The following is a 56,644-nucleotide window of genomic DNA, read 5'->3' as shown; positions in this document are numbered from 1 at the left end:
CCGAGTTTCGTGACATTCGTCGTGGCGAACCACGTCGCCCGACTCATCCAGCGCGCGTAGAAGTCACCGATCGTCGACGGTTCACCCGCGAAGATGAAGCGACCGCCGGGCTTGAGGACCCGCAACACCTCGCGGAGTGCCTGCTCGACGTCCGGGATGTGATGCAGCACAGCGTGGCCGACGACGAGATCGAAGGTGTCGTCGTCGTAGGGGATCTTCTCCGCGTCGGCGACGCGGCCGTCGACATCGAGCCCGAGGTTCTCCGCGTTGCGCAGCGCGACCTTGACCATGCCCGGCGACAGGTCGGTCACCGATCCCTTCGTCGCCACCCCCGACTGCATCAGGTTCAGCAGGAAGAAGCCGGTGCCGCACCCGAGTTCCATCGCGCGCCCGTACGGCAGGGATTCACCGGTGTCGACGGCGTCGAAACGCCCTCGCGCGTAGTCGATGCAGCGTTCGTCGAAGCTGATCGACCACTTCTCGTCGTAGGTCTCCGCCTCCCAGTCGTGGTAGAGCACCTGGGCGAGCTTCGTGTCGGTGAGCGCCGCCTTGACCTGCTCCTCGGTCGCGTGCGGGTTGGGAGCCGGATCGGTGCCCGGAGTGACGTCGGTGGTCATGATCGCTTCCTGTTTGCGTGGTGATGTCGGTGGTGGAGTCGAAGGTGCGCGGTGTCGTCGACGGCTCAGCGGCCGACGAATTCCGCTTTTCCGGGCCCGTTCTCGTGGAAGGACGCCATACCGATGGCGCGGTCCTCCGTCGCGAACAGCGGGGCGAACAACTGCTCCTCGATCTTGAGTCCGGTGTCGAGGTCGACCTCGAGACCCTGGTCGACGGCCTTCTTGATCGCTGCGAGCGCGACCGACGCGGCGCGGTCGAACTGCCCGGCCCAGGCGAGCGCGGCGTTGTACACCTCATCGGGCGCGACGACCTCGTCGACGAGCCCGATGGCCAGTGCCTCCTCGGCGTCGACGAACCGCCCGGTGAACATGAGGTCCTTGGCGCGCGACGGGCCGATGAGGCGTGCCAGCCGCTGGGTTCCGCCGCCTCCCGGGATCAGGCCGAGCAGCACCTCGGGGAGGCCGAGTTTCGCGTTGTCACCGGCGATGCGGCGGTCGGCACCCAACGCGACTTCGAGGCCGCCGCCGAGGGCGTATCCGGTGATGGCAGCGACCGTGGGCTTCGGGATGGCGGCGATCGCGCCGAGATCGCGCTGCAGACGACCAGCGACCCGGCTCATCTCCGCATAGCCGATGTCCCGCATCTCGGTGACGTCGGCGCCGGCCGCGAGGATCTTCGGACCGCCGTAGACGACGACGGCCTTGATGTCCGTACGCACGGTGGCCTCCTCGGCCGCCGCGGCCAGCTCGGCCTGCACCTGCCGGCTCAACGCGTTCATCGGCGGTCGCTGCAGCAGGATGGTGCCGACGCCCGGATGAGCGTCGGAGCACTCGAGGGTCACGAACTCAGGCATGGTCGAAGGCTACCGGTTGGTAAGTCCCGCCGGTGCCGCAGCCCGCAGACGCGACCCGCAGAGTCCGACGTAGACAGACGTCGGAGTCATACAGTGGCGGTCATGGCGAAAACGTCGGGTTCCGCAGGTGAACCCATCGAACTCGAGGTCGGTGGCCGCACCGTCCGACTGTCGAGTCCCGACCGCGTCTACTTTCCCGAACGCGGTGAGACCAAGCGCGACCTCGCCGAGTACTACCTGTCCGTGGGCGACGGGATCGTGCGCGCGTTGCGCGACCGTCCGTGCATGCTGCACCGATTCCCCAAGGGCGTCAGCGGCAACAAGGTCCACCAGAAGCGCGTCCCCGCCGGCGCGCCGGACTGGCTGGAGACCACCGAGATCTACTTCCCGCGGTACGGCCGCACCGCCGACGAACTGTGCGTCACCGAGTTGGCCTCGGTGATCTGGGCGGTGCAGATGTCGACCGTCGAGTTCCACCCCTGGAACTCGCGTCGCGCCGACCCCGAATCCCCCGACGAATGGCGGATCGATCTCGACCCGATGCCCGACTGCACGTTCTCTCGTATTCGACGCGTCGCGCACGTCGTCGAAGAGGTGCTCGACGAACTGGGCATGCGCGGGTACCCCAAGACCTCGGGTGGTCGCGGCCTGCACATCTACGTGCGCATCGCGCCGGAGTGGGGTTTCCCGCAGGTACGACGAGCCGCGCTGGCGTTCGCTCGAGAGGTCGAGCGACGGGCGCCCGACGACGTGACGACGACCTGGTGGCGCAAGGACCGGGACCCGGCCGCGGTCTTCGTCGACTACAACCAGAACACCCGCGACCACACCATGGCGTCGGCCTACTCCGTGCGCGGCAACGAGCGGGCCACCGTGTCGACTCCGATCACCTGGGCCGAGATCGACGACATCGAACCCGACGACTTCACGATCGCCACCGTGCCGGCCCGCTTCGCCGAGCTCGGCGATCTCCACGCCGAGATCGACGACGTGGCGCACCGCCTCGACACGCTCATCGACTGGGCCGATCGTGACGACATCGGCGACGAGGAGGACGCCGAGGTCATCGATATGGATCGGTGATCTCGCGCAACGACCGCAGCGCCGCCTCGAGCACCGCGAACCGTTCGGCGCCGAGGTGCTCGCGCCACTCCTGCTGCTGCTCGTCGACCTCGCGGGCCGCGACCTCACACAGTCGCTCACCGCGTTCACTCAGGGTCACCAGCCGGGCGCGGCGGTCGGTCGGGTCGGGCACCCGGGTCAGGTAGCCCGCGACCTCGAGCTGGTCGACGATGCCGCCCGCGGTCTGTTTGGTGACACCCGCCTGCTCGGCGAGGTCGGTCAGCCGCATCGGCTCCGGCGCCAGCCGCTGCAGCACCCGGGACTGCGCCGGGGTGATGTCGTCGGCGCCTTCCTCGGCGATCCGCGCCAATACCCGACGCTCGACCGCGCGGTGGGCGACGAACATCAGGACGGCGATCGGAGGCTGGTCATCAGTCACCCCGTTGACATTAGTACGGATGCCTGACTAATATCAGTAAGGCAACCTGACCAATCCGTGACGGGAGCGATCATGGACACCGGTCTGATCTGGCAGCACATCGACGAGGAACGGCTCGGACTCGCCGCACTGATCGAGTCCCTCACACCCGGACAACTCGCCACCCCGTCGCTGTGCGACGCCTGGACGGTACGCGACGTCGCGGTTCACCTCACCCACTCCCACACCTCACCGGCCCGAGCGGTGGTCGCCGCCTGCCGCTACGGGTTCCGGTTCAACACGATGATCCGCGAACTCGCCGTGCGCGACCGCACCTCGGCGGCGGACGCCGCCATCACGCTGCGTGCCATGGTCGGCTCGCGCCGTCATCCGATCGGGACCACTCCGATGGCACCGCTCCTCGACTCGCTGCTGCACGGGCAGGACATCACGGTGCCCCTCACCATCGACCGGGCGATGCCACCCGACGCCGCGACCGCATGCGCCGACTACCTGTGGTCGACCGGATTCCCGTTTCACGCCCGACGTCGTCACGGCGGCCGGCGGTTCGTGGCCACCGACAGCGACTTCGCAGTCGGCACAGGCGACGTCGTCGAGGCGCCCATCCGCGACATCGTGATGCTGTTCGGCGGGCGAACCAGCGCCGCCGGAGCGCTGGCGCCCTCGACCTGAGCGGCGACTCTGTCCCCTCCAGGGACCAAACGTGTTGTGGTTCTTTCGGATCGGGGCGCACTCACCGGACGGAACAGCTCGACCTCAGAGCGTGATCTCCGGTGGTTGCTGGTCGCCGAGCGTCCGGAAGTACTCGTCGGAGCCGGGAAAACCGAGACCGGCGAGTCCCGCGCCGGGCGTGACGTCCGGCAGGATCGGTTCGATGACGCGATCGGCACCGAGCAGTTCGTCGATGGTCGAGAACCCGGAGACGTAGTTCAGCTGCGACCACGTCGGCGGCATGAGGAAGTGCTTGCCCGCGGCCCACAAATCGATCGCGACCCGGGCGTTCACCCACCGCGCGACCTCGGCCTCGGTGGTCTCGGCGTCGGCACGCTGGCCGTCGGGCATCGCAGCCAGGAAGAAGCGGGTGTCGTAGCGCCGCTTCTCGTTGACCGGGGTGATCCAGTGCGCCAGCGGGCGCAGCAGGTCGGCACGCAGCGTGAGTCCGCGCGCGGTGAGGAACTGCGCGAACGACAGCGACTTCTCGACGAGGCGTTGCCGATCGTCGGCCAGCCCCTCCGGGTCGGCGAAGGAGCCGTCGGCGTCCGTCGCGAGCAGGACACCGCACTCCTCGAAGGTCTCCCGGACCGCCGCACACACCAGCGCCTGCGCGGTCTCGGCATCACTCGCGAAATGGGTCGCCCACCAGGCCGCGTCGGGACCGGTCCACGCCAGGTCGGCGTCGGCGTCGCGCTTGTCCACGCCACCGCCCGGGAACACCGTCATGCCGCCCGCGAAGGCCATCTGTTTGACGCGGCGCTGGAGGAACACCTCGATACCGTCTGCGGCGTCGCGGACGAGCACGACCGTCGCGGCGTCCCGCAACGGTGCGGACACGACCTCCGGACCCGATTCCGTCGACGTCATCAGTTACCTCCTGCTGCTCGCCGATGGCCGCCCGCGCGACGCCGGCGCCGCGCGAAGTACCGGCCGTCGACCTTGTCCAGAACGATCTGCTGCCGAAAGGCGGCGGTGAGGTTCTCGCTGGTGAGCACCTCGTCGAGCAATCCCTGGGCCACCACGCCGCCCTCGGACAGGATGAGGGCGTGGGTGAAACCCTCGGGGATCTCTTCCACATGGTGGGTGATCAGCACGATGGCCGGGGCGTCGGGGTCGGCGGCGAGCCGCGCGAGACGGTCGACGAGCTCTTCGCGTCCACCCAGGTCGAGCCCGGCGGCCGGCTCGTCGAGCAGGAGGAGTTCGGGATCGGTCATGAGGGCGCGCGAGATCACGACGCGCTTGCGCTCACCTTCCGACAGCGTGCCGAAGCGACGGTCCGCGAGGTGCTCGGCGCCCATCGATTCCAGCGATTCGACGGCCTGCGCACGGTCCATCGCGTCGTAGCTCTCCCGCCAGCGTCCGAGAACCGCGTAGCCCGCCGAGATCACGACATCGCTCACGACCTCTTCCGGCGGCACCCGATCGACCAGGGACGGGCTGGAGACACCGATCCGGGTCGACAGTTCGCGGATCTCCACCCGGCCCAGCTTCTCGTTGAGCACGAAGGCGATACCCGAGGTCGGGTGGATCTCGGCACCGGCCAACCGGATCAGCGTCGTCTTGCCTGCGCCGTTGGGTCCGATGATCACCCAGCGTTCGTCCAGTTCCACCTGCCAGGACAGCGGGCCGACGAGGGTCTCGCCGCCACGGACGACCGCGACGTCACGAAAATCGATCAGGAGGTCGGGATCGGATTCGGTCACTCCCCCATCCTGCACCACGACCGGATGTTCGACGGGGCCGACTCGGCACCACGACGGCACGAACACGACGGCCGGAACGCGACGACGGGAATAGTCCGGGGCGTCGGCCGCATTGAACATCAGCGTGACGCCTTCGAACCTCCCCTTGTCGATCCTGGACCTCGCGCAGATCGGCCGTACCGAGACTGCCGCGCAGAGCCTTTCCGCCAGTGTCGATCTCGCCCAGAACGCGGAGAAGTGGGGCTATCGCCGGATCTGGTACGCCGAGCACCACAACATGTCGGCCATCGCGTCGTCGGCGCCTGCGGTGCTCATCGCCCACATCGCCGCGCACACCTCGACCATCCGTCTCGGTGCGGGCGGCGTGATGCTGCCCAACCACTCGCCCCTCACGATCGCCGAGCAGTTCGGCACGCTCGCCGAGCTCCATCCCGGACGCATCGACCTCGGTCTCGGTCGGGCTCCCGGCAGCGATCAGCAGACCTTCGCCGCGTTGCGTCGTACCCATGCCTCGGCCGAGCGGTTCCCGCATGACGTCCTGGAACTGCAGGCCTTCCTCGGCGACGAGTCGCGCGTCGAAGGCGTGCGTGCGACACCCGGCGCCGGCACCCACGTGCCGCTGTACATCCTCGGCTCATCGCTGTTCGGTGCGCAGCTCGCGGCTGCGCTGGGACTCCCCTATGCCTTCGCCTCCCACTTCGCGCCGCAGGCACTCACCGAGGCTGTTGCGCTGTACCGCCGCGAGTTCCGGCCGTCGGAGGCGCTGGCCGAGCCCTACGTGATCGCCGGTGTCGGTGCGATCGCCGACGACGATGCGGACCGTGCCCGAGAGCAACTACAGATCGCGAAACGGCAGCGGGTGTCCCTGCTCTTCGGACGGGGCCGCACGTTCACCGACGAAGAGGCCGACGCCATCCTGTCGATGCCGCAGGGCCGCCAGATCGACGAGATGACCACGTATTCGGGAGTCGGCACGCCCGCGGAGGTCCGCGACTACCTCAGCTGGTTCGCCGGCCACGCCGACGCCGACGAGCTGATCGTCGCGTCGATGGCCCCCGACCGCGAGGTGTGGCTGGGGACCTTCGGCCATCTCGCCCCACTGAATTCGCCGGTGGCCGTAGGCCGCTGACCCGACGCCGGCAGACGGCCCGTCAGACCAGCCGGAAGTCCTCGAAGTCGAAGCCGGGCACCACGATACAGCTGACGAGCGCCGGCTCGTCACCAGCCGGCCGGGCCCGCTGCCATACACCCGGTGGCACGAGCGCCTGCGGGTGCTGTCCGGACTCGATGTCGGGTCCGACGAGAACCGTGCTCGGATCGCCGGGCTCATCGGCATCGCCACCGAGGTCGAGTTCGACCGGGGCGCCGCGATGGTGGAGCCAGAGCTCACTACTTCGGACCGTGTGCCACGCCGACTCATCGCCCGGCATCAGCACGAAGTAGATCGCGGTCCCGGCAGCACGGTCACCGGTGTACTCCCCCGGCAGCACCCCGCGCGGGATCTCGACCTCGCTGCGCCAGGTCTGCCGGTACCAGCCACCCTCGGGATGCGGCTGCAGGTCCAGTTCACGCACCCAGTCGGGCAGTTCTGCGGCACTCATCCGGGGTCTCCGTCCGTTTCCCCGAGGCTTGTGTCGTCGACGCTCATGCTCCCGTCGTGCCGCACGACTTCGGCGATCACGGTCACCGATCCGGGTGCGATCTCGGTGAACCCGGCGTCGCGGACCGCCACCGCTGTCCCGACGGCGTCCGCCGCAAGCAGGTCGGCCCACCGCTCGGGGGTGGCCTGACGAACCGCGAGCGGGCACCCATCCGATTTCCACCGGATCGCCTCCTCGGTCGTCAGCAACTTCGCCGAAAGCATGGACGCGTGTCCGACCTGCGCCGCCAGTTTGCCGACGGTCATCGCCAGATCCGGACTGGTCCACAACACGACTCCGCGCCCGGGCGGCTCGCCGGACAGCGCGCCCTCGACATCGGTCCCACCGATCTGCAACTTCGCGACACGACGGTCGAGGTCACCCACCCGGCCGGGGACGAACGCACGCGCCGATGCGCCGCCTTCGGTGGCGGTCACGCCCCAGACTTCCTGCGCGGCAGCCCATTGCGCCCCACGCGCCCGTCGGGCGATCTTTCGGATCCGTGCACCGCACCAGTCGTCCATCGCCGATGCCCACGGACCCTCGCCGGCACTCCGTTCGTCGAGGCACAGCAGCGCCACCGCCCGCGCCGCGGCGGTCAGCAGGTCGGTGCGGTCAGGCGGATCGTTCTTCTCGATGCGCAGCACCATCGCCATCGCCAGAACGTCGGCGGGATCGGCCGGGTCGTCGCCGCCGCCGACGTAACCGACCAGTCGGCGATGGTCCGCGGCGATCGCATCGACGTCGGCGAGCGGCGCGTCCGGGGTCTCGAAGTCCATGGCGCGGGGGCGAACTCAGCCCAGGGGCACCCGGCGATAGACACCGTCGGCGGCGTCGGCCGCCTCGATCTCGTCGCGGGACACACCCAGGATGAACAGGACCCCGTCGAGGAACGGGTGATTCAGCGTGGCGTCGGCCACCTCGCGCAGCGCTGGTTTGGCGTTGAAGGCGATGCCCAGTCCGGCGACGCTGAGCATGTCGATGTCGTTGGCGCCGTCGCCCACGGCGATCGTCTGCTCCATCGGCACCCCGACCTGGTCGGCGAACGACCGCAGGGCGTGTGCCTTGCCCATCCGGTCGATCACCTCGCCGACGACCCGGCCGGTGAGCTTGCCGTCGACGATCTCGAGGGTGTTCGCCCGGACGAAGTCGAGTTCGAGTTCGTGCGCGAGTCCGTCGATGACCTGGCGGAAGCCGCCCGACACGAGCCCGCAGTGGAAGCCGAGCCGGTGCAGCGTGCGGATCGTCGTGCGCGCGCCGGGAGTGAGTTCGAGCGACTTCGCGACGTCGTCGAGGACACTGGCGTCGAGACCTGCCAGCGCCTTGACACGTTCGTGAAGCGACTGCGCGAAGTCGAGTTCGCCACGCATGGCCGCCTCGGTCACCGCGGCGACCTCGGCTTCGCGGCCCGCGTGCGCGGCGAGCATCTCGATGACCTCACCTTGGATGAGGGTCGAGTCGACGTCGAAGACGATGAGCCGCTTGGCACGCCGGGCGAGGCCGCCGCGCTCCACCGCGATGTCCACCGCGTGCTTCGCGGCCACCTCGGCGAGGCCCTTGCGCAGAGCGGCGTCGGCCGCGACGCCGCCGCGGCCGGCGACACTGACCATCAGTTCGAGCCCGGTGAGCGGATAGTCGGCGATCCCACGGATCGAGTCGATGTTGCCGCCCTGGCTCGCCAGTTTGGCGGCGACCGCGCTGAAGGCGGTCGCGGTCACCGGACTGCCGAGGATGACGACGGCATGCGACGACGGCGAACGGCTACCCGGATCCACCCCGATCTCGACGCGGACCTCGAAACCGATGGAGGCCATCGCCTGTTCGACGACTTCCTGCAGTGCTTCGGGGTCGCCGGCGGACGACACCAGGACACCGAGGGTGAGCTGCCCCCGGATGACAACCTGCTCGACGTCGAGCAGGGCAACGGCCTGACCGGCCAGGGCACCCATGAGAACAGAGGTGACACCTGGCCGGTCGGGACCGGTGACGGTGACCAGGACGGTCGTACCGGAACTGGCTGTCGAGTCCTTGCTCACCGGTCAGCGCGGGTCGGGATCCGGAGATCCCTCGTGCGTTCCCACGGTGAACGGCTCGCGGCGAGCCTCTTCCATCTGACGGTCCTTGCCCGCTTCGTGACCCGGACCCACGTGCGCTTCGGCACGCATCCGGTCGATCATGTGCGGGTAGTGCAGCTCGAACGCCGGACGCTCCGACCGGATGCGGGGCAGCTCGGTGAAGTTGTGGCGCGGCGGCGGGCACGAGGTGGCCCACTCGAGCGAGTTGCCGAAGCCCCACGGGTCGTCGACGGTCACGACCTCGCCGTAGCGATAGCTGCGGAAGACGTTCCACAGGAACGGCAGGGTCGACAGGCCGAGGATGAACGCACCAGCCGTCGAGATCATGTTCAGCGTGGTGAAGCCGTCCGACGGGAGGTAGTCGGCGTAACGACGCGGCATGCCCTCGTTGCCCAGCCAGTGCTGCACCAGGAAGGTCATGTGGAAGCCGATGAACGTCATCCAGAAGTGGATCTTGCCGAGCCGCTCGTCGAGCATGCGTCCGGTCATCTTCGGGAACCAGAAGTAGATGCCGGCGTAGGTGGCGAACACGATGGTGCCGAAGAGCACGTAGTGGAAGTGCGCGACCACGAAGTAGCTGTCGGACAGGTGGAAGTCCAGCGGCGGGCTGGCGAGCAGGACACCGGTCAGACCACCGAAGAGGAACGTGACGATGAAGCCGACCGAGAACAGCATCGGCGATTCGAACGTCATGTGACCTCGCCACATCGTTCCGATCCAGTTGAAGAACTTCACGCCTGTGGGCACCGCGATCAGGAACGTCATGAAGGAGAAGAACGGCAGCAGCACGGCGCCGGTGACGTACATGTGGTGCGCCCACACCGCGGCCGACAGGGCTGCGATGGCGAGGGTGGCGTAGATCAGGCCCGAGTAACCGAAGATCGGCTTACGCGAGAAGACCGGGAAGACCTCGGACACGATGCCGAAGAACGGCAGGGCGATGACGTACACCTCGGGGTGTCCGAAGAACCAGAAGAGGTGCTGCCACAGGATGACGCCACCGTTGGCCGGGTCGTAGATGTGGGCACCGAACTGGCGGTCGACCTCGAGACCCATCAGCGCCGCGGTGAGCAGCGGGAAGATGAGGAGGATCAGGACGCTGGTCACCAGGATGTTCCAGGTGAAGATCGGCATGCGGAACATCGTCATACCGGGTGCGCGGAGGCAGACCACGGTGGTGACCATGTTGACCGCGCCGAGGATGGTGCCGAGACCACCGACGGCCAGACCCATGATCCACAGGTCGGCACCGATGCCGGGGCTGTGCACCGCATCGGTCAGCGGGGTGTACGCGGTCCAGCCGAAGTCGGCGGCACCGCCCGGGGTGATGAAGCCGGCGATCGCGATGGTCGAACCGAACACGAACAGCCAGAAGCCGAGTGCGTTCAGTCGCGGGAAGGCGACGTCGGGCGAGCCGATCTGCAGCGGCAGCACGAAGTTGGCGAAGCCGATCACGATCGGGGTCGCGTACATCAGCAGCATCACGGTGCCGTGCATCGTGAAGAGCTGGTTGAACTGCTCAGTGGACAAGAACTGCATGCCCGGCATCGCGAGCTCACCGCGCATCAGCAGGGCCATGAGGCCGCCGATGAGGAAGAACGCGAAGCAGGCAGAGATGTACATCATGCCGATCAACTTGTGATCGGTCGTCGTCAGCAGCTTGTAGATGAACGAACCCTTGGGCTGATAGCGCTCCGGGAACGGACGCACTGGAGCCACTTGCGTGGTGGGTTGGTCTACCGCGGTCACAGATCCTCCTCTTGCCCGAAACCCACTCCGAACCCCTTCGGACGTGGGTCGGCACATGAACAAACCGAGCGCTGGTTACTGATCCTAAACCCTCACCGGTGCCCGAGCCGAGCGGGTCCTACGATCTGTCGTATTCGATGTCGGAGCCGCCGGATCGGCAGTGCTCATCGGCGGTTTCTTCGACGACGCGCGGGGCTCTCGGAGCAGCCTCCCGGGCGCCGGTGTCCGGTGCCGCGGTGTGCGCTCCCGAGCCTACGCCGGGCACTGTGAGGCCGGTGCTAGGTTGGGCGGGTGCAACGCAGGGTCACGGTCGCGAACGAGGCTGACAGAAGTGTCGACGCCGGCACCCGCTTCTCCCTCCTCCGACGCGCGGGCCTGGCGACGACGATCGGGTTGACGATGGTCACACTGGCCGCCTGTTCGGGCGAACAGCCGCTGACGACCCCGGACGGCTCCCCCATCTCCACCGTGACCACACGAGTCGCCGAGGTGAACATCGTCTCGGCCGACCGCGACTACGCGACGACCTGCCTCGCGCCCACCGCGCCGGATGCCGGTCAGGCCGATGTCGAACGCATCGTCGTCACCGACCCCGCCGTTCTCGACGCACTCTGCGCACTCGGGCTCGGCCCCGAGGTCGTCGCGGTGGCGGCCGACCCCGGCTCCGTCCCGGCATATCTGGGTCCGCAGCTGACCGCGGTCCCGACCATCGGATCGGCCCCCGACACCGCAGCGGTCGCCGACGCCGACGCCGGCCTCGTGCTCACCACCGCCGACACCGCGGACTCGGCGCGACCGTTCACCGGCGTCCGTTCCGTCACCATCCCGGCCGAAGGCACCTGGCAGGAGAAGTTCCAAGCGGTCGCCGACGCCGTGAACCGCAGCGAGGCAGGTCGGGCCCGACTCGCCGAGTACACGACCGAGGCCACCAAGACCGGCAGACGGATGGATGCCGCCCACACGCAGGTGTCACTCGTGCGATTCGGGGACGACTCCGAGACGATCGCCGGGATGGACACCTTCGCCGGGCAGGTCCTCGGCGACATCGGCGTCCAGCGCCCCGCCCCGCAGCGCGTGCCGGACTCGTTCCCCGTCACCGACGAGAACTTCCGCGACGCCGACGCCGACCTCATCTATGTCAGCTTCGAGGGCGAGAAGGGTCTCGCCCACGGCGAGGACGTCCTGTTGAGCGACGAATGGCTCAGTCTCGGGGCACCCGTGTGGAAGCGCGTGCTCGCGGTCGACGACGCGCTCTGGTACGAGTCCTCGGGGCTCGCCGCCGCCTGGCTGGTCCTCAACGACGTCAAGGGATCACTCGACGGGAACTCCTGACCGGGTCGCCCTCTCGCGCAGGTGTAGCGCTTCGTTGCCCCAGGCGCAACGACTCACTACATCTGCACGGGTTGTCGCGGTCACTTCGGATCACCGGCGTCCTAACCCTCGCCGGGGCGGCGTCGACACATCAGGATCGGCGCATGAGTGTCACCGACGAATACCTCGCGAACAACGCCGAATACGCCAAGACCTTCGACGGCCCGCTGCCGCTGCCGCCCGCCAAGCACGTGGCGGTGGTGGCCTGTATGGACGCCCGACTCGACGTGTACCGCATCCTCGGACTGAACGACGGGGAGGCCCACGTCATCCGTAACGCCGGCGGTGTGGTGACCGACGACGAGATCCGCTCGCTGGCCATCAGTCAGCGACTGCTCGGCACCACCGAGATCATCCTCATCCACCACACCGACTGCGGCATGCTGACCTTCACCGACGACGACTTCAAACGACAGATCCAGGATGAGATCGGACAGAAGCCGGCCTGGTCGGCCGAGGCGTTCGGTGACCTCGACGACGACGTCCGCCAGTCGCTGACCCGCATCCGGAACAGCCCGTTCGTCACCAAGACCACGTCGCTCCGCGGTTTCGTCTTCGACGTCGCGACCGGACTCCTGCGCGAGGTGTCCTGACCTGAGGACCTAGTCGTCCGTCGAGCCGCCGCCCTCGGAGCGCTGAACCGCTTCGGGGGCGTTCTCACGCGTGGCCATCCCGCCCTCGCGCCCGTGGTCCTGCGGGCCGGGCGGATCCTTCTCCACTTCCTTCTCAGGAGCGTCTGTCTCGGACGTCTTGTGGTTGTCGGACTGTCCCATCGATACCTCCGTGCTCGTGCCGGCTGCGACGATCGTCGATACCCGGGGAGTCGGGCGGACAAACCACCTCGCTGTCCGGCCGGCCGCGCGACGCCCGGGCGGTGTCGGAGGCCACGGCTAAACTGGCCGACGATCCTCGATGCCACATGATTCGCCGTCCAGCGGTCAGACTCCCCCGGACTCTGCCCCGAAGCCTCATCTCGCCGAGCCCCTGCACGCCCTCTGGCGGCCGGGCGTCGGCATGGCGGTGTGGATCGACGGCGATGTGTCCGATCTCCCGCCACCCCTACGCGACCTCCTCGACGGACGACGTTTCCGCAGCGAGATCCCCGTCGTCGACGCCGACGATCGACGGCAGTTCGTGCGCGCCGCGACGCTCGGTCTGACGTCGGCGGTCACTTTGCTCGACGCATCGCGGTCGGTCCCGGTGACGGGTGACGTCCGGTGGTACCGGTACCTGCTCGACGGCGCGCGGTCGTTCGTGCGGTCCGGCACGGTGGTGCCGTCGGTGCAGCAGGTGGCCGGCGAGTGGATGGTTCGCTGGGTCGCCGTCGCGACACCGACGTGGCGCAGCTGGCACGCCGTCGTCGTGGGAAGCGCGCCGGACGCGCTGCTGCACAACGGTTCCGCGGCAGCTCTCGACGACTTCCTCACCGAACTCATCGACCACGAATGCCGTTCTGCCATCGCGCGTTCCGCGATCCGTCTCGGCGAACCGCGACCCGCGTCACCGATCGTGCGGGCACTGCTCCCCGACGCCGATCCCCGCCCACCCAGCTCGCCCGAACGCCTCGCGGCCGCCGCGGGCGGCTGGTCGAGATGGAATTCCGGCGCACCACGCGACGATCGTTCGCTGATCTTCCGCCTGCACGAGCCGGAGTACGACGATCTCGCCGAGGGCCAGTGGGACGACGCCTGGGCTGACGACACCTTCGAGGTGCCGAGCCGCACCGAGGTAGCCGAGTCCGCTCGGTGGCGACTGCAGGTCTGCCGGCGGAGCATCGACGGGCAGGTCGAACCCGTCGCACCGCACCGGCTCGACGCCCACGAGCTCGACGAGCTGACGACCGAACTGGCGACGGCCGTGCGCGAGTTCCCGGATCTCGGCCGGGCCGATCCCGACCGCGGCTCCCTCGACTTCCTGCTGCCGACCGAGGTCGCCGAAGAACTTTTCGCCACCGGCGCGGCGGCGCTCGGAGCGGCCGGCATCCCGGTACTGCTCCCCCGGACGATCGCCGAGGTCCGCCCGAGCCTGACGCTGCGCGCGCTCGCCCCGCCCGGTGGCGGTGCGCCGGCGGCGATGGTCGGCCTGCGGGAGATCCGCGAGTTCGAGTGGCGGCTGGCTCTCGGCGACACACCCGACGCCATCACGCTCACCGACGCCGACCTCGACGAGTTGTCCGGGCAGAAGGGCGACCTGGTCCGGGTGCGCGGGGTGTGGATGCGCGCCGAGGGTTCCGCGTTGACCCGGGCCGCCGCGTTCGTCGCCACCCAGCGCGCACTGGCCGCGACCGAACCGCCGAGCGACTTCGGCGAGCTGTTCAACCTCGTCACCGGCGAATCGGATCGGCTACCCGTTCCGGTCTCGCGCGTCGAGGGCCTGTCGTGGCTCGACGAGGTCGCCGACGGCGGTACCCTCCGACCCGAATCCATCACGCCACCAGCGGACCTGACCGCCACCCTGCGCCCCTACCAGCAGCGGGGGCTGGACTGGCTCGCCCATCTGTCGACGCTCGGGGTCGGGGGTGTGCTGGCCGACGACATGGGCCTGGGCAAGACGCTGCAGGTCATCGCGCTGGAGTGTCATGAGAGGAGCCGTCGGCCCGGTTCGCCCGAGGCCGAGCCCCCGAAGCCGACACTCGTCGTCTGCCCGATGTCACTGGTCGGCAACTGGGCACGCGAGTTCGCCCGCTTCGCGCCGACACTGCGGGTGGCGATCCACCACGGGCCGTCCCGCGAGTCCGGCGCCGCCTTCGCCGGGATTCGGGACTCCGTCGACGTCGTGGTCACGACCTTCGCGATCGCGGCGCGCGACCACGAGCTGCTGGCCTCCCGGCCCTGGCACCGGATCGTCGTCGACGAGGCGCAACACCTCAAGAATGTGAACACCATTGCGGCCAAAGCGGTTCGGACGGTCCCCGCCGATCACCGTGTCGCCCTCACCGGCACCCCGGTCGAGAACCGACTGGAAGACCTCCGCGCCGTCATCGACCTTGTCAACCCCGGTCTGCTCGGGTCGGCCTCGGTCTTCCGGGCGCGCTACGCCGAACCGATCGAACGAGACCGCGATCCGGCCGCGCTCCGACGACTCTCGGCGATCACCCGCCCCTTCATCCTGCGACGTGAGAAGAGCGACCCGGCGATCGCCGCCGACCTCCCGGAGAAGGCCGACTTCGCCGTCCGGGCCAACCTCACGGTCGAGCAGGCGGCGTTGTACCGCGCGGTGATCGACGAACTGATGGCAGCACTACGGGACAAACAGCAACGGACGCTACGACGCCGCAACGTGCTCGCGGCGCTGACCCGGCTCAAACAGGTGTGCAACCACCCGGCGCACTACCTCGCCGACGGCACCGACCTCGTCCGCGACGGCGAACACCGTTCGGGCAAGGTCGAACTGCTCGCCGACATCGTGTCCACGGTCGCCGACGAGGGCGACCGCGCACTGGTCTTCACCCAGTTCGCCGCCTTCGGCGACATGCTCTCGTCGTGGCTGAGTGCGGAGTTCGGCACCGAGATCCCGCTGCTCCACGGCGGTCTGGGCCGCACCGAACGCGACCGGATGGTCGCCGACTTCCAGGCCGACGACGGGCCACCGGTCCTGCTGGCGACGTTGAAGGCCGGGGGCACCGGCCTCAACCTGACCGCCGCCAACAACGTCATCCACGTCGACCGGTGGTGGAATCCGGCCGTCGAGGACCAGGCCACCGACCGCGCCTACCGGATCGGCCAGGACCAGAAGGTGTCGGTGCATCGGTTCGTCTGTGTCGGCACCATCGAGGAGCGTATCGACGACATGATCGCCAAGAAACGCGAGTTGTCCCGACTGACGGTTGCCGCGGGTGAGAACTGGGTGTCCGACCTCGCCGACGACGAACTCTTCGAGCTGTTCCGGCTGCGCGACGAGGCGGTCAGCGAATGACGGTGCGCAAGAAGGGCACGCAACGCCGGGGCGAGCGCGGCACGATCGCCGTCCGCGGTTACGGCCTCACCTCGTGGTCGCGCGGTTTCGTCGACGTCGTCGAGGGCCGCGGCTCCGACGGCGAGTCGGTTGCCGACAGTCGCCGCATCACGAAGGCGCGCAGGTACTTCCGTGATCGCCATGTGCGCGGCCTGCGGATCGGCGCCGGCCAGGTGACCGCTTCGGTCGAAGGCACCCAGCTCGAACCGTTCGACGTCATCCTGACCACTCGCACCGTCGACACCGCGACGCTCGCGACCCTTCTCCGAGAACGGGGCGCCGTCGACGAACTCATGCTGCTGACACGCGGTGAGCAACCACCGACGCTGGGTGAACTGCTGGTGCCCACCGAGTCCGCCGACGTCGAGACCGACTGCACCTGCCCCGACGAGGCACCGCGGTGCATCCACGCGCTCGTCACCTGTTACGAGGTGGCCGCCGAGATCGACCGCACCCCGCTAACCCTGCTCACGGTGATGGGTACCGATCTTCGGGCCCTGCTGGCCGAGATCGATTCGCGCCCCGCGGACACGCGAACATCGGACGAGGCCGGGGCATCGGACTCGTTGCGGCCCGACGACTTCTACGGCACCACCTCGACACTGCCACCGCTACCGTCGCCGTCGCGGATGAACCCGCTGACCGCACTCGACGGCGCGGAGCTACGCGCCGCATTGCGCGCGACCGGTGTGGCGCCCGCCGACATCGCCGAGACGATCGACGAACTCGGCGACCTCTACGACCGCCTCACCGCTGGCGATTCGTAGCATCCCGAGGGACTCGAGACTAGAAGTCCCAGTCCTCGTCCTCGGTGTTGACGGCCTTGCCGATGACGTATGAACTGCCCGACCCGGAGAAGAAGTCGTGGTTCTCGTCGGCGTTGGGCGACAGCGCCGACAGGATCGCCGGGTTCACGTCGGTCTCGTCGCGCGGGAACATCGCCTCATAGCCCAGGTTCATCAGGGCCTTGTTTGCGTTGTAGCGCAGGAACTTCTTGACGTCCTCGCTGAGCCCGACCTCGTCGTAGAGCGCCTCGGTGTAGTCGCTCTCGTTGTCGTACAGCTCGAACAGCAACTCGAAGGTGTAGTCCTTGAGTTCCTGACGACGCTCCGGGGTCTCGACCTCGAGCGCCCGCTGGTACTTGTAGCCGATGTAGTACCCGTGGACCGCTTCGTCGCGGATGATGAGACGGATCAGGTCGGCGGTGTTGGTGAGCTTGGCTCGGCTCGACCAGTACATCGGCAGGTAGAAGCCGGAGTAGAACAGGAACGACTCGAGCAGCGTCGAGGCGACCTTGCGCTTCAGTGGGTCGTCGCCACGGTAGTAGTCCATGACGATATGCGCCTTGCGCTGGAGTTGTTCGTTCTCCTCCGACCAGCGGAACGCCTCGTCGATCTCCTTGGTGGAGCAGAGCGTGGAGAAGATCGAGCTGTAGCTCTTGGCGTGCACCGACTCCATGAACGCGATGTTGGTGAGCACCGCCTCCTCGTGCGGGGTGGTCGCGTCCGGGATCAGCGACACCGCGCCGACCGTGCCCTGGATGGTGTCGAGCAGGGTGAGACCGGTGAACACCCGCATGGTGAGCTGCTTCTCGTACTCGGTGAGCGTGCCCCACGACGGGATGTCGTTGGACACCGGCACCTTCTCGGGCAGCCAGAAGTTGCCGGTGAGGCGATCCCACACCTCGGCGTCCTTCTCGTCGGGCACGCGGTTCCAGTTGATCGCCGAGACCCGGCTCACCAGCTTGATGGGCGCTCCGTCGGCGGGACTGTGGCGTTCGGTGGACGTCATTGGTTCTCCTTATACAACTGCGCTGGTATACAACCCTGAGCGCGCTCGACGGTCGCTCCTCATTAGCCCGAATCGCAGATCTACATCGCTGCGATCTTTGACGCGGTCGATCACTTTCGGAAGGACCTCATTCACGTCAACTCCTTCGTAAAGGACCACGCTGTTTGAGCGACCAAATCGCGGGTCCAGGGCGGGACCGACGCTACTCGGATCGACCGAGCCGAAAGCCCCCCACGCTACGTCCATACCGTCGAAGTCGTAGGCGTCAACGTTGGTGTTGAAGAACCGACTAATAACGTCGTCCCAGCCACCGTAACCCACCACGAAAACATCGTTCTCGCGTAGCCGCTTCGCTAGCGCGCGCTCAAGCCGAGGACGATTCTGAATCAGCTGGTGGTCGCAGTGAAGCGTATCGGTGTCCCGCCAGTATCCATGAACGTGTACGACCTCGACGAATCCGCTCTCGAGAGTCTTGAGGTGGCCATCCACGTCGAAAGCGTAAATGCGCGGGCGCCCTCCGACTCGCCGGAGGGCCACCTCTAGGAGGGGATCAAAATTCGTTGTGATGATCGATCCTCGCCTCTCTTCCGGGAGGCTAGCCATCAACACCGCGAGGCTTCGAACACCCCGGGGAATCTTCCAATCCCACTGGTCCTCTGCCACCGTCAAAGTCTCGTCGTCAACTCCGCCGAGTCGCGCATACTTCCGCGCGAGGTCGGGGCACGCATCAGCCACCGCTCGTTGCGTGATTTTGTTCAATTCGCGAGGACCAAGGTGCTGTCGAACGAACTCTGCGCCCGCACGATACTTACCGCCTTCATCGTCAGCCTCCATGACCCACTCGAGGAACTCGCGGTGTAACCCGCTTTCGTCGCACGCACACAGCATTCGCTGAAAGACCTCGGCTACGCCTGGCACTGTCGTCGAGGTAAGTCCTGAACCAGCGATAAATGAGATCTTGCGATCGCCTTGCGCTACAGTGCGCGCCAATCTAGCTTCAAATGCACTACCTGCCGCTACCAGCGTCATCGCTGACTCGCAATCTCAGCTCGCATCTCTCGCTGCGCTTTCACAGCATGCACGAAACGCAATTTTCCACCTCGGTCCCCTCGAGCGCGATCTGGCGCAGGCGGATGTAGTAGAGCGTCTTGATCCCCTTGCGCCATGCGTAGATCTGCGCCTTGTTGACGTCGCGCGTGGTGGCGGTGTCCTTGAAGAAGAGCGTCAGGCTGAGACCCTGATCGACGTGCTGCGTGGCCGCGGCGTAGGTGTCGATGATCTTCTCGTACCCGATCTCGTACGCATCCTGGTAGTACTCCAGGTTGTCGTTGGTCATGTAGGGCGCCGGGTAGTAGACGCGGCCGATCTTGCCCTCCTTGCGGATCTCGATCTTGGCGGCGACCGGGTGGATCGAGCTCGTCGAGTGGTTGATGTAGCTGATCGAGCCGGTCGGCGGGACGGCCTGCAGGTTCTGGTTGTAGATGCCGTCGCGCTGGACGGCCTCCTTCAGTTCGCGCCAGTCGTCCTGGGTCGGGATGGCGATCCCGGCCTGGCCGAACAGATCCCGCACCTTCTGGGTTTCCGGCTCCCACACCTTGTTCAGGTACTTGTCGAAGAACTCGCCGCTCGCGTACTTCGACTTCTCGAAGCCGGTGAACGCCCGGCCGCGCTCCTTGGCGATCCGGTTCGACGCGCGCAGGGCGTGGAACAGCACCGTGTAGAAGTAGATGTTCGTGAAGTCGATGCCCTCGTCGCTGCCGTAGAAGACCCGTTCACGGGCCAGGTATCCGTGCAGGTTCATCTGCCCCAGGCCGATGGCGTGAGAGTTGTTGTTGCCGAACTCGATCGAGGGCACGGAGGTGATCGAGGTCTGGTCGCTCACCGCGGTGAGACCCCGGATCGCGGTCTCGATGGTCTGGCCGATGTCGGGCGAATCCATCGTCTTGGCGATGTTCAGCGAGCCGAGGTTGCACGAGATGTCCTTGCCCACTTCGGCGTACGACAGGTCGTCGTTGAAGGTCGACGGCGTCGACACCTGCAGGATCTCCGAGCACAGGTTGGAGTGGGTGATCTTGCCGTCGATCGGGTTCGCCCGGTTCACCGTGTCCTCGAACATGATGTACGGGTACCCGGACTCGAACTGCAGCTCGGCGAGGGTCTGGAAGAACTCGCGGGCCTTGATCTTGGTCTTGCGGATCCGTCGGTCCTCGACCATCTCGTGGTACTTGTCCGTCACGTTGATGTCGGCGAACGGGACGCCGTAGACGCGTTCGACGTCGTACGGGCTGAACAGGTACATGTCGTCGTTGGCCTTGGCCAGCTCGAACGTGATGTCCGGGATGACCACACCGAGCGACAGGGTCTTGATGCGGATCTTCTCGTCCGCGTTCTCGCGCTTGGTGTCGAGGAAGCGGTAGATGTCGGGGTGGTGTGCGTGCAGGTACACCGCGCCCGCACCCTGCCGGGCACCGAGCTGGTTGGCGTAGGAGAACGAGTCCTCGAGCAGCTTCATGATCGGGATGACACCCGAACTCTGGTTCTCGATCTTCTTGATCGGCGCGCCGTGCTCACGGATGTTGCTGAGCAGCAACGCAACTCCGCCGCCTCGCTTGGACAGCTGCAACGCCGAGTTGATCGACCGGCCGATCGACTCCATGTTGTCCTCGATGCGCAGCAGGAAGCACGAGACCGGCTCGCCACGCTGCTTCTTGCCGGAGTTGAGGAAGGTCGGCGTCGCCGGCTGGAACCGACCCGAGATGATCTCGTCAACGAGGTTGCGGGCGAGCGTGGTGTCACCGTCGGCCAGGGTCAGCGCCACCATGCACACGCGGTCCTCGAAACGCTCGAGGTACCGCTTGCCGTCGAAGGTCTTCAGCGTGTAGCTCGTGTAGTACTTGAACGCCCCGAGGAAGGTCGGGAACCGGAACTTCTTGCCGTAGGCGTGATCGAACAGTTCGTTCACGAACGCGCGGTCGTACTTCGCGAGGACCTCGGGCTCGTAGTAGTTCTCCTCGATGAGGTAGTCGAGCTTCTCGTCGCGATCGTGGAAGAAGACGGTGTTCTGGTTGACGTGCTGCAGGAAGTACTGGTTCGCCGCCTCGCGATCCTTGTCGAACTGGATCTTGCCGTCGGCGTCGTACAGGTTGAGCATCGCGTTGAGCGCGTGGAAGTCGAGCTCTCCGGGATCATGCCCCGCAGGCCCGGGGTGCACGCCCGACTTGCTGGCTGAAGTGGTGTCCGAGACGGCGGCGGTGGGCGACACGACAGATGACTCCTGCAGATAGTGGTGGCTGAGGCCGATGATGGGCACGGTATCGACGGGGTACGACAAAGCCTGGTGACGCGCGAACGTCGGGTCAGGCGGGCGAGGCGCTGAGCGACACACCTGCCGCGAACGCCGGACTCTGGGCGAACTCCGCGAGCCCCGCGCGCACGCGGTCGACGTCGTCGGTGGTGCCCATCAGTTCGAATCGGTACAGGTAGGGCACCCGACACTTTCGTGCGATGACGTCGCCGGCGTAGCAGAACTCCTCACCGAAATTGGTGTTGCCCGCCGCGATCACCCCCCTGATCGACGATCGGTTGTGCTCGTCGTTGAGGAAGCGGATGACCTGCTTGGGGACGTAGCCGCCGGGTTGCCCCGTCGCCTTGCCCCCGCCGTAGGTCGGACAGACCAGGACGTACGGCTCGTCGACACGGAAAACACCGGTCCGATCGAGGAGCGGGATGCGCTCGGCGCGCATGTCCAGCTTCTGGACGAACCGGTGGGTGTTCTCCGATACGGAGGAGAAGTACACGATCAACGGCGATGCGGCTGCCGCCATGTCTCCTCCAACCTGGTCGTTCTCGTGGATCTCGCCCGCGGGGTCATGTCCTGGCGGGCGCTGTCGGTATCAACGCCGTGACCGGCGTGACCATTTCCTCGATGACTGCGGAGATGCGATGCGATCCGGCTTCCCCGTCGGATCGCTGTTCACATCGCCGGTCGGCGGACGTCGCCACCGTCATGGTGACGACCGTCGGATCAGGCAGCGGCAGTGGCGAGCGCCTTGATGCGGTCGGGACGGAAGCCCGACCAGTGCGCGTCGCCGGCGACCACGACGGGCGCCTGCAGGTAGCCGAGCGCCATCACGTAGTCACGCGCCTCGGCATCTTCGCTGATGTCGACGATCTCGTAGGACAGACCCTGCTTGTCGAGGGCCTTGTAGGTGGCATTGCACTGGACGCAGGCCGGCTTCGTGTAGACGGTGATTGACATTCGGAGGTACTCCTCGGGTCGTAGGAATCGCCAGTGACGTGCGGTTTTCCAGCGTGAAGATGGTGACCTGGATCACCATCTCGGCGGCTTTGTCGAGGAGTCGAACTGCTTCTCGTCTTGTGCCTGACTGGTAACGCAAACACTACACCTAGTGGCTGACATTTCTGACCACCACAAGGGGTTGTGAATAACATTGATGGAAGACGTGCAGGTCGGAGCGGTGCACGATCGTAAATCCGGGCGTGTCCGCCGCGTGTTCGGCGTGTCGCTCACAGGTTGTCCCGAGACGGTCCACAACATGTCCACCGCCCATCCACACCAGCACGCGGTCGACCCCCGGACACGACGACGCCGCGCCGGGCTGAGCCGGGCGCGGCGTCGGACGTCGTCGGGCGATCAGGCGCTGACAGCGACCTCGTCGACGAGTCGGGAGACCGAGGCGACGACCTTCTCGACGATGGCCGGATCGGTCAGACCACCCTCGGGAAGAGCGGCGACCTGCAGGCCGAGGTCGGCCTCCTCGATGGCACGACCGCCGGCGATGCCGACGGACTTGCGGGTGTCCTCACGGGTCCACGCGCCGCCGTACTGTCCGAGGGCCGCACTCAGGACCGCGACGGGCTTGCCGGTGAGCGCTCCGGTGCCGTAGGGCCGCGACAGCCAGTCGATGGCGTTCTTCAGCGCGGCGGGAATGGTGCCGTTGTACTCCGGGGTGGCGATCAGCACGCCATCGGCCGCCCCGACCACCTGGCGCAGCTTCGCCACGCCGGCGTCGAGCTGATCCTCGATGTCGACATCTTCGCTGTAGAACGGCAGCGAGCCGAGGTCGTCGACGACGGTGATGGAGACCCCCGACGGCGCGTTGTCCGCGGCCACGTGGGCGAGCTGACGGTTCAGGGATGCTGCGCGCAGGCTTCCGACCAGCGCGACCAGTTCGACGACTCGTTCCGACATGTGATTCCTCTCGATGGCACAGGGGTCCGTGGGGGTCCGCGAGACCTTGTCTACGACTTGCTCTAACCGGACCAGGGTCCGATTCATTCCGGATCTGGTCAAGAGTTACGCTCATCACGTGCCGAATGGGCCCGACCACTCCCCGCTCCACATCTCGCTCAACCCCTCGGGGACCGAACGTGCCGACGCCGCACGTAACCGGCGTCTGTTGCTGGCTGCCGCCAAGAACCTGATCGATCATCACGGCGCGGCCGCGGTGACGATGGAGGCCGTGGCGCGCGAGGCGGGTGTGGGCAAGGGCACGGTGTTCCGCCGCTTCGGCAGCCGGACCGGACTCATGCTCGCCCTTCTCGACCACAGCGAGTCCGAGATCCAGCAGGCGTACCTGTCGGGCCCGGAGCCGCTGGGTCCCGGTGCTCCCCCGCTCGACCGACTGCTCGCCTACGGGCGCGCGCGTCTCAAGCTCACCTCCGACCACCTGGACATCCTGCTGGAGGCCGGCGCGGGCGCCGAGGACTTCATGAGCCATCCGGTGGCCCGCACATCCACCCAACATGTGCAGATCTTGTTGCGGCAGCTGGGTTTCGACGGCGCGCTGGATTTCCTCGCACTCACCGTCCAGGCGCCGCTGTCGGCGAGTTCGGTGCGCTACCTGCTGGTGGACGTCGGGCTGGACCTCGAGACGATCACGCACCAATGGCAGGAGATGGTGACCGCGCTCGTCACCGGCCACCACCGGTCCTGACCGCACTGCTTCCGGCGGCTCGCGACGTCGCCGCGCCGACGACCGACGCGGCCGGTGTGCCGGACGCTCGTCGCGCGCCGCGGCGTCGGGACCCCTAGCCTGGGTTCCTGTGAAAGCAGTGATCATCGGCGCCGGTATGGGCGGGACCTCGGCGGCCATCGCGTTGCGACAACTCGGGCACGAGGTCGAGGTGTACGAGCAGGTCACCGAGAACCGGCCGGTGGGCGCGGCGATCTCGGTCTGGTCCAACGGGGTCAAGTGCCTGAATCATCTGGGCCTGGAAGCCGAGACGGCCGCGCTCGGCGGCATCGTCGACTCGATGAGCTACGTCGACGCTTTCACCGGAGAGACGATGTGCCGCTTCAGCATGGCACCGCTCATCGATGAGGTCGGGCAGCGTCCGTATCCGATCGCACGCGCTGACCTCCAGCTGATGCTGATGAACGCCTTCGGTCACGACGAGATCCGATTCGGCAAGAAGATGGTCGCCGTCCACGACGGCGCGGAACACGCCACCGTCGAATTCGCCGACGGCAGCACCGCTCACGGCGACATCGTGATCGCCGCCGACGGTGCGAGATCGCTCGCTCGCGACTACGTCCTCGGCCGCATAGTCGAACGCCGGTACGCGGGGTACGTCAACTTCAACGGGCTGGTCCCGATCGACGAGGAGATCGGACCGGCGACCGAATGGACCACCTACGTGGGTGATTCGCGCCGGGTGTCGGTGATGCCGGTCGCGGACAACAGGTTCTACTTCTTCTTCGACGTCACCATGCCGGAGGGAGCCCCGTTCGAACGCGGCACGGCGCGTGAGGTGCTCGCCGAGGAGTTCGCGGCATGGGCTCCCGGTGTCCAGAAGCTGATCCGGGCACTGGATCCCGAGACCACCAACCGGGTGGAGATCCTCGACACCGACCCGTTCCACACCTGGGTCAAAGGACGCGTCGCGCTGCTCGGCGACGCCGCGCACAACACGACTCCGGACATCGGCCAGGGTGGTTGCTCGGCGATGGAAGACGCGATCGCCCTGCAGTTCGCCTTCCGCGACCACGCCGACGACCCGCACGCGGCACTCACAGCCTACGAGAGGTCACGTACCGAGCGGGCCGCCGACCTCGTCCTCCGCGCGCGCAAGCGGTGCGACGTCACGCATGGCAAAGACCCGGAGGCAACCGCCGCCTGGTACGAGGAACTTCGATCCGAGGACGGCACGAACGTCATCCGCGGCATCGTCGGCAACATCGTCGGCGGTCCACTCACGTAGATCTGCGGCGGCACCGTCGCCGATCATCCGCCTGCCGACGGCGCCTCGGTGCGCTCCGCACCGGCCTCGAGCCGGGCGGTCTCCAGACCGTCGTGCGCCACGAGCGCGTTCTCGCGCGTCAGGCTCGGTCCGGGTGCCAGCAGGGTCACGACCGACCAAGGGGCGCGGGACGGGGAGTCCCCGAGCCCGAGGATTCCGCCGGTCTCGAAGTCGGGGATGCCGAACCGGACGCCCGAATCGTTGACATAGAACAGGGATTCGGTGCGCGAGCTGTCTGCTTCGTTGCCGGTCACCTGCAGGTACTCACCCGAACCCGGAGGCACGTAGACCGCATCGAGGTTCGGACCGGCGCCGTCGGACGAGGTCAGACGGACCGGCACCGCATCCGAACCGAGTGGGAGCTCGCGACCTGCGAGCAATGAGGTCTGCGCGCGGGGTTCGCCCGTGTCGCGAGTCCAGGTGCGGCACAGCGTCGGATCGCCGCTCACGTTCAGCAGCTCCGGTGCGATCTCGGGAAAGTCCGAGACGGGTTCTGAGCTCCGGGTTTTCAGCGCGGCGAGCTGTCCCGGTGCGACAGTGGCCACCGGCGCGGCGTCGGAGTCGGCCAATCGCATGAGCTCGGCGGTCGGGGCACTGATCTCCTGGACCCCGTCGCGCAGCACGAGGTGAAAGGTCGTGGTGTCGTCGACGCCGACCGATTTGACGACGCTGCCGATGCTCACGCCGTCGACCGCGCCCGGTTGCCCGGCACCCGGGATCTCCGGCACCGCAAGTGGATCGACCACGGGGAACGTGTTCAACAGGCCGGTGGACATCTGCCGGGGCGTGACCCCCTCGAGCCCGAGGGCGCGCATCACCGGCACGCTCGCGGTGTCGACCGAGGCGCGCACCGGACTCCAGACACCGTCTCGGAACAACTGGTACACGAGGAAGGTCTCGTCACCGGCGTCGACGAGTACGGCGTCGGCCGGGCGCGCCGTCCCGATCGAATCGCCGAGGCGCGGTGTCTCGGCGATGACGGTCAGTTCCACCGACTCGGTCGGCGCCTCCGACACCGTGGACGAATCGCACACCGTCCAGGTCGAGGAGTCCGGGTGCGACGATCCCGGCAGGGCGGCCGGCGCGCCGGGGATGCCCAGCAGGGGCCCACGCGGGTACGGCTTGAGCTTGTTGTCCCCGACCGACGTCGGCGACTCCGAACTCCCGGTCACCAGCCGCGCGGAGGCGAGGTTCAGCACGGGATGCAGGGTGTCCTCGATCAGCACGTAGGTGCTGCCGCTGTTCTTGCTGACGATGATCGTGGCGTCGCCGACCGAACCCTGCGGTCGGATGAGGCCCCAGATCCCGCACCCGCCGAGGACGAGCAGACCGAGCACCGTTCCGACCACGAGCGCCTGCAATTGGGAGCGCATGGGATCGTGCAGCATCCGGACGTCGCGCCGAACGAGCGCGTGCTCCAGCCGCTTGATCAGGAAACGATAACCGTTGACCTGGGCTTTGGTCGTCAGCTGACGTGCCACGACTCCCCCTGTCCGCACCCGTTCCACAGCGCCGGACCGGGTCCGGCGGCGGCCGGGCTGTGATCTCCTGCGGCATACCCCCTGCCGCGCGGTAGTAGCCTAACCGACAAACATGCCCCTGACGTGTGGGGCTCCACCGCTTGTGCACACACTCGGCGGGTGGCACACGGCGGTCGGCAGCGGTGATCGAGGGGGTCGCAACCGTGGAGCGGAACACGCGTGGGATGGCACTGCCCACACTCGTCCTGATCGAGGCGATCCTGGCGATCGGGCTCGTCGTGTGGACCGTGTCCGGCAGCGTCTGGGGCGCGACCGCACTCGGTGTCGCCGTCATCGTCTCGGCAGGCCTGGTGCACCTGGGCGATCGGCCGTCGGTGTTCGGCCGGATCGTCGCGCACCTGTCGTTCTCGTGGGCGCGCATGCGTCGCGACCACGCCGATCTGGCCCCGGCCCCCTTCGACATCCCATTGCCTGCGCCCAACACCCATGCCGCGGCCCGTCGTTCGACGGCGCCGACGACCATCGGTGCGCGATGGGTCGGCGACACCCTCGTGACGGTGGTCCGGGTGGACCCGGGAGGTCCCGCCGTCACCTATCTGACCCCCGGGCACAGCGAGATGGCCGATGAATCGGGCCAGGTGGTCCCCCTCGGTGTGCTCGCCGAGTGCATCAGCCCCTACGACATCCAGCTGAGCAGCATCGAGGTGATCAGCCACGGCGTGCGCGTCTGGGGTTCGGGCGTCGCGCCGGCCACCTACGACCGGACTCTGGGTCCGCTGTCGGCGACTGCCCAGCGGTCGGTTCTGGTCGTCCTGCGGCTGAACCCGCTCGATTGTGCCGACGCCGTCGCCCGCCGCGGCGGAGGCGCGACCGGCGCCCTGCGCACGGCGACCGTGACCACCCGCCGCGTCGCGAAAAGGCTTGCCGAACAAGGCCTGTCGACGACGATTCTGTCGGCCCCGCAGATCACCGCGATCACGACACAGCTGACCGAGGGGGCGACCCTCGACTCGCTGTCGGAGGAGCGCGACTCGATCGGCGTGGCGGGTCTGCGGATGCGCAGCGCAGCCGTCGAACCGGCCGCGCTGACCGCCGTGCTCCGCGACGTCTGGGTCAACTCCGCGGTCTCGACGACGGTCACCGTGAAGTTGCGTCCGCGAGCAGCCGAGCGCAGGCGGCGCGGTGAACGCACGACCGTCGAGGTGTCGGGGATCGTCCGATTCAACGAATTCCCGGCCGCGCAGCGCGCACTGACCGAGTGGCCGGCCGAGTTGATCCCGCTCGATGGTCGCCAATTCGATGCTCTCGCAGCCAGTCTCCCCATCTCGACCTCGACCCGCCTCGACCGGGCGGTTCCGGTACTCGCCGGAGCGGAGGCGGACGCGTTCCTCGCCTCGGCACGCCTCCCGGCCGGTGGTTGCGGACAGCTGATCGGGGCCGATCACGCCGGCCGTGCGGTCGCGACCCGGCTCGTCGGGCCCGGTATCTCCACGGTGTCGGTGGCCGCGGGCATCCACGTCGTCGCCCAGATCGCCCTGCGCGCCGTCGCGGTCGGCGCCGCCGTACGCGTGCACACCGACCGCCCGCACCGGTGGACACCGGTGGTCACCGCCGTGGGAGACCCGAGCGCGCTGTCACTCGCCGGTGACCGCACGCCCGCGCGCCCGGGCCCGGCCCTGGTCATCGTCGACGGGGTCACTCCGCCCTCCCCTGCGCCCGACACCACCCGGATGATCGTCGTCGCGCCGGGACTGGGAGAACCGACGGACGGCGCCACGGTCGCACTGCGGCAGAATCCGCGGACCCCGCAGGACATCTCGCTCGACACCGGCGACCGGCCCACCCTGGTCACGATGGTTGCGACCCCTGACGAATGGACCCTGATCGGCGGCTATCCGGAACCCGCCGCAGCCGCGGCGCCGGCACCCGTCCGGCACTGACCCGCAGCACCGACCGTGGTCTGCGGCCGGATCATTCGGCCGCGGTGGCCACCGTCGAGGTCAGTCCGGGATGCGCCGTGACCGCCGCCGGGACCAGCGCGCGGTAGAAGACCGCGCGAGCCGAGGCCGCGCGGACGATGACGTCCGGGTCGTCGTCGGTGATCCACATGGCCCGTCCGGCCGTCACGGTGAGCGGGGCCCCGCCCGCGGGCCGGACCTCCACCGCGCCGCTGAGCACGGCGAGGATCTGTGGGCCGGGCATGTCGAAGCAGATCGACGAGGCGTGATGGAGTCCGGTGCCGTCGAGTTCGACACGCGACAGCCGGAACTCCGGCGCGGGGGTGAGGTAGATCCGTTCGGCACCGATCGTCCGCACCTGCGGTGTCAGGTCGGCGACGTCGACGGGGGTGAAGTCGAGGACTCGCAACAGCTCGGGCACGTCGATGTGCTTCGGCGTCAGTCCACCGCGCAGCACGTTGTCGGAGTTCGCCATGATCTCCACACCGGTACCCCGGAGGTAGGCGTGCAGGTTGCCGGCGGACAGATAGAGCCCTTGCCCGGGTTCGAGGTGAATGTTGTTGAGCAGCAACGACGCGAGGACACCGGGGTCGTTCGGATAGGCCTCTCCGAGTTCACAGACGGTGCGCAGTTCGGCAACGAATTCGGACTCGCCCCCGCTGAGAACGGTGACCGCGCCGGCGAGCACCGCCGGGACGAGTTGACGGAGGAGGGACTCGGGCAGCGTCAACCACGTCGTGAACAGCGCGCGCAGCCCCTCGGAATCCGGCTGGCCGGCCAGCATCCCGAGATACGGGTCGAGTTCGCTCACCTGCAGTGCACGAAGCAACCGGACGGTGTCCTCCGGCCGGCGGAAACCGGCCAGGGCGTCGAACGGGGTCGTGGCGACGATCAGTTCGGGTTTGTGCCACGGGTCCCGGTAGTTGCGGTCGCGGGCCTCGAGACCGACACCGCGCGAGTTCTCACGTTCGAATCCCGCGCGGGCCTGCTCGGCGGACGGGTGTGCCTGGAGCGACAGCGGTTCCTCGGCGGCGAGCACCTTGAGGAGGAACGGCAGGCGCTCGCCGAAGGCGGCCGTGCTCGCCGCGCCGAGCGTGCCGACCGGATCGGCGTCGATCACATCGACGAGATCCTGCTGGATCCCGGCGACGTCCACACAGCGAGCCGAGCCCGCCGGGTGGGAACCGAACCACAACTCGGCCTCGGGATGCGCCGACGGGACGGGTCTGCCCTGCATCGACGCGATCGCCGTCCGTGAACCCCACGCGTAGGGGCGCACCACACCGTCGATAATCCTCATTGCATCGCGTTCCCAACCAGGCGGAGGTACACCGCCGCCATCTCGACCCGTAGTGCCACGATCAGGAAATCCAGTACATCCCCCGGGCCGTCGGCCACCGGATCCTCGCCCGGCGCCGGGCGCCGGTCGTCCCATTCCCGACCGTCCGAGCCCCCGGCGGCCGAAGTCCGCTCTGCACGATCGGCTCCGATGAGCACATCGACCTCGCCCAGGCCGGCGACGCGCTGGCGCGTGTACCACTCCCGCCGGCCGGTCGACACCACCTGAACTCGTGGCGCGGGGGCCGGCGGCGGTCCGTCGAAGTCGGGATCGTAGAAGATGGAGTCGGCGGCGGGTCCGCTGTCCGGACGCGCGCCGAGCAGCTGCACCATCCGCGAGACATCCGCGAGTTCGGCTGCGGCGCTGACGATCCCGGACAGGCCGACGAGCCCGGCAACCGCGTGACGGGCGATGGCCGCACCGGCTGGGCTGTCCGCGGTCCACACCGTGGGACGCCCCTGGACCCGAAGCGCCAACGACTTCGCGCGATTGTGAAAGGCGTCGCGTGCCGGATGCCCGGTGGTGGCCTCGGCGTCGAGCGCGTCGGCGAGGTCGTCGAGCACGGGCACGGCGCCGGTGAACCGGACCTGCGTCAGCGCCCCAAATATCGCGAGCAGCGCCGCCGCGAATCCGACGAACCGGAAACGCGGTTCGATGTCGAAGCGTGGCGCGAGATCGATTCCGTTGCCGCCCAGAGCATCCTGGAGCGGACCGGCCACCGGCGCGAGCACCACCACCTCCGCCCGCCGGCGTAACGCGCGCGCGGCCGCGTCGGCGAGTGCCATGTCCCCGGCGTCGTCGCCGGCGATGATCACGACATCCAGCGGCCCGATCCACCCGGGCAACACCGGTCCGCTGACCACCGGGACATCCACCCGGGCCGCCAGGGTCGCCACCGCGAACTCGGTGGCCCGATGCGACACCCCGCTGGACCCGTGGACCACGACCACGCTGCGCGGGCGCAGCTCGGCGAGCGGCGCGAGCACACCTTCGCGGACCGCTTCGGCAACGGCGCGTACCTGCGCACCGGCGAGCGCGACCGTTCTCAGCAAACCGTCGACATCGGCCGAGATCAGCTCCTCGGCGTCGTCGAGGTCGGGGGAACCGGTTCGCATGTGACCAGGGTAGCCAGCTCGCGGAGTCGGTGTGCATGGGAACGGCACATCGTCGCGGTGGCGACGCCCCTCCTCGACGTCGACGGAGTCCACGCCCCCCGCGCGGTGGTGACCGGTCAGTCGACCGGGTCCGGCAGTACCCGAAGGTGCCCGCGACGTCCCGGACGGGGGCGGGTCTGGTGTCGCGGGGCCCCGGCCGGCTGCGACGGTGCATCGACCGGTCCGGCGCGGTGGCGCCCCGATCGACGATCCTCCACGGCCTCGCGGTGAGCGTCGGCGAAGTGGGTGTCCTCGAAGGCGTCGAGTGCGTCGATGGGACCGCGGTCGACATACCGCGGGCGTCCGCCCCCGGCGACGGCCCCGGCTTCCCGAACCGCCTCGGCGAGGGCGGTCAGCTCCTGATCCTCGGCCGGCGGCGCGGAGAAACCGCGCTCGCTGCGCAGCATCTCCCAACCCCGCGGGACGGTGATCCGGCGGGCGTGGTCCTCGCAGAGGTCCCAGGAGTGCGGCTCCTGCGACGTCGCGAGCGGACCGATCACCGCGGTCGACTCGGCGTAGACGAAGGTCAGGGTAGCCACCGCGGATCGGGCGCAGCCGGGTCGGCAGCACAGTCGGGGAAGCTTCACGTGACGAGATTAGCCCTCGTCGCTCGCAACCACCTCGACGACACGCTCACGGCGCGGGCGCCGGCGAAGACACGGGCGGCCGGAGGAGACAGGGGCTCACCCGACCTCCTACACTCTCGCCATGCGTATCGACCCGAAGCCGACTCCACGTGGCTCCTCCGGCCTGCCGGAGTCCCGCCGCGGCCGGCGGCGGGTGGGGCGTCATCGTGATCGTCGCGGACGTGGACTTCGCTCGCCGCTGCTCCCCCAGGGGGTGCCCGCGCACAACAGCCGATCCGACGAATTCGACGCGGTCGCGCTGGAGGCATTCGCGGAGATCGACGCGCAGTGGCATGACCAGATCGCCGGCCTCGACATCGCCGTCGACGAGATCCCGCGGCTGCTGCCGCGCGATCCGGAGACCGTCGAGTGGCCCGACGAGGTGACCGCCGACGGCGCCGTCCCACTGGCTCGGCTGATTCCCGCCGGGATGGATGTGAACGGTGCGCCGACGCGTGCGCAGATCATCCTGTTCCGCCGGCCGCTGGAGTCCCGGGCCAAGAAGGGCACCGAGTTGCTGGATCTGATCCACGAGGTCCTCGTGCAACAGGTGGCGACCCACCTGGGCGTCGACGAAGACACGATCGACCGCGGACCAGAGTGATCCGCGGTCGAGTACTGCGGTAGCCGTTCGGCCGGCCGACAGTGAGGTCGATCGATGCGTCGGGCGATCCCCGGATGGGGCCGCCGACTCAGATGATGCCGCGCTTGAGGCGACGGCGCTCACGCTCGGACAAGCCGCCCCAGATCCCGAAGCGCTCGTCGTTGTGCAGTGCGTACTCGAGGCATTCGGATTTCACCTCGCAGCCCTGGCAGATCCGCTTGGCCTCGCGCGTCGACCCACCCTTCTCGGGGAAGAACGCCTCGGGGTCGGTCTGCGCGCACAGGGCGCGGTCCTGCCACTGGTCCTCGACGGCGTCGAAGAGATCGTCGAAGTCGTTGGGCACCAACGACAGATGACGACGGCCCGGGTCGGCGTCGTCGGCGACGGGCGTCCCTAAGTCGGTGCCGACACCGACAACCGACGAGGTGGCGGTGCCACCGATCATCGAATCATCAACGGGGCCAAGAGTATTGAATTCGGCGATGAATTGCGGGCGATTCTGTGGTTCAAGCGGATTGCCGATCGGGTTTTCCAAAGCCATCGTCGGCGCCTCCTAGCTCGGGATGTTGGTAGTTTCTGCGTCCTTTGCGAACACGGCCTGTAGCGCCGCACCCACCACTGTTGCCACACCACTTGTACTACGGATGCGGAAACTCCCACATCAGTCGTACACACACAGCGCCCGAGCGACGGCCCGCGAAGTGCCGGAACCGACCCTCACCCGAGTTTGAACATACAATCGAATCCGTTGAAGTCCAGCGGTTTTCGATCCAGAGGTTCTCGATCTCAAACTCGGAATGACACTGATGTGATTACACACGCCCGGGGCGGTCGCGGTCAAGTTGAAGTCAAAGATTCTCTGTTTACCACCAGGATCCGACAACGCTGTGACTCGACACGACATTGACCTCAACCCGACGTGAATGTCACACCGACCCCGGCACCCGTCGGAATCGTCCCCGACCGCGCCGACAGCCCCTGACCGCCCTCGCACACCGCGCACTACAGTGGCGGTGTGAAGGAGTACCTGCTGTGAAGGTGACCGTACTCGTCGGGGGCGTCGGAGGGGCACGATTCCTCCTCGGTCTGCGCGAATTGTTCGGGCCGACGGCGTTCCCGGTCCCGCAGGACGACTCGTCCGGGGGCCAGGCGAGCGAACACGAGATCACCGCGATCGTGAACGTCGGCGACGATGCGTGGATGCACGGCGTCCGCATCTGTCCTGATCTCGACACGTGCATGTACACCCTCGGCGGCGGGATCGATCCCGAACGCGGGTGGGGCCGGCGCGACGAGTCCTGGCACGCGAAGGAGGAACTCGCCGCCTACGGTGCCGATCCGGACTGGTTCGGCCTCGGCGATCGCGACCTCGCGACGCATCTCATCCGGACCCAGATGCTCGATGCCGGGTACCGGCTGTCCGACGTCACCGCCGCGCTGTCCCGCCGATGGAATCCCGGTGTGCGGCTCCTGCCCGTGACCGACGACCGTCACGAGACCCACGTCGTGGTCGCCAAGCCCGACGGCGAGGACGGCGAACGGGTCGCGATCCACTTCCAGGAATGGTGGGTGCGCCATCGCGCCCAGATCCCCACCTTCGGTTTCGCGCAGGTCGGTTCGGATGACACCGCACCTGCACCCGGCGTCCTCGACGCGATCGCCGACGCCGACGTCGTCCTGCTCGCGCCGTCGAACCCGGTCGTGAGCATCGGCGCGATCGTCAGCGTTCCCGGGATGCGCAGCGCGCTGCGGCAGACGAAGGCCCCGGTGGTCGGTATCTCCCCGGTCATCGACAATCGGCCGCTGCGCGGCATGGCCGACGAGTGTCTGTCGGTGATCGAGGTCGAGTCCTCGGCAGAGGGCATCGCCGGGCACTACGGCGCCCGCAGCGGCAACGGCATCCTGGACGGGTGGTTGATCGCCGAGGGCGACCACGCCACCGTCGACGGCATCGCCATCGGCGCCGCACCCCTCCTCATGACCGATCCCGCCTCCACCGCCCAGATGGTGCGCGCGGCGTGCGCGCTCGTCGACGTCGCGCTCCCCGACTCCAACCAGGGCCCCGCGTGACCGCCCGCCCCGACCACCGCGCCCCGGGCCGCCTCGAGATCCATCCGGTGACCGGCCTGCCCGAGTTCGCCGCCGACTCCGACGTCGCGCGCGAGATCCTCACCGCCGCACCGTGGCTCGAGTCCGGTGACGTCCTGGTGGTCACCAGCAAGATCATCTCCAAGGCGGAGGGCCGGATGGTCGACGCGCCGAGCGACCCCGAGGAGCGCGACGCGTTGCGCCGGCGCCTCGTCGACGACGAATCGGTACGCGTGCTGGCACGCAAGAACCGGACCCTGATCACCGAGAACCGGCTGGGCCTGGTCCAGGCCGCGGCCGGGATCGACGGCTCGAACGTACGCAGCGACCAGCTCGCACTGCTCCCGGAGAACCCCGACCGCAGCGCGGCGGCCCTCCGACTCGCCATCGCCGAGGCCGCCGACCTCGACGTCGCGGTGATCATCACCGACACGATGGGCCGCGCCTGGCGGACCGGGCAGACCGACGTCGCCATCGGCGCGTCGGGCATCGCCGTGACCCATCCGTATGAGGGCGGTGTCGACGACTACGGAAACCCGTTGATCGTCACTGAGATCGCGGTGGCCGACGAACTCGCCGCGGCGGCCGATCTCGTGAAGGGCAAACTCGCGGCGGTCCCCGTCGCCGTCGTCCGCGGCTTCGGTCCGGCGGACGACGGGACCACGGCCGCCGATCTGATCCGCCCCTACGAGGAGGACCTGTTCCGCCTCGGGACCGAGGAGGCGATCGCCCAGGGACGTCGCGAGGCCATCCGCACGCGGCGTTCGGTGCGGAACTTCGCCGACCGGCCTGTCGACCCCGCCGAGTTGCGTGCCGCACTCGGCGAGGCGCTCACCGCCCCCGCTCCACACCACACGCATCCGGTCCGCTTCGTCTGGGTGCGGTCCGGCCCGCGGCGCCGGGAACTCCTCGACGCGATGGCGCAGGAGTGGCGCGCCGACCTCGAATCGGATTCCAAGACAACCGAGTCCATCGAGAAACGGTTGCGGCGCGGCCAGATCCTCTACGACGCCCCGGAACTGGTGATCCCGTTCCTCGTGCCCGACGGCGTTCACGAGTACCCCGACGAGCGGCGGAACACGGCCGAACACACGATGTTCACCGTGGCCGCAGGCGGAGCGGTCGCCACCCTGCTCACGGCGCTGTCGGTGCGCGACCTCGGCAGCTGCTGGATCGGGTCGACCATCTTCGCCGCGCCGACCGTACGCCGAGTCCTCGGCCTCGACCCGAGTTGGGAACCACTCGGCGCGGTCGCGATCGGTCACCCCCTCGAGCCGGCGGGCCTGCGCGACCCCGCCCCCACCGCCGATTGGGTACTCGAGCTGTGACCGCCGAGTCGCTGCACGCGTCCGCCGTCGAGGCCCTCACCCATTGGGACACATCCGATCCCGACCAGGACACGCTCCGTCACACGTACCTCGCATTCCTGGCGGCATCCTCGCAGGCATGCCTACGAGCCAGTGCGCCGGGACATCTGACGGGTTCGGCGATCGTCTTCGACGCCACCCGCCGGCACGTCCTGCTCACCCTGCATCCCCGGGTCGGCAAGTGGATTCAGCTCGGCGGACACTGCGAACCGGCCGACGACACCATCGCCGACGCGGCGCTGCGTGAGGCGCGAGAGGAATCAGGCATGCCCGACCTCGTGCTCGACTCGGCGGACCCCGCCGATCCCGGAGGCGGGATCGTGCATCTGCACACCCACCCGATCACCTGCTCGCTGGGCGTCCCCACGCGCCACCTCGACGTCCGGTACCGGGTGATCGCCGCACCGACGTCCGACGGCGGACTACCGCGCGTCGTGCGCAGCGACGAGTCGGTGGATCTGCGCTGGTGGCCGATCGATGCACTCCCGGACGACGCCGGAGACGACATCGCGACACTCATCGGCGCGGCCTTGCGGGACGGACATCCGCGCTAGACCCGGATGTTCTTCCCTACCGTCACCACACCACCGGCGCTGACCGAGAACCGCTCGCGGTCGGCGCTCACGTCGACACCGAGTTGCTCGCCGTCGCCCACCACGACGTTCTTGTCGAGGATCGCTTTACGGACGACGGCACCCTTTCCGACGCGGACGCCGGGCATCAGCACGCTGCCCTCGACCACCGCGCCGTCCTCGACGATGACGTTCGAGGACAGCACCGAGTTGCGGACCGTGCCCCCGGAGATGATGCAGCCGGATCCCACGACCGAGTCCTCGGCGACCCCGGACTGGACGAACTTGGCGGGCGGCAGGTTGTGTGTCTCGCCGCGGATGGGCCAGCGGCCGTTGTACAGATTGAAGATCGGGTGCACCGACACGAGGTCCATGTGTGCCTCGTAGAACGCGTCCAGCGTTCCGACGTCCCGCCAGTAGCCGGTGTCGCGTTCGGTGGCACCGGGGACGTCGTTGTCCTTGAAGTCGTAGACATACGCGGTGTCCCGGCGCACGAAGGCCGGAATGATGTCGCCGCCCATGTCGTGGTCGGAGTCCGAATCGGCGGCGTCGGCGCGCAACGCGTCGACCAGCGCCTCGGTGGTGAACACGTAGTTGCCCATCGACGCGAACGTCGACTCGGGATCGTCCGGCGTCCCCGGCGGATCCGTCGGCTTCTCCAGGAAGCGGGTGATCTTGCCGCTCTCGTCGGAGTCGATGCAGCCGAAGGCCGTCGCCTCGGCGCGCGGGACGCGGATTCCGGCGACCGTCACGTCGGCACCGGATTCGACATGCGCCGCCACCATCTGCGATGGGTCCATCCGGTACACGTGGTCGGCGCCGAAGACGACGATGTACTCGGGCCGTTCGTCGGTGATGAGGTTCATCGACTGGAAGATCGCGTCGGCACTGCCGGTGTACCAGCGCGGTCCGAGCCGCTGCTGGGCCGGGACCGGGGTGATGTACTCGCCATGGAATCCCGACGTCCACCAGGTCTGCGAGATGTGCCGGTCCAGCGAGTGCGACTTGTATTGTGTCAGCACGCAAATGCGTTCGTAACCGGCATTGACCAGGTTGGACAACACGAAATCGATCAGCCGGTAGGCACCGCCGAAGGGCACCGCAGGTTTGGCGCGGTCCATCGTCAGCGGGTACAGACGCTTGCCTTCGCCGCCTGCGAGGACGATGCCGAGGACGTGCGGCTCAGATCTCACTCCCCCAACTTAACCGCCATCGAACCCGTCGGCCAGGTGACCGGGCCGGAAGAATGCCCGCGTCCCGGTCGCGGCGACCGTTTACCGGCACCGATGGCGAACTGCGCGCGATGGCACTAGCGTCGAGATCATGCGGGTGGCGATGATGACACGGGAATATCCACCTGAGGTCTACGGCGGTGCCGGTGTCCACGTCACCGAATTGGTCCGCCATCTCCGCGATCTCATCACCGTCGACGTGCACTGCATGGGCGCCGAACGGGAGACCGCCGCGGTGTACACCCCCGACCCCGGGCTGGCCGGGGCGAACGCGGCGATCACGACCCTCTCGGCCGACCTGCGGATGGCCGTGGGCGCGGCCGACGCCGACGTCGTGCACTCCCACACCTGGTACACCGGTCTCGCCGGGCACCTGGCCGGGCAGCTCTACGACGTGCCGCATGTCCTCACCGCGCATTCGCTCGAACCGTCGCGTCCGTGGAAGGCCGAGCAACTCGGCGGCGGGTACCGGGTGTCGAGCTGGGTCGAACGCAATGCGGTCGAGTACGCCGACGCCGTGATCGCGGTGAGTGCGGGCATGCGAACCGAGATCTGCGACACCTACCCGCGACTGGACCCCGAACGTGTCCACGTGGTGCGCAACGGGATCGACACCTCGCAGTGGTATCCGGTCGCCGACCCGTTCGGACCCGACTCGACACCCACGGCCCTCGGACTCGACCCCGACCGACCCATCGTGGCGTTCGTCGGCCGGATCACGCGGCAGAAGGGCGTCGCGCATCTCGTGGCCGCGGCCCACCGTTTCGACCCGGAGATCCAGCTCGTCCTCTGCGCAGGCGCACCGGACACCCCGGAGATCGGCGCCGAGATCGAGCGGGCGGTCGGCGAACTGTCGGCCTCGCGTCCCGACGTGCACTGGGTCCGCGAGATGCTCCCTCTCCCCCGCATCCGCGAGATACTGACAGCGGCAACGGTCTTCGTGTGCCCCTCGGTGTACGAGCCGCTGGGCATCGTGAACCTCGAGGCGATGGCCTGTGGCACCGCGGTGGTGGCCTCGGGGGTCGGCGGCATCCCCGAGGTGGTGCGCGACAACGTCACCGGCCGCCTCGTCCGCTACGACCCCGCCGATCCGGAGACGTTCGAACACGATCTGGCCGAGACGGTGAACGCGGTCGGTTCCGACGCGGCCGCGGCATCGGCGATGGGCGCGGCCGGCCGCGAACGTGCCGACGCCGAGTTCTCCTGGGCATCGATCGCCGAACAGACCCTGGGCGTCTACGAGTCCGTCCGACGCTGATCAGGGCGCCGTCCGCGGGTGGGCCGGCACGTCGTGACCACGACCGACACCGTCACCGGTACGCGGCCGTCCCCGGCGAAGTCGTCGGCACGAGAGCGGATGTCGGCCTCCTCGGAATGAAATGCCGAGGGTCCCATCGCGACCAGATCGCCGATGATCCCGGCGCCGACGTCCGCGGTGTACCGCAGTGGAGCCTCGTCGACCGGCTCGAAACCGTCGTCGAGCGCGGCATGGAGCCGTGCGGATTTCGTGGCGTCGACCCGGAGCATCTCCATCGGCTCGATGAGCTCGGAGAGGTGGTCGGGCCCCGGGCTCACGATGATCAGTGCGCCATCAGGTGTCAGAACCCGGGCGAACTCGGACGCGTTCCGGGGCGCGAACACCGAGAGCACCACCGAGACAGCGTCATCGACGACCGGTAGCTCGCGCCAGACGTCGCCGACGACGGCGGCGAGCGCGTGCGGCCCCCGGGCGATGGCGCGCGCGCAGTATTTGGACAGGTCGATGCCGATTCCGGCGACCGGGGATTCGACGACACCGTCCGACGTTCCGCTCGCCGCGACCGCGGCGCGAAGATAGTGTCCGCCACCGGCGCCCGCGTCGAGGATCACGGGCCGCGGGACTCCGCTCGCGAACTCGGCGGCGAGTCCGGCGACGGAATCGACCACCGGGGCGAAGAAACCGGCGTCGTGCACACGCGCCCGGGCGGCCACCATGGCCGCGGTGTCGGCGCGCAACGAGCCCGACCGACCGTCGAGCAGTGAGACGTAGCCCTGCCGGGCGATGTCGAATGAATGAGCGTCGGGACAACGCAGAGCAGTGCCGTCGACCGAGAGCGGCCCGGTGCACACCGGGCATCGAAGGATCTCGACGATCGAAGTGAGGCCATGCGCCCGGTGCGGTGTCGGTGTGTCCGCCCGGGCCTCATGGGAACTGCCCTCGTGGGGCATGTTCAGCCGGTGACCCCGCGGAGTTCCTCGCCCAGCGCGGCTGCTTCGTCGGCGGTCAGCTCGACGACGAGTCGACCCCCACCCTCGATCGGAATCCGGACAACGATTCCACGCCCTTCTTTGGCCGCTTCGAGGGGGCCGTCCCCAGTACGTGGCTTCATTGCCGCCATTCTCAAGCTCCCTTCAAGGTCCCTGCTCCGAACATGATACGTGTAGGCGTCTCACACGATTGCCAGTGCGCGACACGCGCGCCGCGCGGAACCCGCTGCGCGCCTACCCCGGGGCCGTCGGCGGGCCCGGCCGCCACGCGCCGGCACCACCGTTCTCGTGGTCGGCGGCCGCATCGTCGGGGTGCGTGTCGACCGGCGTCCCGGGCACCGGCTCCCGGTCGCGCAGGCGCGCGATCACCGAGCGCAGATCGTCGACCTCATGTGCGAGACGCGCCAGCGCCCAATCGACTTCGGACTGCTTGTAGCCCCGCGGTGTCTGCGCGAACCGCAGCGCGCGGACGTCGTCGCCGGTGATCCCCACCGACGGCAGTCTGGTGAGGGTCGTGTCGGGCTCGACCGGCGGAAGATCTTCACCACGTCCGAACACGAACCAGACGATGGCGAACACGACCGCGATGACGAGCCCCATGATCAGGAGGTACAGCAGCAGCGTCTGCATGCGATCCATCCTGACAGAAACACTCGGACCGGAGTCCGGCACAGCACGGACCCGACAACCGCTCCCGGTGTGGCGCGCGGTCGCCGGGTCCGTGTGGGTGCCGTGCCCGGTGCCCCTAGGAGGCCATCTCCTCGGCCTTGGTGTCCAGCACCCGCACGGTGTTCATCGGCGGACGATCCTCGAGGTAGACCTCGGTGGTGTGCGGCGTGAACGACCCGTCGGGCTCGGCGGTGAACTGGGTCAGGCCGACGCCCGAGTCCTCGATCCCGCACCGGCGCATGAGGGTTCCGACGATCTGCCGGCTCATGACCCCCAGTTCCACCAGCGGGCGGTTGCGATGGGTCCGGACCCCGAGGTTGACCTGACCGATACCGGCCAGACCGTGGCGGTCGTAGGTGTCGATGAGCAGCCCGATCTCCACCCCGTAGCCGGGCGCGAACGGGACCGACGACAGCAGCTCGCGCGTGCCGGCGTACTCGCCGCCGAGCGGCTGCAGCACTGCGGTGAGGTCGGGCTTCTGGGAGGCCAGGAGCGGCCGGGCGACGAGCTCGGTCACGCGACCGCCGCCGTTGGCGTCGTGGGTGCCGCCCGTGCGCAGCGGCCGCCGGTAGTAGCCCTTCACGAGCTGGATCTCGGGGTTGACGAGCAGCGGACCCAGCATCTTCGGCACGAACATCGGGTCCGGGTCGATGAGGTCGGAGTCGACGAAGGCGATGATGTCGCCGGTGGCCACGGCGATCGAACGCCAGAGCACCTCGCCCTTGCCCTTGACCGGGTCCAGCTCGGGGACCGCCTCCTCGCGGGTGACCACCTGCGCGCCGGCGGCGAGCGCTCGCTCGGCGGTCGCGTCGGTGGAACCGGAGTCCAGGACGATGACCTCGTCCACCAGGCTCCCGTAGAGCGGCATGATCGTCGCGATCACGTCGGCGACTGTCTCCTCCTCGTTCAGCGCGGGGAGCACGACCGAGATCGTCCGGCCGTCCTTCGCCTCGATGAGTTCGTCGATCGTCCAGTCGGGCTGTTCCCAGGTGTGGGTTGACGACCAGCGCTGCTCGGTTCCCGGGGCCTGGGCGACCGTCGGCCACATCGCGGCCTTGTCCCGGCTGATGACGGTGCTGGGCGTACGTCGCTTCTGCTTGGTCATGCGAGTCCCCTGACTGTTCGGGCGGGTGGTCTCGTTCCCGCGATGGCAGCGACCATGTCGACCACACGGCGAGTGGCGGCGACCTCGTGAACGCGGAAGATCCGGGCGCCCTGTGCGGCGGCCAGACTCGTCGCGGCCAGTGTCCCTTCCAATCGTTGCGCTAGGTCTGTACCCAGAGTCTCCCCTACGAAATCCTTGTTGCTCAGCGCCATGAGCACCGGCCAGCCCGTGTTAACAAGATCTTTCACGCCACGTAACAGAGCCAGCCCGTGGTGGGTGTTCTTGCCGAAATCGTGCGTCGGATCGATGACGATCGAGTCCCTCCGGACCCCCGCCGCGAGCGCCCGTTCGGCCGCGGAGGTCACCTCCCGGATGACGTCGGCCACCACGTCGTCGACGGAATCCCCGTACGCGACGCGGTGCGGTCGCGTCCGCACCCGCGCGCCACCGGTGTGCGAGCAGACGATCCCGACGCCACGTTCGGCGGCGACGGCGACCACCTCGGGATCGAATCCCGCCCACGTGTCGTTGATGAGGTCCGCGCCGGCGGCGCAGGCCTGGTCGGCGACCTCGCTCCGCCAGGTGTCGATGCTGATCAGCACACCCGGGTGGCGGTCGCGGATCCACGAGATCATGCCGACGACCCGGGCCGCCTCCGTGGCGGCATCGACCTCGCGACCCGGACCGGCCTTCACCCCGCCGACGTCGATGATGTCGGCGCCCTCGGCCACCACCCGATCGACGTGCGCCTGTGCGGCGGCGTCGTCGAAGCTCGCTCCCCGGTCGTAGAACGAGTCGGGGGTGCGATTGACGATCGCCATGACCAGCGCGCGATCGGTCGGCACCCGACGCCCGCACAGCGTCGGCGACACCGACGCCTCCGGGTTCGAACTCACCCCTTGGGAACCTTGGCCGCGGCGACGTCGTCGGGATAGCCGTCGTAGTACTCGGTGTAGCCCTTCTCCTTGCCGAGCAGTACGTGGAGTCGGTCGGCCTCGGCGTCGGCGTATCCCTCCTTGCGGAGCTCGACCTTGCGGTTCTTGAAGGTCGAGGTCTGCTCGAAGTCGTCGACGATCCGCACGAACAGCGGCACCGCGTACGACGGCAACGCGTCGTAGAGGTGACGGGCGAACTTGCTCGGATCGAGGTCGGCGCCCTCACGCAGCTTGATCGCGATCATCCCGGCGCGACCGTCGGTTCCCGGGACCTCGACGCCGTACGCGACGGACTGGGCGACGGCCTCGTAGGAGTCGACCGCCCCCTCGACCTGGGTCGTGGCGACGTTCTCACCCTTCCAGCGGAAGGTGTCACCGAGCCGGTCGACGAAGGCGATGTGGGCGAAGCCCTGATCGCGGACGAGGTCACCGGAGTTGAAGTAGGAGTCGCCGTCCTTGAAGGCGTCGCGGATGATCTTCTTCTCGGTCTCCTCGGAGTCGGTGTAACCGTCGACGGGCACCCGGTCACTGATCTGCGCGAGCAGCAGGCCGGTGCCGCCCCGGCCGACCTTCACGAGCCGACCGTCGTCGCCGCGCTTGGGGTTCCCCTCCTCGTCGTACTCCACGATCTTGTACGGGAGCGGGCAGAAGCCGGCGGTCTTGTCGACGCTGAACGCGTTGACGAACGCGAGGTTGAGTTCGCTGGCCCCGTAGAACTCGACGACGCGGTCGACGCCGAACCGCTCGCGGAACTCGTCCCAGATGTCCGGGCGCATACCGTTGCCGACCACGGTGTGTACGGAATGCTGGCGATCGGTGGGCTTCTCGGGCTGCGCGAGAAGGTAGCGACACAATTCGCCGATGTAGCAGAAGGCCGTCGCACGGTTGAGGATCACGTCGTCCCAGAACTTCGACGCCGAGAACGACCGCCCGATGGCGATACACGCGCCGGAGGCGAGGACCGACGACAGTGAGACCGACAGCGCGTTGTTGTGGTAGAGCGGCAGCGGCACGTACATGGTGTCGCTGTGGCGCAACCGCACCGCGAGACCACCGATGCCGGACAGGCTCGCCAGCCACCGGTTGTGGCTCATCACGCTCGCCTTCGGCATTCCGGTTGTACCGGAGGTGAAGATGTAGAAGGCCTTGGTCGACGCGGGCAGCTGCTCGGTGACCTCCGGATCGGCCTCGGAGAGCCCCTCGGCGGCGGCGTCGAACTCGGCGAAGTCGTAGACATGTTGCGGCAGAACCGATTCCGGAATCGAGTCGAACGCCTCGGCACACTCGGGATCGTGGATGAGGACCGTGGCCTCCAGCAGTCCGACACTGTGCTCGAGCACCTCACCGCGCTGGTTGTAGTTCAGCATCCCGGCGATGGCACCGAGTTTGACGGTGGCGAGCATCAGCAGCAGGTCGGTCGTGCAGTTCTTGGACAGCAGCGCCACCACGTCGCCCGTGCCGACGCCGTCGGCCGAAAGCGCTGCGGCGTAACGGTTCACCCGGCGGTTGGCCTCACCGTAGGTGGTCGTGCGGCCCTCGAACCGGACGAAGGGGCGGTCGGGGTGCTCGGCCGCGAGCTTCTGGAAGACCGAACCGATGGTCCGCTTGGCCTCGGGTGGGCGACGGATGAGCCCCGGTGCGTGCTTGATCATCCCGGTCGCATGTGGCGCCATCTTCACCACACCACGAAGAAGGTCGGGGATACCGACCGTCTTCTTCACGCTCTGCTGCCGATTGTCCTGCTGCTCGACCTCTGGGGACATCTGCCCTCCGCTCTCCCGCTGGCATATCAGGTGCCCCGCGCACCCACGCGCTACCCTACCGGCCGGTAGCAAGGCCTCACCGTGCCGTCGCCAACTCCACCGCGTCGGACACCGACCGCGAGATGAGCAGTCGGTCCAGCGATCGCCGGGCGACGAACCCGGTTGTCGACAACTCTCGCAGCCAGTCGAGCAACGGCGCGTAGAAATCGGAAGGATCGAGCAGGACGACCGGCTTGTCATGCATCCCGAGATAGCCACCGGTCCAGGTCTCGAAGAGCTCCTCGAGCGTCCCGATCCCGCCCGGCAGGGTGATGAACCCGTCGGCGCGCTCGTCCATGAGCCGCTTGCGTTCGCGCATGGTCTCGGTGACGACGAGTTCCCCCGAACCGAGGTCGGCGACCTCGTGCTTCATCAGCGCGCGGGGGATGATGCCGATCGTGTGACCGCCCGCCTCGCGGGCGGCGTTGACCAGCGCGCCCATCATGGAGATGTTCCCGCCACCGGAGACGACGACATGCCCCTGCTCGGCCAGGGTCCGCCCGACCTCGGCGGCGAGGTCGAGATAGGGCTGGTCGACGGGACCGGACGCGCAATAGACACAGACAGCACTCACCGGGCAATCGTGCCATCGCCGCCCGACCCGGTCATCTCGGCCCTCAGGGCGTGGCGGCCTCGATCGCGGCGACCACGTCATCGGGGTCGTCGACGACGGTGAGCAGGTCCAGATCCTCGGGCGAGATCATCCCGCGCGCGGCGAGGACGTCGCGCATCCAGGCCAGGAGCCCGCCCCAGAAGTCGCTGCCCACCAGCACGATCGGGAATCGCACCACCTTCTTGGTCTGCACGAGGGTCAGCGCCTCGAAGAGCTCGTCGAGCGTGCCCATCCCGCCGGGGAGACAGACGAACGCTTGCGCGTATTTCACGAACATCGTCTTGCGGACGAAGAAGTACCGGAAGTTCATCCCGAGATCGACCCACGGGTTGAGGCCCTGCTCGAAGGGCAGCTCGATGTTGAGGCCGATGGACTGGGCACCCGCCTGGCGGGCGCCCTGATTGGCGGCGTCCATCGCTCCGGGCCCGCCGCCGGTGATGACCGCGTACCCGGCGTCCCCGAGCGCACGTCCGACCCGCACCCCGAGCGCGTATTCGGGCGATTCCGGGGCGAGGCGGGCGGAGCCGAACACGGTGACGGCCTCGGCCACCTCGCTCATGGCGTCGAACCCGGCCACGAACTCCGACTGGATGCGCAGCACGCGCCACGAGTCGCGCATGGTCCGCTCCGAGCGCCGCTCGGCGTCCCGCGGGTCGACCCACTCGAGCAGCCGTCGATCGGTGGTCTTGCCCTGCTGATCCCGGCGGATGCGGATGGGCCCGACGTAGCAGGTGTCGGGATCGGTTCCGTCGGTGTCGGCGGCGGGATCGGGCGTGGTCGACATGGCGGTCACGCTAGCAGCGTGGCCGGGCCACCCGGTCCGGCCACTCAGGACAGGTAGTCGCGCAGCAGCTCGGTCACCGCGCGGATCTGCTCCACCGGGACCCGCTCGTCGACGCGATGCGCGAGATTGGGGTCGCCGGGACCCAGGTTCACGGCCGGGATGCCGAGCGCCGAGAACCGTGACACATCGGTCCACCCGTATTTCGCGCGGAAGCGGCCACCCGCGGCCTCGACGAGCGCCGCAGCGGCCGGGTGTGCCAGACCCGGCAGGGCGCCGGCGGCCGAATCGGTGACCGCCAGCTCGATGACACCGTCGGCCAGGTCGGCGGCGAACACCTCGCGCACGTGGCCGAGGGCCTGATCGATCGAGCGGTCGGGCGCGAAGCGGAAGTTCACGTCGACGTGTGCGGCGTCGGGGATCACGTTGCCTGCGACCCCGCCCCCGACGGCGACCGCGGACAGACCTTCGCGGTACTCACAGCCGTCGATGTCGACCCGACGGGCCTCGTAACCCGCCAGCGTGGTCAGGACATTGCCGAGCTTGTGGATGGCGTTGTCGCCCATCCACGACCGGGCCGAGTGCGCCCGGGTCCCCGACGTCGACAGCCGGACCCGGAGTGTTCCTTGGCATCCCGCCTCGATGAGCCCCGCGGTCGGCTCGCCCAGGATCGCCACGTCGCCGGCCAGCCATTCGGGGAGTTCCCGTTCGATGTCGTTGAGGCCGTTGAACTCCGCCGCGATCTCCTCGCAGTCGTAGAAGATCAGCGTCAGGTCGGAGGCCGGCTCGGGCAGCGTTGCCGCCAGGTGGAGGAACACCGCGTCACCGGACTTCATGTCGACGGTGCCGCAGCCGTGCAGGACGTCACCGTCCGCCGGATGGGTCTCACGGCGGTGCGGGAGGTTGCCGGCCACCGGCACGGTGTCGAGGTGACCGGCGAGGATGACTCGCCGGGCATGCCCCCGATCGGTACGGGCGAGAACGCGATTGCCGTGGCGGAGGATCTCGAAACCGGTTGTCTGCGCCCGCAGTGCGGCCTCGACCGCGTCGGCGATGGCCGATTCGTTGCGCGACTCGCTCTCGATGTCGACGAGCGCGGCGGTCAGGTCGACGGGATCGGCGGTCAGGTCGAGATCGGGAGTGCTCACCCCTTCACCGTAGTGAGCCCATCTCGGCGGCGCCGAAGGAGACGCTGAACTTCACGCACCAGAGGAACACCGACGGATAGTCGCCCGGGTCGACGCCGGCGGGGATCTCGTAGAGCTGGTCGCCCTTGTTGCCCTTGATCATGCCGAGGTCGACGTGCGGGGCCCCGGCGGCCGTGCGCCAGCCGGCGAATCCCTCGACCACCTCCCCCTGTGACAACCACACGTGGACGTCCGGGCCGGTGGTGGTGTCCAGGTTCTCGATCGCCAACACGCGTGAACCGTCGGGTTGTTCGATGACCGAGACCGTTCCGGAGGTCGAATGCTCATGGCTGATCAGGCTTCCGCGCGAGACCACCACCGGTCCGGCGGGGGGCGCCTGGCCCGGCGCCGAGGTCGTCGGGGTGACCGCCACGGGGATCGCGTCGTCGATCTCGGTGTCGACGAAGATCAGCCACGGCTGGAAGACGACGGCCCCGACCGCCAGCACCGCGACGAGCACGACGCCGAGGCCGCCGAGCACCCACGGCCAGCGGCGACGTCGCCGCCGGGGCGGTGCAGGTGGCTGCGGATGACCGGTCATGGTGGCGACCATACGAGCGCCGCACGGCACGTGACCAGGACTTTGGGCCGAATGGATGACGGTAGAGCGGCGTCGGGGCACCGGTGGCGGCGCGGGACGACGGGCAGCGATCACCTAGACTCACCTGTCGTGACATCTACTGGCGCACACGCAACTGGCATCGCGACCGTGACCGACGGGGGTTCGACTCCCGGCGTCGTCCTCGACGTCTGGTTCCCCGAACCCGAGCTCGACGGTGTCGAGACCGCCGAGACCGTGACCCTCGACGACGAGTCGACGCCGGCCCATCTCCGCGATCTGCTGGGCGTCGACGAGGCCCGCGGGGTGAAGACCATCGCGGTCCGCACCGGCATCGCCGACATCGCGGCCGCACCCATCGACGCCTACGACGTCTACCTCCGGCTCCACCTGCTGTCACATCGCCTCATCACCCCGCACGGCGCCAACCTCGAGGGCATCTTCGGGATGCTCACCAATGTCGTCTGGACCAACCACGGCCCATGCGCGGTCGAGAACTTCGAGTCGGTGCGGGCGAAGCTGCGTGCGCGCGGACCGGTCACCGTCTACTCGATCGACAAGTTCCCGCGCATGGTCGACTACGTCGTGCCCGGCGGCGTGCGGATCGGCGACGCCGACCGCATCCGCCTCGGCGCGCACCTGGCGGCCGGCACCACCGTGATGCACGAGGGCTTCGTGAACTTCAACGCCGGCACCCTCGGGTCGTCGATGGTCGAGGGCCGCATCTCCGCGGGCGTCGTCGTCGGCGACGGCTCCGACATCGGCGGCGGCGCCTCGACGATGGGCACCCTGTCGGGCGGCGGCAAAGAGATCATCGCGCTGGGCAAGCGCTGTCTCCTGGGCGCGAACTCCGGCTGCGGCATCCCGCTGGGTGACGACTGCGTCATCGAGGCCGGCCTCTACGTGACCGCAGGCACCAAGGTCACCGGACCCGACGGCACGCAGATCAAGGCGCGCGATCTGTCCGGCCAGTCCAACCTGCTGTTCCGTCGCAACAGCCTGACCGGCGCGGTCGAGGTCGTGCCGTGGAAGGGCGACGGCATCGCCCTCAACGAGGCGCTGCACAAGAACGACTGAGTCCGGCCGACGACACTGTCGCGCACTGGCCGGATCGGTGATCGCGACGTATGGTGGGCTCATGAGCACATCGAACAATCGTTCGACGAACGATTCCGACGACGTCCTCGGCGCAGGCGCCGGAAACACCACCGAGAAGGACCCGGACGACTGGGTGACCGGTGACGAGCCGATGACCGGCGCCCAGCGCAGCTACCTCGACACCCTCGCACGAGAAGCCGGCGAGACGCTCTCGGCCGACCTCACCAAGGCCGAGGCCTCCGAGGAGATCGACCGGTTACAGCAGAAGAGCGGCCGCGGCTGATCCGGTCGGGGCTGATCCGGTCGGGGCTCAGGCGGCCAGGCGGGCGACGGCCGCGCTGATCCGTTCGTCGGTGGCGGTGAGCGCCATCCGAACGTGGCGTTCACCCGCCGGGCCGTAGAAATCACCGGGGGCGCAAAGGATTCCACGCGTGGCGAGCCAGTCGACGGTCTCCCGGCACGGTTCGTCCCGGGTTGCCCAGAGGTACAGGCCCGCCTCGGAATGGTCGACCCGGAAGCCCGCACCCTCGACCGCGGCCTTCAACAGTCGACGACGGGCTGCATAGCGTTCACGCTGCTCGTCGACATGCGCGTCGTCGCGCAGCGCGGCGGTCATCGCCCCCTGTATCGGGAACGGCACGATCAGTCCGGCATGCTTGCGGACCGCGAGCAGTTCGCCGATGAGATCGGGGTCGCCGGCGAAGAAGCCGGCACGGTACGACGCGAGGTTCGAGATCTTCGACAGCGAGTGGACGGCAAGCAGCCCGGTGTGGTCGCCGTCGCAGACCCGGGGGTCGAGGATCGACAGCGGCTCGCCCTGCCAGCTCAACCCGAGGTAGCACTCGTCGGACACGACGACGGTTCCCCGCTCGCGTGCCCACCCGACGACCTTGCGCAGATGGTCGAGACCCAGCACCTTGCCGGTCGGATTCGACGGCGAGTTGATGAACATCAGCGCCGGGTTCATCGGTCCCAGGGCGACAGTCGAGTCGGCGCGCACCGGCCGGGCACCCGCGAGCAGCGCGCTCACCTCGTAGGTCGGGTACGCGACCTCGGGGATGACCACGTCGTCGCCGGGCCCCAGTCCGAAAGTCGAGGCGAGACCCGCGATCGCCTCCTTGGTCCCGATCACCGGGAGGATGCCCGCCTCGTCGAGACCGGAGACCCCGTGCCGCCGGACCAGCGACTCCGCGGCCGCCTCGCGCAGCTCGCGCGTCCCGATCGTCGTCGGGTACCCCGGGAACGTCGAGTTGTCGGCGAGCGCGTCACGGATGAGGGCGGGCACCGGGTCGACGGGCGTGCCGACCGAGAGGTCGACGATGCCGTCGGCGTGGGCCCCCGCCGTCGCCTTCGCGTCGGCGATCGTGTCCCAGGGAAAGTCGGGTAGGCGCCCGCTCACCCGGGTCGAGGTGACGCGTAGCGGAGCGGCCGCACGGGATACAGGACTGCTCATGCCGAGCCGGTCAGTCCTCTTCGTTCATCGGCGGGAGTCCCTTGATGAACGCCGGATCGGCGTCGGTCTTGCCGACCTTGCTGGCGCCGCCGGGCGAGCCCAGGTCGTCGAAGAAGTCGGCGTTCGCGCTGACGTAGGGCTCCCACTCGTCCGGCACATCATCTTCGTAGAAGATCGCCTCGACCGGGCACACCGGTTCGCACGCACCGCAGTCGACGCACTCATCCGGCTGGATGTAGAGCATGCGTCCACCCTCGTAGATGCAGTCGACGGGGCATTCCTCCACGCAAGCCTTGTCCAACACGTCGACGCAAGGCTCCGCGATGATGTAGGTCACCACTCACTCCTTCGCTAGGGAAGATCCGGGTCGGCGCGACGAGAAGTGCGGGTTCGGCGTCGAACAGCACTCCGGCGTCGGCGCCGGTGCGGCTCGAGGGCTGGTCGAACCGCACCCCACAGTATCCGCCCCGGTGGACGCTGCGACGAAATCGGCCCCCGCCCAGAACCGCCTGGATCGGCCTTCGAGTAACGAGGATCACACTCGGACCGCACGCGAGCGCCTCGGGTTTCGCTCAGCCTGCCGACAAACCTCGACGCCGCGACCATCCGCGGGCAGTGTCGGGCGCATGATCGTCGTCGACGAATCCGTCCTGAGGGGACACCGACCCGCGGGTGCGTGCGCCCGGGTGCCGCACCGACCCACCGCGCGGTCGATGTCGATGTGCTGTCGCTGAACCGATCGGCCTCATCACATCCTCATCGACCCACGCAAGGATTCGCCATGACCTCCACCCTCGCCCGCACCGAATGGGCGTCTCGGTCCTCCGCTGCCCCGCGCACCATCAGCCACCTGCCGACGCGGCTCCGGCCCGCCGACCTCCTCCGTATCACCGATCAGGGCGTCGCCGACGTTCTCGACGGCCGGCACGACGCCGTGCTCCCGAACGTCTGGGACGAGCGGCACCGCTGGTCGACGCGACTGCACGCCGACGACGACGTCGATGTGTGGCTGATCAGCTGGACGCCGGGAGAGGCCACCGAACTCCACGACCACGCCGGCTCGCTCGGCGCGCTCACCGTGCTGTCGGGCAGCTTGCGCGAGTACCACTGGACGGGAGACGATCTCGCGGTGCGCATCCTCGACGCCGGCGACCAGGCCGCCTTCCCCCTCGGCTGGGTGCACGACGTCGTGCGGAACCCGGTCGTGGCCGCGCCGGAGCCGTCGACGAGTGAGCAGCCTGTCGCACTGGTGACCCCGACACTGAGCGTGCACGCCTATTCCCCGCCGTTGACCGCCATGTCCTACTACGACATCTCCGAGGGCGGGTACCTGCGCCGGAACCGGACCGTCCTCACCGACGAACCCGAATGAGCGCTCACCGGACCATCGACGACGTGCTCGCCGACGCGCGGTCGCGGATCGCGCGGGTCGAGCCCGTCGACGTCCCCGCGGAGCTGGCCGACGGCGCGGTGCTGGTCGACATCCGGCCCGCGGCCCAGCGCGCCGAGGAAGGCGAAGCGCCGGGGGCTCTCGTGATCGAACGCAATGTCCTCGAATGGCGTTGCGATCCGGCGAGCGACGCACGTATCGACCAGGCAGTCGACCACGACGTCCGCTGGATCATCCTGTGTTCGCAGGGTTATACGTCGAGTCTCGCCGCGGCGGCGCTGCAAGAGCTCGGACTCCACCGCGCGACCGACGTCATCGGCGGATACGAGGCTCTGGCACCAGTTCTCGGCTGACTCTCAGGCCACCGCGGGCCAGGGCCGTGGCGCGGGGCGGGTGTCGACGGCGAGGCCGGTGACCGGGTCCGCGAGTGCGGACACATGGTGCGCGAGGGCCGGATCGATCCAGTCGGTACCGTTCTGCACATAAGGCGGCTGCGCGGTGATGCGTTCGGTGAGAACGAAATCGGACTCCGCGGTCCGCGCGGCCAGAGCGTCGAGGTGGGGCCAGGGGCGCTCCGGGTTGACGTGGTCGGGCGTCAGAGGTGACACCCCACCCCAGTCGTCGACGCCGGAGGCGATCAGGGCAGCGCACTCGGCGGGCGACACGAGGTTCGGCGGCGCCTGGATCCGCATGTGCGGGCCGAGGACGATCCGGGCGACCGCGACGGCGGCGAGGAACTCGGTCATCTCCGCATCGGGCGTCGAGCGCATCGCGGTGTCCGGCTTCGCGCGGAAGTTCTGCACGATCACCTCCTGGATGTGCCCGCCCGCGGCGTGCACATCGGCGAGGGCCAGCAGCGATTCGGCTCGCTCGGTGAGGGATTCGCCGATCCCGACGAGGATTCCGGTGGTGAACGGAACGCGGGCGGTGCCCGCGTCGCGCAGCACCTGCATGCGGACCAGAGGGTCCTTGTCGGGACTTCCGTAGTGCGCCTGCCCCTTCTCGGTGAACAGGCGTCGCGACGTCGTCTCCAGCATCATCCCCATCGACGGCGCGACCGGCCGCAGGTGGCGGAGCTCGTCGAGGCTCATCACACCGGGATTGAGGTGCGGCAGCAGACCCGTCTCCGACAGCACCGCGACCGCGGCCGCGCGCACGTAGTCCAGCGTCGAGGAGTATCCCCGTTCGGCGAGCCACTCGCCGGCCTGGGGCCACCTGTCCTCCGGTCGGTCGCCGAGGGTGAAAAGGGCTTCCTTGCAGCCCAGTTCGGCGCCGCGCCGCGCGAGATCGACGACCTGGTCGAGTTCGAGATACAGGCCCTCCCCCGCTCGGGCGAGCTTCCCGGGGACAGTCACGAAGGTGCAGTAGTGACACCGGTCGCGGCACAGGCGGGTCAGCGGGATGAACACCTTGCGCGAGTAGGTGATCTGACGCGACCTGCCGACCGCCGCGAGGCCTTCGTCGCGGATCGCCCCCGCGATCGACTGGAGTTCGGTGAGGTCCTCGCCCGAACAGGACAGGAGCGCCACGGCGTCGTCGAGACCGATCGGCGTGCGTTCGTGAGCGGCGGCCAGCGCCCCGCGGATGATGGACTTGTCGGTCATTCCTGCCCCTCCTCGGGTGTTCCGGTGCCGGGATGTGGTTCATAGGGTGCGGGGTCGAACGTGCCGTTGCGTTCGCGGAACGACGCCGCGGTGCCCGGCCAGAGCAGGGTCAGGCGACCACTGTCCGGATCGACATACCAACTGTCACAACCGGTCATCCACACGGTCGACTCGGCGCGCGCGTCGATCTCCCGGGTGTAGGCCTCCTCGGCGGCAGGCGACACCGCCAGGGTCCCGATCCCGTTGTCGGCCATGTACTCCAACGCGCCCAGGACGTAGTCGAGCTGCGTCTCGATCATGTAGATCGCCGAGTTGTGTCCGAGTGCGGCGTTCGGCCCGTCCAGGACGAACATGTTGGGGAAACCGCTGACGACGGTCGAGGCATGGGAAGTCATGCCTGCGGACCAGTGCTCGGACAGCCGACGTCCGGCGCGGCCGGTGATACGCGACGCCGCAGGCGGTCGCGCGGCCTCGAAACCGGTCGCCATCACCAGGACGTCGAGGTCGTAGGTGCGGCCGCTGTGCGCGGTGGCCTTGGACTCCGCGACCGACGTCAGCGCGCTCGGCTCGAACACCACGTTCGACCGCTGCAACGCCGGGTAGAAGTCGTCACTGAGAAGGATGCGCTTGCAACCGATCTCGTAGTCGGGGGTCAGCTGCTCACGGAGGCCGGCGTCGGCCACCTGCCCGTGCAGGTGGTCTCGGGCGCGCGCCCGGATCTGGTCGATGTCCGGATGCAACCCGAGTCGCTGCCGGAACGCCGAGTCGGCCTCGATCAGCAGGTGCTCGCGCACCTCGGCGGCGACGACCGGATCGAGCATCGCGACGCGCTCGTCGGCGGTGTAGCTCCGATCCGCCCGCGGCACGACATACGGCGCGGTACGAGAGAAGACGACGAGGTCCTCGGCGACCTCGGCGAGGTGCGGGACGAGTTGCACGGCCGACGCACCGGTCCCGACGACCCCGACCCGCGCACCGGCCACCGCGACGGCGTCGTGCCAGCCGGCCGTGTGGACGACCTGTCCCGGAAAGGTGTCGAGCCCTTCGATGTCGGGGATGCGCGCCTCCGACAACCGCCCCACGGCCAGGACCAGCGTACGGGCGCGGAACGTCGCGGACCGCCCGTCCGGCGCGGCGGCAGTGATCATCCAGTGTGCACCGCGCTCATCCCAGACGGCTTCGCGCAGTTCCCGATTGAGATGAATCCGATCGGCCAGCCGTTCGTCGACGACGATCTGCTCGAGATAGCTGCGGATCTCGGCGCCGCGCGGGAACCGCGCGGACCAGTCCGCGGGCGGCCGGAACGAGAACGAGTACAGGTGAGCGGGGATGTCACAGGCGATTCCGGGATAGGTGTTGTCGCGCCACGTGCCTCCCACGCCGTCGGCGCGTTCGAGAACGACGAACGACTCCCGGCCTCGGCGGGCGAGTTGCGTCGCCATGCCGAGTCCGGCGAAGCCCGCGCCGATGATCACCACATCGACGTCATCCATCATCAGCGACGACGGTCGCATCTCGTTCGACGGCCCGGCCTCGGACGGTGTCCGGCTCACGCGGACACCGTGGGCAGTGGGAGCAGCCGGCCCGGTCCCGGCACCCCATAGCGGGTGGTGCGCTGACGCGGCGCCCGTCCGGCTCGCGCCGCGATGTCGACGACGGCGGCCGCGTCGAGCACACGACCGGCTTCCGGCCCGGCCGTCGGCATCAGCGTGCCGTCGAGCAGCAGACCGCCCAGATCGTCGGCACCGCCCCGCAACACCCGATCGACGGTGGCGGCGGGAAGCTTCGTCCACGCCACCTGGAGATGGTCGAGAAGGCCCGCGGACATGAGTCGGGCCACGGCGTACACCGCTCGGGTCTCCCGTTCCGACGCTGTCCGGGTCGCGGTTCCGGCGAGGTGCGGCGGCACGTTCTCGGGCAGCAGCGGCATCAGGATGAGTTCGCTGAAACCGCCCGTGCGACGCTGGATCTCGAGCAGGAGCCGCAGGTGGGCGACCTGGTGCGCAGGCGTCTCGACGTGCCCGTAGAGCATCGTCGCGGTGGAGAAGAGGCCCACCCGGTGAGCGGTCTCGATGACATCGACCCAGCTGCCGACCGGCGGTACCGAGCCGGTGGGCGACAGCGTCGCACGCACGGTGTCGTCGAGGATCTGGGCAGCGGTCCCCGGCACCGATCCCAGGCCTGCCGACCGCAACCGCTCGAGATGGTCGGCAACCGACACCCCGGCGCGCTCGGCGCCGTCGACGATCTCCGGTGCCCGGTATGCGTGGAGGTGCAGTCCGTCGGCGGCCCCGGTGATGACTTCCACGAGCCGGACGTACTCGTCGGCCGGGAGCTCCGCGGGCAGTGGTCCCTGCATGCAGATCTCGGTCGCCCCGAGACCGACCGCCTCGGCGACCAGGTCGTCCAACCCGGGATCGTCGGGGCCGAGACAGCTGACGACCCCCGTGTCGAAGTTGCGGTTGACCACGAACGTCAGCACATCCGGATCGGTGACGCGGCGACGCACGGAGTCGGCGAGGTCGCACAACTCGTCGAGCTGCGCACCCGAGGCACCCAGCAGCGCAACCCAGCCGTCATCATCCAGGGCGTCGGCCCCGAGAGTCGGGTCGTCACGAACACGGCTCAGTGCGGCCGTGACGCGCTCGATCGGGGCCAGGATGTCTTCGGCCCACGCGCGCAGAAGCATGTCTCTCACTCTAACTCCGCACCGCGAAGTGCAGCGCAGAGCGCCCCGTCGCCGGGCGGTCACTCGGGTTCGGGCAGCCGACCCGTCCAGGCCAGCGCGACGCACGGCCCGACGCCGAGCACCAGGAGCAGAAGGGTCTGCACCAGGTAACCGCCGCTGATCGACAGCACGACATCACCGCCCGGCCCGGGGAATCCGCCGGCGATGACGACGACGAGCCCCCAGGCCGCGAGCGGGCCGTACCGCCACGGGGTGGCGGTGAAGGCGGACGCGAGCCAGAGCAGGGCCGCGTTGACCGCCCCCGCGACGAGCGCCGCCACGGGTAGCGCGACACCACCGAAGCGCTGGTAGGTGAACGCGACGCCGAGGAGTCCGACCGCGAACCCGTCGACGATCAGGAAGCCCAGGAGGAGCCGGTCGAGGACGGAACCCGGTGCGGGGCGAGCCGAACGTGTCATCGTCGCAATCCCGGTCTCAGTCGATCCCGGCGAACAGGTCCGACTCGCGCGTGTCCGCGGCACCGAGGGACTCGTGGCGTTCCGGCTCGGTGAGGATGAAGTGCTCCGCACGGGCGATCGGCTGCAGGATGTTGTTCGACAGGGCGTACTCGGTACCCGACGCGGCGACGGTCACCTGGGTGGCGTGGGCGGCCAATGCGGCGACCTTGTGGGCGAGGTACGCGCTGATGTCGATCTCGGTGGTGATGTCGGCATCGGGATAGCTGGGGAGCTCACCGTCGTGCGGCATCCGCCAGCCGTCGGGCACGGTGACGGCTCGGGCCAGCCCGGACTCGAGGGCACTGCGTTCGGTCACCGATTCGTAGACCTTGACCGGACCCGACCCGACTTCGCGGGCCCGC

General features: G+C 68.5%; 58 protein-coding genes (2 of these 58 cut by a window edge). 19 read left to right on the top strand and 39 right to left on the bottom strand.

From position 1 onward, the window contains the following. Window positions 1-617 carry the 5' portion of a class I SAM-dependent methyltransferase gene (locus AB4Z55_RS10995; protein WP_101819316.1) on the bottom strand. Its footprint begins 358 nt before the window's first position, so only the first 617 of its 975 coding nucleotides appear in the window; its start codon is at window positions 615-617; its stop codon lies beyond the left edge, outside the window. A gap of 65 nt (window positions 618-682) precedes the next feature. Further along, on the bottom strand, window positions 683-1,471 hold the full coding sequence (locus tag AB4Z55_RS10990) for an enoyl-CoA hydratase-related protein (RefSeq protein WP_004019266.1): 789 nt from the start codon (window positions 1,469-1,471) through the stop codon (window positions 683-685). A 102-nt stretch (window positions 1,472-1,573) separates the two neighbouring features. Here AB4Z55_RS10990 and ligD point away from each other — a divergent pair, with 102 nt between their 5' ends. Next, complete coding sequence (gene ligD / locus AB4Z55_RS10985; protein ID WP_033203980.1) at window positions 1,574-2,554, top strand: non-homologous end-joining DNA ligase; 981 nt, start codon at window positions 1,574-1,576, stop codon at window positions 2,552-2,554. Here the strand turns inward: ligD and AB4Z55_RS10980 are convergent. After that, window positions 2,535-2,972 carry a MarR family winged helix-turn-helix transcriptional regulator gene (locus AB4Z55_RS10980; protein ID WP_248643078.1) on the bottom strand — a complete coding sequence of 146 codons (438 nt, stop codon included), beginning with the start codon at window positions 2,970-2,972 and terminating at the stop codon, window positions 2,535-2,537. The genes ligD and AB4Z55_RS10980 overlap by 20 nt on opposite strands. 72 nt (window positions 2,973-3,044) lie before the next feature. Here AB4Z55_RS10980 and AB4Z55_RS10975 point away from each other — a divergent pair, with 72 nt between their 5' ends. After that, a complete protein-coding gene (locus tag AB4Z55_RS10975) occupies window positions 3,045-3,644 on the top strand; it encodes a maleylpyruvate isomerase family mycothiol-dependent enzyme (RefSeq protein WP_369519720.1) in 600 nt (199 codons plus the stop codon). A gap of 84 nt (window positions 3,645-3,728) precedes the next feature. Here AB4Z55_RS10975 and AB4Z55_RS10970 read toward each other — a convergent pair whose 3' ends face one another. Both AB4Z55_RS10970 and AB4Z55_RS10965 read right to left on the bottom strand, forming a co-directional pair. Then, window positions 3,729-4,553 (bottom strand): NUDIX domain-containing protein, encoded by an 825-nt coding sequence (locus AB4Z55_RS10970; protein ID WP_004019264.1) that lies wholly within the window; start codon window positions 4,551-4,553, stop codon window positions 3,729-3,731. After that, complete coding sequence (locus tag AB4Z55_RS10965) at window positions 4,553-5,389, bottom strand: ABC transporter ATP-binding protein (protein WP_004019263.1); 837 nt, start codon at window positions 5,387-5,389, stop codon at window positions 4,553-4,555. The genes AB4Z55_RS10970 and AB4Z55_RS10965 overlap by 1 nt, the downstream gene beginning before the upstream one ends. A 124-nt stretch (window positions 5,390-5,513) precedes the next feature. Here AB4Z55_RS10965 and AB4Z55_RS10960 point away from each other — a divergent pair, with 124 nt between their 5' ends. Then, entirely contained in the window at window positions 5,514-6,518 is a 1,005-nt protein-coding gene (locus AB4Z55_RS10960) for an LLM class flavin-dependent oxidoreductase (protein ID WP_101819313.1), read from the top strand. Between the two features lie 22 nt (window positions 6,519-6,540). On the opposite strand, the gene AB4Z55_RS10955 is transcribed toward AB4Z55_RS10960, so the two are convergent. Genes AB4Z55_RS10955 through ctaD form a run of 4 tightly spaced genes read right to left on the bottom strand, consistent with a single transcriptional unit; the run spans window position 6,541 to window position 10,853 of the window. Next, window positions 6,541-6,990, bottom strand: a complete 450-nt coding sequence (locus AB4Z55_RS10955) for a cupin domain-containing protein (RefSeq protein ID WP_239402544.1) — start codon at window positions 6,988-6,990, stop codon at window positions 6,541-6,543. After that, window positions 6,987-7,808, bottom strand: coding sequence for an aminoacyl-tRNA hydrolase (locus tag AB4Z55_RS10950; protein ID WP_369519719.1), 822 nt, complete (start codon window positions 7,806-7,808; stop codon window positions 6,987-6,989). The genes AB4Z55_RS10955 and AB4Z55_RS10950 overlap by 4 nt, the downstream gene beginning before the upstream one ends. 15 nt (window positions 7,809-7,823) lie before the next feature. Continuing rightward, window positions 7,824-9,065 carry a phosphoserine phosphatase SerB gene (gene serB / locus AB4Z55_RS10945; RefSeq protein WP_004019259.1) on the bottom strand — a complete coding sequence of 414 codons (1,242 nt, stop codon included), beginning with the start codon at window positions 9,063-9,065 and terminating at the stop codon, window positions 7,824-7,826. A 3-nt stretch (window positions 9,066-9,068) separates the two neighbouring features. After that, complete coding sequence (gene ctaD / locus AB4Z55_RS10940) at window positions 9,069-10,853, bottom strand: cytochrome c oxidase subunit I (RefSeq protein ID WP_004019258.1); 1,785 nt, start codon at window positions 10,851-10,853, stop codon at window positions 9,069-9,071. Window positions 10,854-11,144: 291 nt separating this feature from the next. On the opposite strand from ctaD, the gene AB4Z55_RS10935 reads away from it, so the two are divergent. Further along, entirely contained in the window at window positions 11,145-12,185 is a 1,041-nt protein-coding gene (locus tag AB4Z55_RS10935) for an ABC transporter substrate-binding protein (RefSeq protein WP_369519718.1), read from the top strand. Window positions 12,186-12,328: 143 nt separating this feature from the next. Further along, a complete protein-coding gene (locus tag AB4Z55_RS10930; RefSeq protein ID WP_004019256.1) occupies window positions 12,329-12,817 on the top strand; it encodes a carbonic anhydrase in 489 nt (162 codons plus the stop codon). A gap of 9 nt (window positions 12,818-12,826) precedes the next feature. Here the strand turns inward: AB4Z55_RS10930 and AB4Z55_RS10925 are convergent, their stop codons facing one another. Further along, on the bottom strand, window positions 12,827-12,997 hold the full coding sequence (locus tag AB4Z55_RS10925) for a hypothetical protein (protein WP_180819312.1): 171 nt from the start codon (window positions 12,995-12,997) through the stop codon (window positions 12,827-12,829). Window positions 12,998-13,136: 139 nt separating this feature from the next. On the opposite strand from AB4Z55_RS10925, the gene AB4Z55_RS10920 reads away from it, so the two are divergent. Both AB4Z55_RS10920 and AB4Z55_RS10915 read left to right on the top strand, forming a co-directional pair. Beyond that, window positions 13,137-16,139 (top strand): DEAD/DEAH box helicase, encoded by a 3,003-nt coding sequence (locus tag AB4Z55_RS10920; RefSeq protein WP_369519717.1) that lies wholly within the window; start codon window positions 13,137-13,139, stop codon window positions 16,137-16,139. Further along, a complete protein-coding gene (locus tag AB4Z55_RS10915) occupies window positions 16,136-16,945 on the top strand; it encodes a hypothetical protein (RefSeq protein WP_354562169.1) in 810 nt (269 codons plus the stop codon). The genes AB4Z55_RS10920 and AB4Z55_RS10915 overlap by 4 nt, the downstream gene beginning before the upstream one ends. Window positions 16,946-16,964: 19 nt before the next feature. On the opposite strand, the gene nrdF is transcribed toward AB4Z55_RS10915, so the two are convergent. The 6 genes from nrdF to AB4Z55_RS10885 form a co-directional block, all read right to left on the bottom strand. Then, complete coding sequence (gene nrdF / locus AB4Z55_RS10910) at window positions 16,965-17,969, bottom strand: class 1b ribonucleoside-diphosphate reductase subunit beta (RefSeq protein WP_369519716.1); 1,005 nt, start codon at window positions 17,967-17,969, stop codon at window positions 16,965-16,967. A gap of 9 nt (window positions 17,970-17,978) precedes the next feature. Further along, the gene (locus tag AB4Z55_RS10905) at window positions 17,979-18,632 is read right to left on the bottom strand and encodes an SIR2 family protein (protein ID WP_369519715.1); all 654 of its coding nucleotides are present in this window, start codon (window positions 18,630-18,632) and stop codon (window positions 17,979-17,981) included. Window positions 18,633-19,038: 406 nt separating this feature from the next. Next, a complete protein-coding gene (nrdE, locus tag AB4Z55_RS10900) occupies window positions 19,039-21,231 on the bottom strand; it encodes a class 1b ribonucleoside-diphosphate reductase subunit alpha (protein ID WP_239402671.1) in 2,193 nt (730 codons plus the stop codon). Window positions 21,232-21,325: 94 nt separating this feature from the next. Then, entirely contained in the window at window positions 21,326-21,793 is a 468-nt protein-coding gene (gene nrdI, locus AB4Z55_RS10895) for a class Ib ribonucleoside-diphosphate reductase assembly flavoprotein NrdI (RefSeq protein WP_004019250.1), read from the bottom strand. A gap of 200 nt (window positions 21,794-21,993) precedes the next feature. After that, the gene (locus AB4Z55_RS10890; RefSeq protein ID WP_004019249.1) at window positions 21,994-22,227 is read right to left on the bottom strand and encodes a redoxin NrdH; all 234 of its coding nucleotides are present in this window, start codon (window positions 22,225-22,227) and stop codon (window positions 21,994-21,996) included. 396 nt (window positions 22,228-22,623) lie between these two features. Next, on the bottom strand, window positions 22,624-23,181 hold the full coding sequence (locus AB4Z55_RS10885) for an NAD(P)H-dependent oxidoreductase (RefSeq protein ID WP_064570662.1): 558 nt from the start codon (window positions 23,179-23,181) through the stop codon (window positions 22,624-22,626). Window positions 23,182-23,299: 118 nt separating this feature from the next. On the opposite strand from AB4Z55_RS10885, the gene AB4Z55_RS10880 reads away from it, so the two are divergent. After that, entirely contained in the window at window positions 23,300-23,926 is a 627-nt protein-coding gene (locus tag AB4Z55_RS10880) for a TetR/AcrR family transcriptional regulator (RefSeq protein WP_064570663.1), read from the top strand. 109 nt (window positions 23,927-24,035) lie between these two features. After that, complete coding sequence (hpxO, locus tag AB4Z55_RS10875; protein WP_369519714.1) at window positions 24,036-25,193, top strand: FAD-dependent urate hydroxylase HpxO; 1,158 nt, start codon at window positions 24,036-24,038, stop codon at window positions 25,191-25,193. A gap of 23 nt (window positions 25,194-25,216) precedes the next feature. Here the strand turns inward: hpxO and eccB are convergent, their stop codons facing one another. Further along, entirely contained in the window at window positions 25,217-26,713 is a 1,497-nt protein-coding gene (gene eccB / locus AB4Z55_RS10870; protein ID WP_369519713.1) for a type VII secretion protein EccB, read from the bottom strand. A 224-nt stretch (window positions 26,714-26,937) separates the two neighbouring features. Here eccB and eccE point away from each other — a divergent pair, with 224 nt between their 5' ends. Next, a complete protein-coding gene (gene eccE, locus AB4Z55_RS10865; protein WP_369519712.1) occupies window positions 26,938-28,653 on the top strand; it encodes a type VII secretion protein EccE in 1,716 nt (571 codons plus the stop codon). Between the two features lie 31 nt (window positions 28,654-28,684). Here the strand turns inward: eccE and manA are convergent, their stop codons facing one another. The 3 genes from manA to AB4Z55_RS10850 all read right to left on the bottom strand — a co-directional run bounded on the left by manA (window position 28,685) and on the right by AB4Z55_RS10850 (window position 31,751). Further along, window positions 28,685-29,971, bottom strand: a complete 1,287-nt coding sequence (manA, locus tag AB4Z55_RS10860; RefSeq protein WP_354562175.1) for a mannose-6-phosphate isomerase, class I — start codon at window positions 29,969-29,971, stop codon at window positions 28,685-28,687. After that, entirely contained in the window at window positions 29,968-31,125 is a 1,158-nt protein-coding gene (locus tag AB4Z55_RS10855; RefSeq protein ID WP_369519711.1) for a hypothetical protein, read from the bottom strand. The genes manA and AB4Z55_RS10855 overlap by 4 nt, the downstream gene beginning before the upstream one ends. Window positions 31,126-31,241: 116 nt before the next feature. Further along, window positions 31,242-31,751, bottom strand: coding sequence for a DUF3499 domain-containing protein (locus AB4Z55_RS10850; RefSeq protein WP_180819311.1), 510 nt, complete (start codon window positions 31,749-31,751; stop codon window positions 31,242-31,244). A 121-nt stretch (window positions 31,752-31,872) separates the two neighbouring features. Here AB4Z55_RS10850 and AB4Z55_RS10845 point away from each other — a divergent pair, with 121 nt between their 5' ends. After that, complete coding sequence (locus AB4Z55_RS10845) at window positions 31,873-32,394, top strand: metallopeptidase family protein (RefSeq protein WP_004019240.1); 522 nt, start codon at window positions 31,873-31,875, stop codon at window positions 32,392-32,394. Window positions 32,395-32,482: 88 nt separating this feature from the next. Here the strand turns inward: AB4Z55_RS10845 and AB4Z55_RS10840 are convergent, their stop codons facing one another. Then, window positions 32,483-32,746, bottom strand: a complete 264-nt coding sequence (locus AB4Z55_RS10840; RefSeq protein WP_180819320.1) for a WhiB family transcriptional regulator — start codon at window positions 32,744-32,746, stop codon at window positions 32,483-32,485. A gap of 680 nt (window positions 32,747-33,426) precedes the next feature. Here AB4Z55_RS10840 and cofD point away from each other — a divergent pair. The 3 genes from cofD to AB4Z55_RS10825 are packed head-to-tail and all read left to right on the top strand — an operon-like array spanning window position 33,427 to window position 36,403. Further along, the gene (cofD, locus tag AB4Z55_RS10835; protein WP_369519710.1) at window positions 33,427-34,464 is read left to right on the top strand and encodes a 2-phospho-L-lactate transferase; all 1,038 of its coding nucleotides are present in this window, start codon (window positions 33,427-33,429) and stop codon (window positions 34,462-34,464) included. Next, on the top strand, window positions 34,461-35,810 hold the full coding sequence (locus AB4Z55_RS10830; protein WP_369519709.1) for a coenzyme F420-0:L-glutamate ligase: 1,350 nt from the start codon (window positions 34,461-34,463) through the stop codon (window positions 35,808-35,810). The genes cofD and AB4Z55_RS10830 overlap by 4 nt, the downstream gene beginning before the upstream one ends. Further along, entirely contained in the window at window positions 35,807-36,403 is a 597-nt protein-coding gene (locus tag AB4Z55_RS10825; RefSeq protein ID WP_004019236.1) for an NUDIX hydrolase, read from the top strand. The genes AB4Z55_RS10830 and AB4Z55_RS10825 overlap by 4 nt, the downstream gene beginning before the upstream one ends. Here AB4Z55_RS10825 and glgC read toward each other — a convergent pair. Further along, complete coding sequence (glgC, locus tag AB4Z55_RS10820; RefSeq protein WP_086534567.1) at window positions 36,400-37,614, bottom strand: glucose-1-phosphate adenylyltransferase; 1,215 nt, start codon at window positions 37,612-37,614, stop codon at window positions 36,400-36,402. The genes AB4Z55_RS10825 and glgC overlap by 4 nt on opposite strands. Window positions 37,615-37,744: 130 nt before the next feature. Between glgC and glgA the strand changes: the two genes are divergently transcribed. Then, complete coding sequence (glgA, locus tag AB4Z55_RS10815) at window positions 37,745-38,911, top strand: glycogen synthase (protein WP_239402564.1); 1,167 nt, start codon at window positions 37,745-37,747, stop codon at window positions 38,909-38,911. Here glgA and AB4Z55_RS10810 read toward each other — a convergent pair. The 10 genes from AB4Z55_RS10810 to AB4Z55_RS10765 form a co-directional block, all read right to left on the bottom strand. Further along, complete coding sequence (locus AB4Z55_RS10810) at window positions 38,890-39,861, bottom strand: putative RNA methyltransferase (RefSeq protein WP_239402565.1); 972 nt, start codon at window positions 39,859-39,861, stop codon at window positions 38,890-38,892. The genes glgA and AB4Z55_RS10810 overlap by 22 nt on opposite strands. 2 nt (window positions 39,862-39,863) lie before the next feature. Further along, a complete protein-coding gene (locus tag AB4Z55_RS10805) occupies window positions 39,864-40,031 on the bottom strand; it encodes a DUF3117 domain-containing protein (RefSeq protein ID WP_004019232.1) in 168 nt (55 codons plus the stop codon). A gap of 103 nt (window positions 40,032-40,134) precedes the next feature. Beyond that, the gene (locus tag AB4Z55_RS10800; RefSeq protein WP_239402566.1) at window positions 40,135-40,530 is read right to left on the bottom strand and encodes a DivIVA domain-containing protein; all 396 of its coding nucleotides are present in this window, start codon (window positions 40,528-40,530) and stop codon (window positions 40,135-40,137) included. Between the two features lie 115 nt (window positions 40,531-40,645). Beyond that, complete coding sequence (locus AB4Z55_RS10795) at window positions 40,646-41,674, bottom strand: glucosyl-3-phosphoglycerate synthase (RefSeq protein ID WP_239402567.1); 1,029 nt, start codon at window positions 41,672-41,674, stop codon at window positions 40,646-40,648. Further along, window positions 41,671-42,495, bottom strand: coding sequence for a dihydropteroate synthase (gene folP / locus AB4Z55_RS10790; protein ID WP_369521002.1), 825 nt, complete (start codon window positions 42,493-42,495; stop codon window positions 41,671-41,673). The genes AB4Z55_RS10795 and folP overlap by 4 nt, the downstream gene beginning before the upstream one ends. A 71-nt stretch (window positions 42,496-42,566) precedes the next feature. After that, entirely contained in the window at window positions 42,567-44,372 is a 1,806-nt protein-coding gene (locus tag AB4Z55_RS10785) for a long-chain-acyl-CoA synthetase (RefSeq protein WP_239402568.1), read from the bottom strand. Between the two features lie 76 nt (window positions 44,373-44,448). Continuing rightward, window positions 44,449-44,985 (bottom strand): TIGR00730 family Rossman fold protein, encoded by a 537-nt coding sequence (locus AB4Z55_RS10780; protein WP_004019224.1) that lies wholly within the window; start codon window positions 44,983-44,985, stop codon window positions 44,449-44,451. Window positions 44,986-45,028: 43 nt separating this feature from the next. Next, window positions 45,029-45,808 carry a TIGR00730 family Rossman fold protein gene (locus AB4Z55_RS10775; protein WP_369519708.1) on the bottom strand — a complete coding sequence of 260 codons (780 nt, stop codon included), beginning with the start codon at window positions 45,806-45,808 and terminating at the stop codon, window positions 45,029-45,031. 44 nt (window positions 45,809-45,852) lie between these two features. Further along, window positions 45,853-46,953 carry a succinyl-diaminopimelate desuccinylase gene (gene dapE / locus AB4Z55_RS10770; protein WP_369519707.1) on the bottom strand — a complete coding sequence of 367 codons (1,101 nt, stop codon included), beginning with the start codon at window positions 46,951-46,953 and terminating at the stop codon, window positions 45,853-45,855. 4 nt (window positions 46,954-46,957) lie between these two features. Then, complete coding sequence (locus tag AB4Z55_RS10765; RefSeq protein ID WP_369521001.1) at window positions 46,958-47,473, bottom strand: DM13 domain-containing protein; 516 nt, start codon at window positions 47,471-47,473, stop codon at window positions 46,958-46,960. A gap of 189 nt (window positions 47,474-47,662) precedes the next feature. Here AB4Z55_RS10765 and dapD point away from each other — a divergent pair, with 189 nt between their 5' ends. Continuing rightward, on the top strand, window positions 47,663-48,628 hold the full coding sequence (gene dapD / locus AB4Z55_RS10760; RefSeq protein ID WP_369519706.1) for a 2,3,4,5-tetrahydropyridine-2,6-dicarboxylate N-succinyltransferase: 966 nt from the start codon (window positions 47,663-47,665) through the stop codon (window positions 48,626-48,628). Window positions 48,629-48,689: 61 nt separating this feature from the next. Further along, window positions 48,690-48,932, top strand: coding sequence for a DUF3072 domain-containing protein (locus AB4Z55_RS10755; RefSeq protein WP_004019219.1), 243 nt, complete (start codon window positions 48,690-48,692; stop codon window positions 48,930-48,932). 27 nt (window positions 48,933-48,959) lie between these two features. Here the strand turns inward: AB4Z55_RS10755 and dapC are convergent, their stop codons facing one another. Together dapC and fdxA are read right to left on the bottom strand one after the other, a co-directional pair. After that, complete coding sequence (gene dapC / locus AB4Z55_RS10750) at window positions 48,960-50,102, bottom strand: succinyldiaminopimelate transaminase (protein ID WP_369519705.1); 1,143 nt, start codon at window positions 50,100-50,102, stop codon at window positions 48,960-48,962. A gap of 10 nt (window positions 50,103-50,112) precedes the next feature. Continuing rightward, a complete protein-coding gene (gene fdxA, locus AB4Z55_RS10745; protein ID WP_004019217.1) occupies window positions 50,113-50,442 on the bottom strand; it encodes a ferredoxin in 330 nt (109 codons plus the stop codon). Between the two features lie 441 nt (window positions 50,443-50,883). Here fdxA and AB4Z55_RS10740 point away from each other — a divergent pair, with 441 nt between their 5' ends. Together AB4Z55_RS10740 and AB4Z55_RS10735 are read left to right on the top strand one after the other, a co-directional pair. Beyond that, on the top strand, window positions 50,884-51,474 hold the full coding sequence (locus AB4Z55_RS10740) for a cysteine dioxygenase family protein (RefSeq protein WP_239402573.1): 591 nt from the start codon (window positions 50,884-50,886) through the stop codon (window positions 51,472-51,474). Next, window positions 51,471-51,845: a rhodanese-like domain-containing protein gene (locus tag AB4Z55_RS10735; RefSeq protein ID WP_004019215.1), complete on the top strand. Its 375-nt coding sequence runs from the start codon at window positions 51,471-51,473 to the stop codon at window positions 51,843-51,845. The genes AB4Z55_RS10740 and AB4Z55_RS10735 overlap by 4 nt, the downstream gene beginning before the upstream one ends. A 3-nt stretch (window positions 51,846-51,848) precedes the next feature. Here the strand turns inward: AB4Z55_RS10735 and cofG are convergent, their stop codons facing one another. The 5 genes in view from cofG to mshB are tightly spaced (at most 59 nt apart) and all read right to left on the bottom strand, a layout consistent with a single transcriptional unit that may run on beyond the window. Further along, the gene (gene cofG, locus AB4Z55_RS10730; protein WP_369519704.1) at window positions 51,849-53,096 is read right to left on the bottom strand and encodes a 7,8-didemethyl-8-hydroxy-5-deazariboflavin synthase CofG; all 1,248 of its coding nucleotides are present in this window, start codon (window positions 53,094-53,096) and stop codon (window positions 51,849-51,851) included. Then, complete coding sequence (locus AB4Z55_RS10725; protein WP_369521000.1) at window positions 53,093-54,592, bottom strand: flavin-containing monooxygenase; 1,500 nt, start codon at window positions 54,590-54,592, stop codon at window positions 53,093-53,095. The genes cofG and AB4Z55_RS10725 overlap by 4 nt, the downstream gene beginning before the upstream one ends. Window positions 54,593-54,645: 53 nt before the next feature. Then, window positions 54,646-55,785 (bottom strand): FO synthase, encoded by a 1,140-nt coding sequence (locus AB4Z55_RS10720; protein ID WP_354562194.1) that lies wholly within the window; start codon window positions 55,783-55,785, stop codon window positions 54,646-54,648. Window positions 55,786-55,844: 59 nt separating this feature from the next. Then, window positions 55,845-56,243, bottom strand: a complete 399-nt coding sequence (locus AB4Z55_RS10715; RefSeq protein WP_004019211.1) for a hypothetical protein — start codon at window positions 56,241-56,243, stop codon at window positions 55,845-55,847. A gap of 16 nt (window positions 56,244-56,259) precedes the next feature. Beyond that, window positions 56,260-56,644: the final stretch of an N-acetyl-1-D-myo-inositol-2-amino-2-deoxy-alpha-D-glucopyranoside deacetylase gene (gene mshB, locus AB4Z55_RS10710; protein ID WP_369519703.1), read on the bottom strand. 506 nt of this gene lie beyond the right edge of the window; 385 of the gene's 891 nt are visible here — the last part of the coding sequence; its start codon lies beyond the right edge, outside the window; its stop codon occupies window positions 56,260-56,262.

The sequence above is a fragment of the Gordonia sp. ABKF26 genome (genome assembly GCF_041103195.1).
In the GTDB taxonomy this organism is placed as follows: Bacteria; Actinomycetota; Actinomycetes; order Mycobacteriales; family Mycobacteriaceae; genus Gordonia; species Gordonia terrae.
This window is presented reverse-complemented; position numbering and strand designations above follow the sequence as displayed.

Bases quoted from the DNA above. Each gene is read 5' to 3' on its own strand.
- AB4Z55_RS10990 (WP_004019266.1), bottom strand. From the start codon at position 1,471: ATGCCTGAGTTCGTGACCCTCGAGTGCTCCGACGCTCATCCGGGCGTC.
- ligD (WP_033203980.1), top strand. From the start codon at position 1,574: ATGGCGAAAACGTCGGGTTCCGCAGGTGAACCCATCGAACTCGAGGTC.
- AB4Z55_RS10975 (WP_369519720.1), top strand. From the start codon at position 3,045: ATGGACACCGGTCTGATCTGGCAGCACATCGACGAGGAACGGCTCGGA.
- AB4Z55_RS10970 (WP_004019264.1), bottom strand. From the start codon at position 4,553: ATGACGTCGACGGAATCGGGTCCGGAGGTCGTGTCCGCACCGTTGCGG.
- AB4Z55_RS10955 (WP_239402544.1), bottom strand. From the start codon at position 6,990: ATGAGTGCCGCAGAACTGCCCGACTGGGTGCGTGAACTGGACCTGCAG.
- AB4Z55_RS10950 (WP_369519719.1), bottom strand. From the start codon at position 7,808: ATGGACTTCGAGACCCCGGACGCGCCGCTCGCCGACGTCGATGCGATC.
- AB4Z55_RS10930 (WP_004019256.1), top strand. From the start codon at position 12,329: ATGAGTGTCACCGACGAATACCTCGCGAACAACGCCGAATACGCCAAG.
- AB4Z55_RS10925 (WP_180819312.1), bottom strand. From the start codon at position 12,997: ATGGGACAGTCCGACAACCACAAGACGTCCGAGACAGACGCTCCTGAG.
- AB4Z55_RS10920 (WP_369519717.1), top strand. From the start codon at position 13,137: ATGCCACATGATTCGCCGTCCAGCGGTCAGACTCCCCCGGACTCTGCC.
- AB4Z55_RS10915 (WP_354562169.1), top strand. From the start codon at position 16,136: ATGACGGTGCGCAAGAAGGGCACGCAACGCCGGGGCGAGCGCGGCACG.
- nrdF (WP_369519716.1), bottom strand. From the start codon at position 17,969: ATGACGTCCACCGAACGCCACAGTCCCGCCGACGGAGCGCCCATCAAG.
- nrdI (WP_004019250.1), bottom strand. From the start codon at position 21,793: ATGGCGGCAGCCGCATCGCCGTTGATCGTGTACTTCTCCTCCGTATCG.
- AB4Z55_RS10890 (WP_004019249.1), bottom strand. From the start codon at position 22,227: ATGTCAATCACCGTCTACACGAAGCCGGCCTGCGTCCAGTGCAATGCC.
- AB4Z55_RS10885 (WP_064570662.1), bottom strand. From the start codon at position 23,181: ATGTCGGAACGAGTCGTCGAACTGGTCGCGCTGGTCGGAAGCCTGCGC.
- eccE (WP_369519712.1), top strand. From the start codon at position 26,938: ATGGCACTGCCCACACTCGTCCTGATCGAGGCGATCCTGGCGATCGGG.
- manA (WP_354562175.1), bottom strand. From the start codon at position 29,971: ATGAGGATTATCGACGGTGTGGTGCGCCCCTACGCGTGGGGTTCACGG.
- AB4Z55_RS10855 (WP_369519711.1), bottom strand. From the start codon at position 31,125: ATGCGAACCGGTTCCCCCGACCTCGACGACGCCGAGGAGCTGATCTCG.
- AB4Z55_RS10845 (WP_004019240.1), top strand. From the start codon at position 31,873: ATGCGTATCGACCCGAAGCCGACTCCACGTGGCTCCTCCGGCCTGCCG.
- glgA (WP_239402564.1), top strand. From the start codon at position 37,745: ATGCGGGTGGCGATGATGACACGGGAATATCCACCTGAGGTCTACGGC.
- AB4Z55_RS10810 (WP_239402565.1), bottom strand. From the start codon at position 39,861: ATGCCCCACGAGGGCAGTTCCCATGAGGCCCGGGCGGACACACCGACA.
- AB4Z55_RS10805 (WP_004019232.1), bottom strand. From the start codon at position 40,031: ATGGCGGCAATGAAGCCACGTACTGGGGACGGCCCCCTCGAAGCGGCC.
- AB4Z55_RS10800 (WP_239402566.1), bottom strand. From the start codon at position 40,530: ATGCAGACGCTGCTGCTGTACCTCCTGATCATGGGGCTCGTCATCGCG.
- AB4Z55_RS10795 (WP_239402567.1), bottom strand. From the start codon at position 41,674: ATGACCAAGCAGAAGCGACGTACGCCCAGCACCGTCATCAGCCGGGAC.
- folP (WP_369521002.1), bottom strand. From the start codon at position 42,495: ATGGCGATCGTCAATCGCACCCCCGACTCGTTCTACGACCGGGGAGCG.
- AB4Z55_RS10785 (WP_239402568.1), bottom strand. From the start codon at position 44,372: ATGTCCCCAGAGGTCGAGCAGCAGGACAATCGGCAGCAGAGCGTGAAG.
- AB4Z55_RS10775 (WP_369519708.1), bottom strand. From the start codon at position 45,808: ATGTCGACCACGCCCGATCCCGCCGCCGACACCGACGGAACCGATCCC.
- AB4Z55_RS10755 (WP_004019219.1), top strand. From the start codon at position 48,690: ATGAGCACATCGAACAATCGTTCGACGAACGATTCCGACGACGTCCTC.
- dapC (WP_369519705.1), bottom strand. From the start codon at position 50,102: ATGAGCAGTCCTGTATCCCGTGCGGCCGCTCCGCTACGCGTCACCTCG.
- AB4Z55_RS10740 (WP_239402573.1), top strand. From the start codon at position 50,884: ATGACCTCCACCCTCGCCCGCACCGAATGGGCGTCTCGGTCCTCCGCT.
- AB4Z55_RS10735 (WP_004019215.1), top strand. From the start codon at position 51,471: ATGAGCGCTCACCGGACCATCGACGACGTGCTCGCCGACGCGCGGTCG.
- cofG (WP_369519704.1), bottom strand. From the start codon at position 53,096: ATGACCGACAAGTCCATCATCCGCGGGGCGCTGGCCGCCGCTCACGAA.
- AB4Z55_RS10725 (WP_369521000.1), bottom strand. From the start codon at position 54,592: ATGATGGATGACGTCGATGTGGTGATCATCGGCGCGGGCTTCGCCGGA.
- AB4Z55_RS10720 (WP_354562194.1), bottom strand. From the start codon at position 55,785: ATGCTTCTGCGCGCGTGGGCCGAAGACATCCTGGCCCCGATCGAGCGC.
- AB4Z55_RS10715 (WP_004019211.1), bottom strand. From the start codon at position 56,243: ATGACACGTTCGGCTCGCCCCGCACCGGGTTCCGTCCTCGACCGGCTC.